33 protein-coding genes (2 of these 33 cut by a window edge) are annotated in these 57671 nt (G+C 59.7%); 7 read left to right on the forward strand and 26 right to left on the reverse strand.

Annotated features, from left to right (window positions below; all coding sequences use genetic code 11):
- Positions 1-1015, forward strand: partial view of a glycoside hydrolase family 43 protein gene (locus CKA38_RS14200; RefSeq protein ID WP_108826153.1) — the 3' portion only. The gene continues 50 nt to the left of window position 1, outside the view; the window shows 1015 of its 1065 coding nt (coding positions 51-1065); its start codon lies off the left edge, out of view; the stop codon is at positions 1013-1015.
- A gap of 155 nt (positions 1016-1170) precedes the next feature.
- Here the strand turns inward: CKA38_RS14200 and CKA38_RS14205 are convergent, their stop codons facing one another.
- From CKA38_RS14205 to CKA38_RS14255, 11 genes are all read right to left on the reverse strand, one after another.
- Entirely contained in the window at positions 1171-3366 is a 2196-nt protein-coding gene (locus CKA38_RS14205) for a glucosidase family protein (protein WP_108826154.1), read from the reverse strand.
- Between the two features lie 18 nt (positions 3367-3384).
- The gene (locus tag CKA38_RS14210) at positions 3385-4449 is read right to left on the reverse strand and encodes a uroporphyrinogen decarboxylase family protein (protein WP_161554931.1); all 1065 of its coding nucleotides are present in this window, start codon (positions 4447-4449) and stop codon (positions 3385-3387) included.
- 21 nt (positions 4450-4470) lie between these two features.
- Positions 4471-6633: an alpha-galactosidase gene (locus tag CKA38_RS14215; RefSeq protein WP_108826156.1), complete on the reverse strand. Its 2163-nt coding sequence runs from the start codon at positions 6631-6633 to the stop codon at positions 4471-4473.
- Positions 6634-6651: 18 nt separating this feature from the next.
- Positions 6652-8208 (reverse strand): glycosyl hydrolase family 28-related protein, encoded by a 1557-nt coding sequence (locus CKA38_RS14220; RefSeq protein ID WP_108826157.1) that lies wholly within the window; start codon positions 8206-8208, stop codon positions 6652-6654.
- Between the two features lie 99 nt (positions 8209-8307).
- Positions 8308-9540 carry a glycoside hydrolase family 88/105 protein gene (locus CKA38_RS14225; protein WP_108826158.1) on the reverse strand — a complete coding sequence of 411 codons (1233 nt, stop codon included), beginning with the start codon at positions 9538-9540 and terminating at the stop codon, positions 8308-8310.
- Positions 9537-11009 (reverse strand): DUF362 domain-containing protein, encoded by a 1473-nt coding sequence (locus tag CKA38_RS14230; RefSeq protein ID WP_108826159.1) that lies wholly within the window; start codon positions 11007-11009, stop codon positions 9537-9539. The genes CKA38_RS14225 and CKA38_RS14230 overlap by 4 nt, the downstream gene beginning before the upstream one ends.
- Before the next feature lie 33 nt (positions 11010-11042).
- Positions 11043-12329: an L-fucose:H+ symporter permease gene (gene fucP / locus CKA38_RS14235; RefSeq protein ID WP_108826160.1), complete on the reverse strand. Its 1287-nt coding sequence runs from the start codon at positions 12327-12329 to the stop codon at positions 11043-11045.
- Positions 12330-12508: 179 nt separating this feature from the next.
- A complete protein-coding gene (locus tag CKA38_RS14240; protein WP_108826161.1) occupies positions 12509-15358 on the reverse strand; it encodes an endopygalactorunase in 2850 nt (949 codons plus the stop codon).
- Between the two features lie 331 nt (positions 15359-15689).
- Positions 15690-17903, reverse strand: a complete 2214-nt coding sequence (locus CKA38_RS14245; protein WP_108826162.1) for a glycoside hydrolase family 31 protein — start codon at positions 17901-17903, stop codon at positions 15690-15692.
- Between the two features lie 91 nt (positions 17904-17994).
- Positions 17995-19134 (reverse strand): glycoside hydrolase family protein, encoded by a 1140-nt coding sequence (locus tag CKA38_RS14250; RefSeq protein WP_236919056.1) that lies wholly within the window; start codon positions 19132-19134, stop codon positions 17995-17997.
- A gap of 18 nt (positions 19135-19152) precedes the next feature.
- Positions 19153-19863, reverse strand: a complete 711-nt coding sequence (locus CKA38_RS14255; RefSeq protein ID WP_108826163.1) for a hypothetical protein — start codon at positions 19861-19863, stop codon at positions 19153-19155.
- Between the two features lie 202 nt (positions 19864-20065).
- On the opposite strand from CKA38_RS14255, the gene CKA38_RS14260 reads away from it, so the two are divergent.
- The 4 genes from CKA38_RS14260 to fucU are packed head-to-tail and all read left to right on the forward strand — an operon-like array spanning position 20066 to position 24489.
- Positions 20066-20881, forward strand: a complete 816-nt coding sequence (locus tag CKA38_RS14260) for a heparin lyase I family protein (RefSeq protein ID WP_152032884.1) — start codon at positions 20066-20068, stop codon at positions 20879-20881.
- 33 nt (positions 20882-20914) lie between these two features.
- Entirely contained in the window at positions 20915-22786 is a 1872-nt protein-coding gene (locus tag CKA38_RS14265; protein ID WP_108826165.1) for an HYR domain-containing protein, read from the forward strand.
- Positions 22783-24030: an NHL repeat-containing protein gene (locus CKA38_RS14270; protein ID WP_108826166.1), complete on the forward strand. Its 1248-nt coding sequence runs from the start codon at positions 22783-22785 to the stop codon at positions 24028-24030. The genes CKA38_RS14265 and CKA38_RS14270 overlap by 4 nt, the downstream gene beginning before the upstream one ends.
- 24 nt (positions 24031-24054) lie before the next feature.
- Positions 24055-24489, forward strand: coding sequence for an L-fucose mutarotase (gene fucU / locus CKA38_RS14275; RefSeq protein ID WP_108826167.1), 435 nt, complete (start codon positions 24055-24057; stop codon positions 24487-24489).
- A gap of 132 nt (positions 24490-24621) precedes the next feature.
- Here fucU and CKA38_RS14280 read toward each other — a convergent pair whose 3' ends face one another.
- From CKA38_RS14280 to CKA38_RS14305, 6 genes are all read right to left on the reverse strand, one after another.
- Positions 24622-26280, reverse strand: a complete 1659-nt coding sequence (locus CKA38_RS14280; protein ID WP_108826168.1) for a DUF362 domain-containing protein — start codon at positions 26278-26280, stop codon at positions 24622-24624.
- Positions 26281-26437: 157 nt separating this feature from the next.
- The gene (locus CKA38_RS14285) at positions 26438-26755 is read right to left on the reverse strand and encodes a hypothetical protein (protein ID WP_202863921.1); all 318 of its coding nucleotides are present in this window, start codon (positions 26753-26755) and stop codon (positions 26438-26440) included.
- A gap of 7 nt (positions 26756-26762) precedes the next feature.
- Positions 26763-27065: a hypothetical protein gene (locus CKA38_RS14290; RefSeq protein ID WP_108826169.1), complete on the reverse strand. Its 303-nt coding sequence runs from the start codon at positions 27063-27065 to the stop codon at positions 26763-26765.
- A gap of 314 nt (positions 27066-27379) precedes the next feature.
- A complete protein-coding gene (locus tag CKA38_RS14295; RefSeq protein ID WP_108826170.1) occupies positions 27380-29551 on the reverse strand; it encodes a discoidin domain-containing protein in 2172 nt (723 codons plus the stop codon).
- A gap of 111 nt (positions 29552-29662) precedes the next feature.
- Positions 29663-31138, reverse strand: coding sequence for a polysaccharide lyase 6 family protein (locus tag CKA38_RS14300; RefSeq protein ID WP_161554932.1), 1476 nt, complete (start codon positions 31136-31138; stop codon positions 29663-29665).
- A gap of 50 nt (positions 31139-31188) precedes the next feature.
- Positions 31189-32445, reverse strand: coding sequence for a polysaccharide lyase 6 family protein (locus CKA38_RS14305; RefSeq protein ID WP_108826172.1), 1257 nt, complete (start codon positions 32443-32445; stop codon positions 31189-31191).
- 212 nt (positions 32446-32657) lie between these two features.
- On the opposite strand from CKA38_RS14305, the gene CKA38_RS14310 reads away from it, so the two are divergent.
- Positions 32658-33989 (forward strand): ATP-binding protein, encoded by a 1332-nt coding sequence (locus CKA38_RS14310; protein ID WP_108826173.1) that lies wholly within the window; start codon positions 32658-32660, stop codon positions 33987-33989.
- A 21-nt stretch (positions 33990-34010) separates the two neighbouring features.
- Here CKA38_RS14310 and CKA38_RS14315 read toward each other — a convergent pair whose 3' ends face one another.
- From CKA38_RS14315 to CKA38_RS14355, 9 genes are all read right to left on the reverse strand, one after another.
- Positions 34011-35741, reverse strand: a complete 1731-nt coding sequence (locus CKA38_RS14315) for a glycoside hydrolase family 28 protein (RefSeq protein WP_108826174.1) — start codon at positions 35739-35741, stop codon at positions 34011-34013.
- Positions 35742-35898: 157 nt separating this feature from the next.
- Complete coding sequence (locus CKA38_RS14320) at positions 35899-37065, reverse strand: ATP-binding protein (RefSeq protein WP_192881141.1); 1167 nt, start codon at positions 37063-37065, stop codon at positions 35899-35901.
- 292 nt (positions 37066-37357) lie between these two features.
- Positions 37358-40798: a glycoside hydrolase family 88/105 protein gene (locus CKA38_RS14325; protein WP_161554933.1), complete on the reverse strand. Its 3441-nt coding sequence runs from the start codon at positions 40796-40798 to the stop codon at positions 37358-37360.
- 134 nt (positions 40799-40932) lie between these two features.
- Positions 40933-42315 (reverse strand): BNR-4 repeat-containing protein, encoded by a 1383-nt coding sequence (locus CKA38_RS14330; protein WP_202863922.1) that lies wholly within the window; start codon positions 42313-42315, stop codon positions 40933-40935.
- A 96-nt stretch (positions 42316-42411) separates the two neighbouring features.
- Positions 42412-43935, reverse strand: a complete 1524-nt coding sequence (locus CKA38_RS14335; protein WP_108826176.1) for a glycoside hydrolase family 28 protein — start codon at positions 43933-43935, stop codon at positions 42412-42414.
- Between the two features lie 28 nt (positions 43936-43963).
- The gene (locus CKA38_RS14340; protein WP_108826177.1) at positions 43964-45430 is read right to left on the reverse strand and encodes a glycoside hydrolase family 28 protein; all 1467 of its coding nucleotides are present in this window, start codon (positions 45428-45430) and stop codon (positions 43964-43966) included.
- A gap of 25 nt (positions 45431-45455) precedes the next feature.
- On the reverse strand, positions 45456-47831 hold the full coding sequence (locus tag CKA38_RS14345) for an alpha/beta hydrolase family protein (protein WP_161554934.1): 2376 nt from the start codon (positions 47829-47831) through the stop codon (positions 45456-45458).
- A gap of 113 nt (positions 47832-47944) precedes the next feature.
- The gene (locus CKA38_RS14350) at positions 47945-53173 is read right to left on the reverse strand and encodes an autotransporter outer membrane beta-barrel domain-containing protein (RefSeq protein WP_236919057.1); all 5229 of its coding nucleotides are present in this window, start codon (positions 53171-53173) and stop codon (positions 47945-47947) included.
- A 22-nt stretch (positions 53174-53195) separates the two neighbouring features.
- A complete protein-coding gene (locus CKA38_RS14355; protein WP_108826180.1) occupies positions 53196-56492 on the reverse strand; it encodes a TonB-dependent receptor in 3297 nt (1098 codons plus the stop codon).
- Between the two features lie 454 nt (positions 56493-56946).
- On the opposite strand from CKA38_RS14355, the gene CKA38_RS14360 reads away from it, so the two are divergent.
- On the forward strand, positions 56947-57671 hold the 5' portion of the coding sequence (locus CKA38_RS14360) for a hybrid sensor histidine kinase/response regulator (RefSeq protein WP_161554937.1). The gene runs 3286 nt beyond the window's last position; only the first 725 of its 4011 coding nucleotides appear in the window; its start codon is at positions 56947-56949; its stop codon lies off the right edge, out of view.

The raw sequence follows: 57671 nt of genomic DNA on the forward strand, positions 1-57671 counted from the left end.
GCTGTCCGCAACCGGCTGCCCTCGGCAAAACGCGCCGCGCGCCTCGCGCACCGCCACTTTTACAAACCCAATCGGCGTCGGCGCCGACCCGTGGGTGATCAGGCATGGAGACCATTATTACTGGACGCTCACCGACACGGATCGCGGCGTCGCCATCTGGCGATCCGACAACCTCACCTCGCTCGGCAAACGCCACATCGTCTGGCGCGCCCCGGCGACCGGCCCGCACTCGAAGGAAATCTGGTCGCCCGAGCTGCACTTTCTCGACGGACGCTGGTATATTTATGTCGCCGCATCCGAAGGCAACAACGCCAGCCACCGCATGATCGTTCTTGAGGGCCCCGCCGACGATCCGATAGGCGAATACACATTCAAGGCCGAACTCTACACCGGCGACCACATCGAGACCGGCGAGCTGAACCGCTGGGCCGTTGACGGCACGATTCTCGAGCACGAAGGCAAGCGCTACTTCGTGTGGTCGGGCTGGGAGGACGAACGCGACATTTCGTGGCTCTACGCCGCGCCGATGAGCAACCCGTGGACAATCTCCGCCAACCGCGCGCGCCTCTGCGCCAACGACGATTTCCAATGGGAGCGCGTGGGCGAGTCCATGCAAGCCCGCGCCCTCAACGAGGCGCCGCAAATCCTCCAGCGCGACGGCCGCGTGTTCATTGTGTATTCGGCGAGCGGCTCCTGGCAGCCCACGTATAAAATGGGAATACTCGAGCTCACCGGCGACGACCCGCTGGAGCGCGACGCCTGGCGCAAGCACCCCTACCCTGTCTTTTCGCCGACAGCCTCGACCTTTGGGATCGGCCACGCCTCCTTCGTGAAATCGCCCGACGGCAAACAGGACTGGCTCGTTTACCACGTCAAGGAGGAGCGCAAGGACGGCTGGAGTCGCCTCATTTTTGCGCAACGCTTTTATTGGACGCCGGGCGGCTTCCCCGACTTCGGCAAACCCGTCGCGCGCGCCGTCCCCATCTCCGCCCCAGGCACACCCGATGCGAGGTAGCGATAAAACAATGGGTGCGTTTTTGCAGTGAGAGCAAATGAACTGCTATAGCAGTCATGCCAGCCAATGTATTGAAGCGTTTGGATGAGTCAAAGCCACCTCATTCACGCCATTGCGCGCCACTGTGACGATAGGAGCGGCGCGATGCTCATGGGTCAGGGTAATGTGATGTCCGCCGTTTGGCCGGGGGCGATAGTTTGGGTGATCGCGGGGCGGCCGTCGCGGGTGACGGTGAGTTTTAGGTTTTTGCCGTCGCGCGTGATCGAGAGGTCGAAGGTTTGGCCGAAGGCTTTGATTTTGCGGAGCGCCATTTGCCGCCATCCGGCCGGGAGGCGCGGGGTGCAGGCGAAGCTGCGCAGTCCCGTGGGACGAATGCCAAAGATGCCTTCAGTGTAGATGCGGCAATAGAGGCCGCTTTCGGTGGAGAGGTGGCGCTGGTCGCCTTCGGGCCAGGCTTCGATCGCGTAGGGGACGTGCTCGCCGAGGAGCCGTCGGTTGCTGTAAAGGGTCAGGTAGTCGAGCGCGCGCTTGGTGTCGCCGGCGGCAAAAACACCTCGGAGCGCGTAGAGCGTGGAGCGGTCCCAGAATGTTATCTGGCCGGCTTCGGTGGCGAGGCCGTCGTCAGTCCAGAGGCGCGGGGAGAAGAGCGCGTCGATGGTGCCGGGGGCGCGGTCGGGGATGCCGACGGTCAGGGGCATGCAGATCCAGGCGCGGAGGATGTCGGGTTTGTTGAAGTAGGCGGCGTGGCGCGCGAGGCGGCGGTTTTCAGGTTTTCCGGCGGCGGCGTTGGCGTAGTCGGTTTTGTCAAAATAGCGGTAGGTGTCGTAACCTTCGACCTTGGCGCCGAAGTGGGTTTCGATGGCGGTGCGAAGGGCGGCGGCCTGGCGGCGGTAGGTGTCGAGTTGTGCGGCGGGTTTGCCGAGGTCCTTGCCAAGATACGCGGCGGAGAGGAGCGCGTCGTAGTAGAGGGTCGAGGTGCAGAGGTTGGCCTTGCCGGCAGGGAATCGGTTTTCGAGTTCGTCGGAATCGGAGGCGACCACACCGCGGGCGTCGATTTTGCGATGGCAGTATTCGAGACACCATTCGATGAGGGGCCAGAGTTCGGCGGCGATTTGTTTGTCACCGTAGGCGAGCGCGAAGCGGGCCGCGCCGTAGGCGATCATGGCCATGTCGCCGCGGTCGCCGGCGCCCTGCCAGGTGGTTTTGCCCTCGGCGGTGATGGAGCTGGGGATGGCGCGGTAGCCGGGGTTCATGTATTTGGCGAAGACGCGGTAGGCGTTGAGCGAGGAGGCGTCGCCGAGGCGGTCGCCGAGGAAGGGCGTGAAGGGGCCTGCGTATTCGGCCTGGTCGTTGGCCCAGATGGCGGCGTAGTAGGCCGCGCCGCCGGGGCCTTGCATGAGTCCGCCGGCGGTGTCGAAGATGCTTTCGGTGACGCGGATTTTGGCGAAGGCGAAGGTGGTGTTCAAAACGGGGTCGGGCGTTTCGAGCTGGAGGTTGTCGAGCCAGTAGGCGACGCGGGCGCGGCGCGCGGCGAGCTCGGCGTCGGAGTCGAGTGTTTGGGCGACGGGGCGCGCGGCGTGCTCGGAATTCTTTTGCGCGATGATGGCGTAGGTGAATGTGGCGGCTTCGCCGGGGGCGAGTTTTCGGGGCGCGGGATTGAGGACGCGCGAGGTGGCGGTGTAGCCGGTGTCGTAGATGTGCCGGCGCGAGGCGGCGGGGCGGATGGTTTTGACCATGTCCTCGAGTTCGACGGTGACTTCGGTTTTGGTGTTGTTGGCGAAGGTGTAGCGTTCGAGGTAGGCGGGCTTGTCGGGCGATGGGAAAAGGGTGCGCGTGAGCTTGATTTCGCCGGGGGTGTTGCGGATGACGAAACGGCTTTCGATTGTGATGAGGCCGCGGTGGTGAACGCGGGTGACGGTTTCGCGGAGGTTGGCCGCGCCGTTGATGAGGATGCGCGGGGAGTCGGGGAAGGTGAGGTCGAGATGGTCGCGCGTTTTGTTGGGCTCGAAGCGGAGCATGGGCCAGATGAGCTGGCGGGAGAGGACGGGGGCGGCGCGGTTGTCGATGCCGTAGGTGACCAGCGCCGAGATGTGCAGGCCGGACATTTCGATGCGGTCGGTGTGCGGCGCGTATTCGGCTGGCGGCGGGGCGTTGGGCGCGAGGGTTTCGGGCGCGGGCTTGGGCGCTTTTTTTATTGTCCAGGTGATGCCGCCGTCGGTCGGATCAATCGCCCATCGGGACGCGGACGCGGGCGCGGGCGCGGCTGCATCCGCAGCCGCGAAGGGTGAAAGGTGAAGGGTGAAGAGTGAAAGGAGGAGCGCGGCGGCGGGCAGGATGCGGTGGTTTTTCATGGAGCGCTGTGTGTGTTTTTATGAGCGAAAGGTGTGCGCGGTTTCGATGGCGGCGCGGAGATTTTCGATTGGCGTTGTCGGGGCCACGGTGCAGTCGGCGGCGAGGATGACGCGGTCGGGCGCGTCGCGAAGGAGGTCGCGGACGGTGGCGCGGATTTGGGCGGGCGTGCCGGTGGCGAGGACGCCTTTGCGGTCGAGGCCGCCCATGACGGGGCGTTGGAACAGCGCGGCGGCTTGGGAGAGGGAGAGGTGTTTGCCGTCGGCTTCGTTGGGGATGTTGACGATGTGGCCGGGATAGTCGGCGAAGCGGGCGGCGAAGTCGCCGGTGTCGTAGGGGCCGTCGTGGTCGCAGATGTGGAGGATGTTGAAGGGCGTGGCGGCGGCGACTTGTTTCATCATGAGCAGGTCGTAGGTTTTGACGACGTTCTCAAAAACGGGGCGCGCGGCAAGGCGGTTGGATTCGCCGCCTTGCGTGCAGGTGTAGAAGCCGTCAACGCCGAGGCGGACGGCGGCGTTCACGAATTTCATGACGGAGAGGTAAACGTTTTCCATGCCGCGCTTGACGGCCTCGGGGTCTTCGTTGGCGTGCGCGACGAGGGTTTTCCAGTGCACGGCCTGCTTTGCCATTTGGTAGGGGCCGTAGATGGTGGGGAGGATGAGCGCCTCGGATTTGAGTTCGCTCATGAGGCCGCGGATGACGTGGAGCGTGGGCTCAAAAAAGGATTCGTCGAGGACGGGAATGTTGCGCCAGTCGGAGGGCTTTTTGATGTCGGGGCATTTGGGGTAGGATTGCTCGAACTGGATTTTAACGAAATCCATGCCGGTGGCGCGGAAGTAGTCGGCATGGGCGCGGATGGCGGCGTCGCCGGAGCGCTGGTTTCGCGGAAAGTGCATGAAGAATCCTGCCGGGATGTAGGAGTGCGAAACGTTCGCGTCGAGCATTCGCATCACGAGGTCGCGTTTGTTCGAGGCGGCCGGGCGGCGCGTTTTTTCGGGCGCGGCATTTGTCGTCGGGAGCATCCCGGAGAATGCGGTTGTGGCGGCGGCGAGCGCGGATGTTTTGAGAAAGGAGCGTCGGTTCATGTTTGTCATTTGGTTAAAAAATTATTCCGCGGTGATTTCTATTATCGCGCTTTCGAGGGAGCGGCGGAGGGGGGCGGCGAAGCCGTCGCGCATCAGGGTCGCGCCGTCGGCGGCGTAGGGTTTCAGGCGGGAGGTGGCGCCGGGCGCGAGGTTGATTTCGCGGACGCGGTAGGTTTTGGCGGGATCGAGTCCGAGCGGCTTGATCGCGGGATAGGCGACCTCGCCGAGATTGTAGATGAAGACGAGCGCGGCGGCGCGGTCTTGCGAAACGTATTCGAGCACGGCGCGGGGCTGGTCGTAGGGCGAGGCGAGACGGTAAAGATCGCCGTCGGCGGTGATGGGGCGGATGTGCTCGCGGTAGAGTTTCGAGGCGGCGGCGACCTGGGCGCGTTCGGCGGGAGTCCAGCGCGAGATGTCGCGGTCGATTCCGAAGGCGCCGGAGAGGGCGACGTCGATGGCAAACTTGAGCGGTTTTTTGCCCATATTGGTGACGTGCGCTGAGAGGGTGTTTGACGGGAAAAACTGACTGAAGCCCCACTGGATGAAGACGCGCTGGTGCGGGTCGGTGTTGTCCGACGGCCAGAAGGAGTGGAAGTGGCGCATGGCGCCGTAATCGACGCGTCCGGAGCCGCCGGAGCAGAGCATGGCCATGACGCCGGGATATTTTTCCGCCATGTGGCGCATGAGGTCGTAGAGATGATGCTGGTAGTCGATGAGCAGGTGCGATTGCCGGCCGGCGGGGAGATGGGAGGAGCCGGGCTGGGTGACGTAGCGATTGCAGTCCCATTTCACGTAAGTGATGCCGGGGTTGGGCGCGAGGGTGTTGTCGATGATGGAGCGTTCGAATGCCCGCACTTCGGGGCGGGTGAGATCGAGGATGAGCTGGTTGCGTCCGTAGGTGAGCTCGCGCTTGGGTTGGGTGATGACCCAGTCGGGGTGTTTTTCAAAAAGTTCGCTGGCGGGATTGACCATTTCGGGCTCGAGCCAGATGCCGAAGGCGACGCCCCTGGCGATGGCGGCGTCGGCGAGGTGCGTGAGTCCGTTGGGGAGTTTTTTGCGGCAGACTTCCCAGTCGCCGAGTCCGGCGCGGTCGTTGTCGCGGGGGTATTTGTTGCCGAACCAGCCGTCGTCGAGGAGGAACAAATCGGCGCCGACTTCGCGCGCGCCCTCGAAGAGGGAGATGAGCTTGTTTTCGTCGAAATCGCAATGGGTGGCCTCCCAGTTGTTGAGGAGCACGGGGCGCGGCTTGGCGCCGTCGCGGATGCCGTGAGCGCGCGCCCAGCGGTGAAAGTTGCGCGACATGCCGCCCCTGCCCTCGGTGGAAAAGGTGTGGAGCAAGGCGGGCGTGGCGAAGGTGTCGCCGGGGGCGAGGATGTATTCGGAGGCGAAGGGGTTGATGCCGCAGAGGGCGCGGAGGCGGTTGGCGTTGTCGATTTCAAACGCGAACTGGAAGTTACCCGACCATGCGAGCGCGCCGCCGATGACGCGGCCGGTTTCCTCGCGCGCGGGGCCGTCGAGCGAGAGGATGAAGTTGGGCGCGCGAAACTGGTGCGCGCGCACGCCGAGTTTTGTATCCAAAATTTTGATACCGGGGGCGAGCCGCTCCTCGGCCAGGCTTGCCTCGCGCATGTAGGCGCCGTGGATTTGCGTGAGGTGGTAGGCGGTTGATTTTGCGACGAGCGCGGCGGAGGCGTAACGCGACAGGGTGATCGCGCCGGGTTCGTTGTTGGTGATCTCGGCCCATTGCTCGATGATGTTTTCGGCGGCGTAGGCGCGATAGTTGAGCGCGACGCGAAAACCGGGATAGGCGGGATCGGCGAGTTCGATGCGAGTGTGCGTGACGCCGGCGCGCGCGGGGTCGTCGGCGGCAGTGTGCGAAACGTAGCGCAGGTCGGTGGAGGTGTTGCCGTCGGCGTGGGTGACCCGGAGTGCGGGTTCGTGCAGGAAGCCGTTGCCGTATTGGGGGTATGCCTCGTCATCGCGGGAGGCGGATTGCCGGGGTTTGCCCGCGGGGGAAGCGGCGCCGTAGTGGAGTTGATAAAGACGCCCGTCTTTTCCGGCGAGGAGAACAAGCTCGGTGTTGCCAGTGCCGATCGAGATTTGCCGGGCGGGCGCGCTGAAGAGCGAAATATGAAAAGCCAAAAACAACAGCAGGAGAGCGGCGGAAACGGAGCGTTTGTTCATGTGATTAAAGTTTGGGTGTTACTCCGAGTAGCCGATGGCGCGGAGGGCTTCGGGGCCGAGGCGCTCGCGGAGTTGCGTCAGATAGAGGCTGCGCGGGGTGACGGGTTTGTCGTTGGAATCGAAGGTGCCGGGATTCTTGATTTCGCGCCGTGCGGCGTCCTTGTCCAGCCAGGTGCAGCCGATGGCCCAGTTGAAGGCGCTCGCGGGTTGCTGGATGGTGTGGGTTTTCGCGACGCAATTCCATGCGACCGACCAGCCGAGGCCCCAGCCGTGCCCGGAGCCGGCGGTGCCGCGGTTTTTGAAATCAATGCCTCCGTCGGGGAGCTTGCAGTTGTCAACAAGCATGCCGGTCGTCCAGCCCATGTGGCCCTCGAGGCGGCTTTTGCCATTGAATGTGCATTCGAGAATCACGATGGGGCCGACGTGACGGCTGCCCGTGGCGACGAACCACACGTTGTCGCCCTCGACCGAGCAGCGCGAGAGGAGGATCTGTCCGCCGTTGGGCGCGAACTCGGCGGGCTTGGAGGAGCCTTCGTGGCGCGCCTTGCGAATGACATCGACTCGCTCAAGCGTGATGCGGCGGCCGTTCACGCTGACACTGTCCATCGTTTCCTCAATGCGCACGTCACGCATCCAGCTGTCCTCGGCTTTCATGCGGATGGCGGAGTAGAGTTTTTTCGAGTGATTCACGGGTTGCTCGGGCGACTGGATGCGGAGATTTTCAATGCCGCAGAGCGAGACGGCGACGGGTTGGCCGATCTTGGCAATGGTGGCGCCGTTGGCGGGGAGGTTTTTCACGTCGATGTAATCGGGCAGCGGGATGTCGAGCGTGATGGTGTTTTTGTCGATGGCGGCTATGGAGCGCAGGGCAGAAAATTTGCTGCCGGGCTTCATCCAAATTTGCGGTTTTCCGTTGCGGAAGAGGGTGTGCATTTCGAGCAATTCTATCCATTCGGCGGTCACGGTTCTGCGGATGACAATGGTGTCGCCGACGGAATAATTTTTCGCGTTTGCAACGGTGAACGTTTTTGAGCCCGCCGGGACGTAGCGGTCGGTGATGGCGGTTTCGTCGGTGCTGTTGCCGGGGATTGTGTAGCGATCGCCGCCGACGTAGAGCGCGTTGTGCTTGGGGCCGGCCATCTTGATTGTGCTGGCGTTCGGACCGGTGGCGCCGCTGCCGCGAAGCACGACGCCGCTGGCGTTGACGCGAAGCGGCTCGGTGCAGGTGTAATCGCCGGGGGCGAGAAGCACGGCCCCGCGGAAGCCGTTGGCGTCGGGCGGGCGCGCGGAGACTTTGTCAATGGCGGCCTGGATGTGCGCGGTGGCGTCGGCGTTTTTATCGGCGAGAGGCTGGACGGTGAGCTTGACGGGCACGACGGGGAGCGCGACTCCGCCGCCCTTGTAGCCGGCGTGCGAGAAGTCCATGATGCGGTCGCCCGCGGGCGTGGTTTCATAAACGAGGCGTCCGTCGGGACCGGGAAACACCCACGAGGACGTGGCGCCGGTGGCGCCACTAATGAAGAATGAAGAATGTATAATGAAGAATGCGCAGAGGTTGCGGAATGTGGATTTCATAAATGGATGTGTGTTTTGAAAATGAATCGCGCGAGTTACCACAATTCAGGTCTTTGATATTTGTGTATATTCGCGCAACTTGTGCTTATTAATAATATATTATTTATTATAATCCTCCATGACGACGGCGGCCCAGAGGAAACCGGCGTAGGTTTCCTTGGCGTTGACCATGCGCTTGCGGGAGGCGTAGGCGTCGTAGTTTTTCTGGATGCTCACGCCGTCGCAACCGCCCCAAACGTCGACGAGTCCGTGCTCGTTGATGCGCGTCATGGAGAGGAGCGCGGCGTAACCGCGCTCGACGACGGGTGTGTATACGGCCGAATCGAGGAGGTTCATTTCAATGCCGCGCTTGAGCATGTATATAAACATGGCGGTGCCGGATGGGTCGATGAAGTTGCCGGGGCGGCCGCCTTTATCGACGATGTTCCACCAACCGCCGGTCTTTTCGTCCTGGAAGTTTTTCAGGCCCTCGGCGACTTTGGCGTGAAGGGCGATGAGTTCCGGGCGCTTGGCGTGGTCGGCGGGCATGAGTTTTAAGGTTTCGCTTATGATGAGCGCATACCAGCCGTGTCCCTCGGCCCATACGTCGGTGGAGAGGCCGGTTTTTTTGTCGGCCCATTCGCGGAGCTCCGGATTCGCCGTCCAGCCGTGATAATAGAGGCCGGTGTTTCCTTTTTCGTGTTTTGTATAAATGAGGATTTGTTTCGCTGCCTCGTCGAAGCAGTATTGCGTGTCGCCGATCACGGCGCCGTAGCGGGTGAGGAACATCTGGCCCATGAAGATGCCGTCGATCCACATCTGGCCGGTGGTGCCGCGTCCGTGCCAGAAGCCGCCGTCGGGGTTGCGGGGATAGTCGTCGAAGGCGCGGCGGAAAACCTCGGCGGCTTTTTTATAGCGCTCGTCCTTTGTGTGTTCATACATGGCGACGAGCATCGAGCCGGTCATTATATTATCGAGGTTGTCGCGGGGACGGTCGGGCGCGTTTTTGCGGGACGGGTTGACGGCGGTGAAATTGCCACCGGCATCCACAAAGTTGTCCATGTATTTTTTAATATAATCGTAGTATTTTTTATCGCCGGTCTTTTTATACAACATTTCGAAACCGTTGAGCATGTATCCGGTGACGTAGTTCCAAGGTTTCCAGTAGGCTTCGCGGTAATCGGGGTAGCGGGCCATGACGGACTCGGCGGCGGCGACGGCCCAGTTGGGCGGGGCTTGCTCGACGGTGTATTGAGGGAGGAGGGCGTTGGCGACTCCTTGCGAGGTGCGACGACGGGGGAGCTTGAGCGCGGCGTTTTCCGCGGGAGTGAGGTCGGTGCGAATGTATATCAATTCGATGCCCTTGCCGTTTTGCGGGTCGAGGTTGCGGCTGTATTGGCGGTGATAGTCGTCGTTCCAGTGTTCGTGAACGCCGAGGCTGGGGACGGTTTGCCTAGACTGGCGGTATTTGGTGCGCGAGGGGGATTGTTGGCGAGGGCCATTTCATGGAGGTAGTCGTCGGCGTTTTCGCGGACAATGAGCCAGGGGCGGTTGAGGTTGTCGCGGTCGGCGTTGTCCTTTGTTTGCGAGTAAAGGATGTCGAGGCCGACGGAATCGAGCGCCACGCCGTCGAGCGAGGCGAGGATGCAGGAGGGCCAGGAGGGGTTTTTGTAGGGATAGTTGCTATTGTTGAAAGGGGCGTTGGGGAAGTGGATCGGGTATGAGGTGTGCTTGCGGGCGGAATACATGCCGTCGAGCATGTAGAGGATGGTTTTCGCGCCGAGGTTGGGCGACGCGGCGAGATCGACCATGGGGGAATACACTTTTTTGCCGCCCTCTTGGTTTGTGTTGATCGCCTTGTGGAGCGCGGAGGGGCCTTGGATGGAGCCGTAGTGGTTTTTGCCGGTGAGCGTGACGCCGGTCTGGCCCTCGTCGCGGCCCTCCATGTTGCTGTAGGGATAGGAGTGATTTTTGAGGATGGCGAGGTTGATGATATAGGTGGCGTCGAGGACTTGGCGGGGAATGTCCTGCGGGTTGTTGCGGCCGTTTTCGGTGCCGTTGGAATAAGTGAGCGCGGTTGTCCAGTCTGGGCGCTCGATGCGCGGGCGGCCGCGATGGGAGGAATGGCGCTGGTCGTCGGTGACGGTGCGCTCCTGGAGGAAGCGGACGTCGGGAAATTCATCCCAGACTTTTTGCAGGAGCTGGGTGAAAACGACGCGCTTGGCGTCGTAAATGAGGATGTCTTTTTCCGCGACGCCGGCGTGGTGCACGAGCTGGCGGACGGTGGCGAGGATGATTTGCGGGGTGACGTCGGAGGTGTTGTTGTTGCGCATGGAATCGCGGCGGTCGTTCTTGCCGCTGGTGGAGTTCAGGTTGACCTTGACGGCAACGATTTCGCCGGGCTGGTAGCCGCGGGCGGGGCGCTTGACGCCCATGAGCGGGGCAATGGTTTTGTTATAATACTCAAAAATGGCCGTCCACGCGGCGGTGTCGGTTTGCGCGCCGGTGAGCGAGCGGAGCGTGCTGGAGACCATGGCGTCGGTGCGGGGCTGGCTGGTGGCTTCGTCGGACCACCAGGGGTCTTTTGCGTTTTTCCAATCGCCGCTCCACTTCGCCGCGCCGGGATCGTGCGCCCAGACGACGCGCCCGGGAAAGATGCCTCGCGCGGCACCAACAGGCTGGTTGGACGCTTCGGGAACCCAGTTGTATTTTGTCTTGGTGGGGCCGGGGGTGGCGCGCTGCGCGCTAATGAATAATGGAAAATGAAAAATGAATAATGGAAGGATGACGAGGCGGAGGAGGTGAAGGGTGTGTGCTTTCATGTGAAATGTGTGGCGGGGGGTTGATTGGGATTTTTATTGCGTCCTGTGTTTTTTGACGAAGAGCGCGTAGGCGGCGATCACCGCGAAGCAGAGCAGCGGAAGGACAAACGACACGCGCGTCGAGGAGAGCGCCTCGCCGAACCAGTGGCCCTTGTCGATGATCAGGCCTTGCAACGGCGGCATCACGCAGCCGCCGCCGATCGCGACAATCAAGCCGGCCGACGCGAGCTTCGCGTCGTCGCCGAGTCCCTTGAGCGCGATGCCGTAGATCGTCGGGAACATGAGCGACATGCACGCCGAGACCGCCACGAGGCAATACAGCCCCGTCATGCCCTTGATGAAAATCGTGCCGCACGTGAAGGCGCCGCCGCAGCTCGCGAGCAGCAGCAGCAGTTGCGCGGGACGGATGTATTTTAGCAGATACGTGCAGACGAAGCGACTCGTCACAAAAATCCCCATCGCGACCATGTTGTAGCCCTGCGCGACGTCCTTGCGCATGCCGAGTTCGTTCTCGGCGTATTGGATGATGAAGGTCCACACCATGATCTGCACGCCGACGTAGAACGCCTGCGCCACCACGCCGAGCAGGTAGCACGGGTTGGTGAAAAGCCGTTTCACGGTCGCGCCCAGCGCCGTCGATCTCGCCTCGCCGTTTTTGCCGGAGGGTTCGTGCGAAACGCCCTCGGGCAGCCTTGCGACCAGGAAGACAACAAACATAAAAAGCACGACGACGCCCAGCATCAGGTAGGGGCCGACGATCACGCCGAGGTCGTTTTTCTGCATCGCAGCGAACGCCGCCGGATCGGTTTCCGCGAGCACGCGGCGCGCGGCCTCCGGAGTCTGGTCGAGTTTTGCGAGGATGAGATTGCGCGCCACCAGCATGCCCGTGAGCGAGCCGATGGGGTTGAACGCCTGCGAGAAATTCAAGCGCCGCGTCGCGGTCTCCTCGGAGCCGAGCGAGAGGATGTAGGGGTTGGCCGTCGTCTCAAGAAACGCCAACCCGCACGTCATGGTAAAATAAGCCGCGAGAAACGCACCGAACGCCATCGCGTTTCCCGCCGGCACGAACATGAAGCATCCCATCGAATACAAAGCCAGTCCGGTGATGATGCCTTTTTTGTAACCGAACCAACGAATGAACAGCGCCGCCGGAATAGCCATGACGCAATAGCCGCCGTAAAACGCGGCCTGCACCCAAGCACTTTGAAAATTCGAAATGAGCAGGATGTTTTTGAACGCCGCCACCATCGGGTTGGTGATGTCGTTCGCAAAACCCCACAGCGCGAACAGCGAGGTGACGAGGACGAACGTGAGCAGCATGCCTGGGGGATCACGGGCTGGCGGGCGGTGGACGAAGGATCGGAGGGGGCGGGTTGGGTCATGTTATATTGAGGGTGAGGAGAGCGGGTGACTGTTTGCGCGAGGATAGGTAATTTGACTCTTCGGCGCGCCCGGCGCGCCCGCCCACCCTCGCGAATACAGTTTTACTGGGGGGCGCCTTATTTTATGATCACGTCCTGAGACTTGATTTTTTTGACGAGGAGGGCGCCGTTTTCGGGCGTCGGGGCTTTAAGGTTTTCGATGCGCGCGCCGATCACGTCGTCGAGCACAACGGCGTGGCGGGCGTCGGGGGTTTCGTAATTCACCGCGCAATCCTTGAGGAGAAAATCCTTCACGTGGCGCGCCCAGAAACCATACGCGGGCTGCGTCTTCAAATCGCCGACGTTGTAGCGGCCGACGCCGATTTCCGGAGGGTTCGCGTCCCTGTCGCTTTCGGGGTTGCCGCCTTTCACGAGCACGGTGACGTCGGTGAACTGCACGTTGGTGATGTAGCCGGTGTGAAGGCCGTTGGGCAGCTTGAACTTCAGGCCGCCGTGCACGTCTTTGTTGTCGGGAATTTTGAAGCCGGCGATGATCGGCGTGGCGCGGTTCAGCTTGCCGTCGTAGGCGCGCCAGCGGGGTTTGTTGCCGTAGGAGCTGCCGCCGTAAACTTCCTCGCAGTCGATCGCGTTGATGATGATGTTCTCGACCCGGCCGATGTCGGAGTTGGTGACGAGGAGTTCGTCGCGCACGGAGCCATTTTCATCGAATTTGTAACGCTCCACATCGGCGCCGAGCACGCGGCCGCGGTTCGAGATGGAGATGAAGAACGGGGCACGCGTGCGGAGCATTTTGCTGCGCGAGTGTAGCGTGCCGGTGTGCCCGCAGTTGAGGTGGACGTTTTTGATGTGCGCGCCGTCGTTGGTCGAGATGGAGAAGCCGGCCTTGTTCGCGGCAAGCACGTAGATGTTGTCCACGCAGAGGTCCTGGATGTCGTCGGCGGTTTCGGAGCCGATTTGAAAGAGGTTGCAGTTGGTGTCGCCGACGATGTTGCGAACCTTGTAATTGCGGACGGGGCGCGTGAAGCCGAGCGAGCAATCGGAGCCGGGTTTCACGATGTCGTCGGAACTGACTTTTGAGTAGATGTTGGTGACGGTGACATTGCCGCAAGCCATGAAGTCGTAGATGTCGCGCGCGTTGCCGGAGTGGTGTTTTGCAAAATAGGTGTCGTGCATGTGCAGGTCGTCGGAGCCGGTGGCGAGGACGACGAAGTGGCCGCCGCGGTCGATGTGGAGCATGTTGGACACGTCGAAGTTGTGATGGCGCGCGCCGGCGTCGTCGTATTCGATGTAATAGGGCACGTCCTTTTCCCTGTCATACCAGAGGTCTTTTCCATTGGAGTGGCCGCCGATTTCGATGTTGGTGCAGAGTTTGAGCGTGAACATTTTGTCGGCGCGCTTGCCGGCGGGACTGTTCATGACCCTGTCGGATGTGGCGATCTTGCCGTTGCCCGTGATGCGTCCGGTGCCGACGATTTTTATGTTGTCCTGCCGCTCGGCAAAAAACATGGCGTTACGGAAAAAGGTGTGGCCGACGTCCTGTTTCGTGAGCCAATTTTCGGGTTCGCGGTAGGGCTTGGGGTCGGTGGGATTGAGGCCGCTGCGGTAGTCGCGGTCGCTGAACCAGGTGGGTTCGGGTTCGTCGCAATCGCCGATGCACTGGATGGTCGCGCCGGCGTCGAGGTAGAGCCAGACGTTGCTGAGGAGGTGCAGCGTGCGGACGTTGTAGTCGCCTTTGGTGAAGCGGAGCGTGCCGCCGCCGAGGCGGTGGGTTTCCGCGATGGCGGCGTTGATGGCGTTGGTTTCGTCGGTTTCGCCGTTGCCATTGACGCCGAAAGATTTGATGTCCCGCTTGCCCGAGTAATACCATTCCACGTTTGAATTTCCGGCCGCTGAGCCGCCGGAAACCGCGAGCCTGAACGCGCAAAGTTTGCCCGGCTCGATTCCCTTAACGGATACGGAGCCGTCGGCGAGATTGACGGAGCGCAGTGTTTTCCACGTGCGGGCGTTGTCGGTCGAAATTTGAATGGCGGCTTCGCTGCCGGAGGAACGCACGGGCGCCCACGTGAAGGTCGCGCTCGTGTGGGTGTCGGCGTTTTCGGTGTAGGTGAACTGGCGGAGCGGTTCGCGGGCGAAATCGGAAATGGAATTGGTCGCGGTGAGTTTTGCGACCGACGAAGGCGCGTCCATCGGGCTGGAGAGGGATTTCGGCGCGGTGGTTTTGTAAACGGCCTTGAAAATATAATCGCCCGTTTTCGCGAGCTGGACGCCGGTGATGCGCAGGCGGATGTCGGGCGTGTTGAGCGGGCGCAGGTCGATACCGGTGAAGAGAACCGCCTGGCCGGTGGACGGGTCGCCCTTGATGGAAACGCGCCCGACTTGCTTGTAGGAATAATTCGTGCCGGTGCGCCCAATGGATTGCGTGGCGAGTCCGCTGAGCGGAACTTCGCCGCGTCCGATGACGTTCACGAAGGTGTTGTCCATGGTGACATTGATGCCGGCGGGAATTTCAAAGGCGACGGTGGCGTTTGGCGTGCGCTGGCCGGCGGTGAAGTCGAGCGTGATTTCGGAGGGCGCGGCCCCGGCGGTGATTGATTCGCGGTGGAGCGTGAGCGAGCCGGCAAGCGCGGCCTCGGTGGTCTTGATGGCGAGGGTGCGTTTTGGTTTTCCGGCGATGACAAGCGTGTCGCCGGCGGCGGGCGTGTCGGCATCGTCGAGTTTTTTGCCGGCGCGCGTGATGGTGATTTTGCCGGATGGTGCGAGTTGTTTGGCGAGTTGCGCCACGGTGGCGGCGGTGGAGACGAGGCCCTCATCCCGCTGTGAATCAACCGTGAATGAATACGTGGTGCCGGTGATCAGCGTGATCGTGTCGCCGGTGACGGACGCGATGTTCGGTGTTGCCGCGGCGTGCGCGCGGCCAGGGCCGGCCATGAGAAAAATGCAAAGGGCGAGTGCGGGGAGTGGACGCATTGTGTGTGATGAAACAGGGTTAACGAACAGGGTTTGATGCTGCAATGATTTGGATGCGGGGAATTTTGTGAACGACGCTGATTGGGCCTTTTGGACTATTGGGGCGTTTTTGGGCGAACTTGTTTGATGGCACCAAAGGCGCCCCACTCGTCAGATGACATGAAGCCGACAGGCGGGGCACAATTCCCCAACTTGTCGGCTTCATGTCATCTAAATTGTGAAACCTCGTTGGGGGTTTGAAACGCAAAGTGAATACCGAAGACGGTTGCGCAATGTGGAGTTGTCGGCGGCGGGACGCCGCCGCTCCGCGCAAGCGTGTTTTGCTAGATTTCTACTTCGTCATGAAAACCCATGTCACCGTCGAGTAGCGCCATTTGTTTCCAGACTTGTCGGGGATGACGCGGCCGGTGAGCTTGCCTTTCGCATCGCGCTTCACTTCGAGCGTGGTCCAGCTGAAATCGCCGCGCTCGTGGTCGAAGGTCACGCCGTCGTCATCATAGACCGCGTAGCTGCCGGGCGCGGCGCCGTAGTGGCGGACTTCGAGCGGGAGCATTTCGTCCGGGCCGGGTGCCCAGTGGCGCTCGGGCACCATGGGGACGATGCCGCCGTCGCGCACAAAGAGCGGGATTTGCGAGGGCGGCGGCGTGACCGTGATCGTCTCGTTCGCGCCAACATATTTGCCCGTGTAGAAGTCATACCATTTGCCGGGAGGGAGAATCACCTTGCGCTCTTTCACCGACGCGGAAATGGGGGCGACGAGGATGTTGTCGCCGACCATGTATTGGTCGCGCACTTCACTGACCTTGCCGAGTTCGTAGGGGTTTTCGGTGTCGTCGAGTTTGCCGGTCTCGGTGGTCACGGCGAGTTTCATGCCGCCGAGCAGTTGCATGGGGCGGATGACCGGCGTGCCCTCGTAGCGGTATTGCGCGAAACTGGCATACCAATACGGGAGCAGGCGCATGCGCAGCACGATGGCGTCGCGCACGTCGGCGGCGTATTGCTCCGAGTCCCAGAGTTTCGCGGTGGAGTTCCAGCCGTTGAGCAGCGCGAGCGGCGACCAGCAGACGGCCTGGATGCGGCGGAGCTGGTCGAGGCCCTTGCTGCCGCGAACTTCGGGCGACCAGAGCACGCCGGCGAAGGAGGCGTTGCCGACGGCGGTGATGTAGTCGTTGTAATTGTAGTTGTCGTTGTAGATGCCGAAGCCGAGGGGCGACGCGCCGCCGTTGGAGCCGCGCACCTGGCCGAAGGTGCGGCGGTTGAGGCCGCGGTAAATGTCGTAAACCATTTTCTGCATGAGCAGGCCGTAGGTCTGGCGGAGTTGCTCGGCGTCCCTGCCGGAGGGGAAAATGGTGACGTCGGCCCAGAGGTAGCGGTCGTAGCCGTCAACCTCGTCGATCTTGAATCCGCCGAGCCCGGCGGGGTGCGAGCGGATGACGTTTTTGGTTATGTGGTCGGAAAATATCTTGCGCGCCTCGGGCATCGTGTAGTCGGGCACGATGCCGTTCCACACGAGGTGGTCGGCGGCGTAGGGGAGCAGCTTGCCGTGGAGTTCGGTGGAGCGCGGCGAGACGTAGGGGTTGAACCAGAGGTTGGCGCTGGCGTTGAGTTTTTCGAGTTCGGCGAGGAATTTTTCGGGTTCGGGGAATCGGTCCTTGTTCCACTCGAAGGTGCAGGGATACGAGGCGCTGTGCCAGCCGGGTTCGAGGCCGAGCATGTCGAGCGGGAAGCCTTTTTCGCGGAACCTCCGCACCTCGGCGAGCGCCTCATCGGCGGTTGTCTTGGCGGGCATGCGGCTCATGAAGCCGAGGCCCCATTTTGGCGGGAGCGCGCCGCCGCCGCAAAAGAGATTGTAACGGCGCACGGCGTCCATCGGCGTCGGGCCGGCGAAAACATACACCTCGGCGCCGGCGGCGGGCACGAGAAACTCGATCGAGTCGGAGCGCGGCATGGACGACCATTTCGTTTTTTCCGGCACGACGGGATTGCGGTCAACGGGCTCGGGTTTGTTTTTCGAATCGAGGCGCACGCTCACGCCGACGTTCACGTTCAGGTAACGCGCGGCGTTGATGAAGACGCCGTAACCCTTGTCGGAAATATAAAACGGCACGGGCGCGTGGGTGCGGCCGGAGATGTTTTGCTTTTGCGAATAATGGTCGACGTGGAGCTGGAAGATTTGCCCGTTGCGGTGCACGGAGGAGAACTCGACGCCGAGGCCGTAGATGTCCTCGCGGTTGCCGAGCGGAAAACGCAGCGTGGTTTTGCCGTTCACAAGGCGGCCGATGATTTCATCCCGGTGAAGCGGGAACTTCGCGGCGGGCATGGCAGCGAGCGCGTCCTTGAGCGGCGCGAAATTTCCGGCCGCGCCGAGCAGCGTGTAATCGTCGGGGGTGCCGATGACCGCCTTCCAGACGCCGGGAGCAACCTCGGTCCACGTCGGAGTGATCTTGGGTGGAGGAGCGGAGGAAAAGGCTGAAGGGCTGAAAGGCTGAAGAGCCGAAAGAAAAAGCGCGCAGGCGGCGGTTTTAAGGAGTCGAAGTGTGGTCATAAAAAAGTGAAGTGGTTTGAAAAAGGTGGCACAGACATTCTTGTCTGTGTCCGGGAGGTTTCGGGGTTCGGCACAGACAGGAATGTCTGTGCTACTTTGTTACGGTTTCCAGCGGCATGGCGACAACCCAGGTTTTGCTTGCGTTGTTGAAACCGCCGGGGCCGTCGGCGGTGGCGCAGAAAAGATAGCGCGGGTATCCGTTTTCCAAATACACAAACGGGCGCTCGAGGTGGCCCATGCGCTGTGTCGAGCCGTCGTCCCAGCGGAGCACCTTGGTGTAGGATTTCGCAGGGGTGGAAAGAGTCCAGTTTTCGCCGTCCGGCGAGGTGGCGTGGATGGCGGCGTGTTTTTCCCCGCAGAGTTTGCCGCTCATGTCCTTCGCGATGAGCTCGTAGCCGCCGCGCGGCGACTGCCACACAAACGGGTCCTCCACCTCGCCGAAATGCTCGCGTCCGAAAAGTGGCTTGTCGCCGACGACCTCGTAGGGGCCGGCGTAGTGCTTGGCGCGCGCGAGGCCGAGCATCATGTGGCTTTGTTTCGGATCGGCGAGCGTGCCCTCGAAACGGCGCGATTTGAAAATCATGAGCACCGAGCCGTCCTCATGCACGACCGGCGCGGGGTTCGAAGTGAGCAGGCTGTAAAACGTGCCGGGCTTGCAATCGAGGATGGGATGATCGAGGCGCGTCCACGGACCGTAGGGAGATTTCGCCGTGGCGAGGCCGATGCGTTTGTTGGCGCGCGCGACGATGCAGCGCGGCTCCTGCAACGTGAGCCGGACACCGGGCGCGGGATCCTCGAGCGGATGCGTGCTGCCCATGTAGAAAAGCAGGTAGGTGTCGCCGTGTTTGCGGATGGTGGGATTGTGCGTGGCGCGTCCGTCCCAGTATTCGGCGCCGCGCGCGGGCAGCACGACATCGCGAAACGTGTAGGGACCCTCGATTGTCTCCGACGTGGCGTGCACGACCTCGGACTTGAGCATCCAGCCCGGATGAAACGTGATGTTCCTCGGCCAGCGCGAGGCGAACATGTGATAGAGGCCGTCCTCGCCCTTGATCACGGAGCCGTCCCAGACCCAGTAGCCGTCCATCTGAAACCCGCCCGCGCGCTTGACGATTCCCTGCGAGGGAAACGGCTGCGCGGGTTGCGCGGACACGGATGCGGCGGAAACAAAGACTACGGCGAGCGCGAACAGCGCGGATAGGAGAGACGTGGATTGCTGCATGAGTTTCATCGGAATTATATTTCGGGATTACTTCTTCTTTTTCTTGTCCGTTTCGTTCACCCAAAAGGTGATGTTTTTGAAATGCACTTTTGACGTTGCCGAGGCCCAGTAGGCGCCGTTTTTGAAATACCATTTCGCGCCCGTGCCCGGCGCATACATGTGCTCGAATCGGAGCTCGTCGTTTATCCACACGCGCGCCTGGCCGGTGACGGGATTGTAGGCGGCCTTTATGTTCATCCATGTGCCGAACGTGGGCGAGGCGGCCGTGTTTTCCACGATCACGCGCTTGCTAACGCCGTGGTAGAGGTTGCCGTTGTTTTTAACATTGAGATAAATCGACTCGTGCCCGCCGCCGCCCGTGCCGGTGTTGGTTTTTATCTGCATGATGCAGGTGCCCTGCGTGCCCGCCTCCCACATCACGTCGGCGCAAATCATGTTTTCGCGCGTCTGGTCGGGCCAGTCGGGCCAGCGCATTTCCACGCGCCCTTTTCGTCCCGGCTCCCAGTCACCCTTAGTAAGGACGCAGGTGTAAGCGCCCTTGCCGGAGTCGGTGAAAACCTCGTCGCGCGCCTTCGTCGTCCAGTTCTGCAACTTGAAACCCTTGGCGTAGGTGTATTGCGTCCAGCCGGCGTTGGGGCTTTTGGGCTTCGCGTGCAAGGGCGCGATGGCGAAGGCGCCGAGCGCAAGCAGGCCGAGAACGCGAGGCATGGTGAACGAAAACAAGCGCGAGGATTTCATGGGTAACAGGAATGCCCGGATTTCTGCGCAAACAAAGCCCCTTTGGAAACAAAACGAAATAGGTCAATTGGCCTAGTGACGGACATTGCCGCCGCGGCGGAACGGAATGCACCTTTTGCGCATGACGGCGGAAAATTGCCCCGCCTCAAAACACAAGGTTCCCGCCTTCGAAAAGCAAACCCGACGCCTCCCCTCAAAACCCATGAAGCACCGCTCCGCCCAAAACACCGCGCGCATTTTTGCCGCCGCCCTCGCCGCCTGCATCGGCCTCGCAGTCGCGCCGCAAACCCTCGCAAAAAAACCATCCGAACAGGTCACCATCGCGAAAAAGCTGAGGGATTTCGAAGGCACCGAAAAACCCTCGCAGCGTTATATCGTCGCCAAGAACAAATTTGAAACAGACAGGCCCGACGCCATCACCGAAGTCGGCCCCGGCGTGTTCCGTTTCGCCCTGCGTTTTCGCAAGGACGAATGGTGGGACGGCGATCGCGGCACCGGCAGCAAGGACCGCCAGCGCGCCGAAATCAAGGGACTCGGCCCCCGGCAAATAAGCGGCGAGACCTACGAATACACCATGACCTGGCGCACCAACGACACCTTCCGTTGCGGCGGCAGATTCTGCCACGTTTACCAGCTCAAGGCCACCGACGGCGACAAGGGCGCGCCGCTCATCGTCCTCACCGTGATGCCCAACAACCGCACCGCCGCCGTGCGTTACGTCTCCGGCAAAAAAGGCGGCTTCACCATCGCGCGCGAGTTTCCGTGGAAACCCGGCGCATGGCAGACCGTGAGCATCCGCATAAAAACCTCCACCGGCAACAACGACAAAAAAGCCGACGGCGAACTCCTCATTTCCGTGAACGGCGACAAATACGAGGGCAAGACCAACATCCCGCTCTACCGTCCCGACGCGACCACATACCGCCCCAAGTGGGGCCTCTACCGCGGCGTCCGCGCGAACATGAACATCGGCGACGACTGGGTTGAGCACAAGGACATCACCGTGCGCAAACTCTGACGCGACAACGCCACTCAACCCATTCCCTCAATAATGAAAACGCCCCAAATCATCCCCGCCGCCTTGGCTCTCTGCGCCATCGCACTCATCACCCCGCAAACCGCCCGCGCCGCCACCGCCAACGGCATCGCCAGCTTCGAGGGACGCGAGGAACCCACCGCCATCTGGCACCCAAACACCCAGACCTTCACCAACGGCGACACCTACGTCAACATGACCGACCAGCCCGGCGGCGTCGTGCGCATGGAATTGCGCTATCGGGGAAACGACGCCGCGAATCCTTGGTGGGACGGCGACCGCTCCACCACAAACAAGGACCGCCAGCGCGCCGAGGTGAAGGGACTCGGGGCGCATCAAAAAACCGGCGAGACCTTCGAGTATTCCACCACCTGGCGCAGCAACGCCGGGCTCACCGTCACCGGAAAATTCTTTCATTTCTTCCAAATCAAATCCACCGACGGCGACAGCGGCGCGCCGCTCGTCGTGATGAGCATCACCAACTCCACCACCGCCGCCGTGCGCGTTTGCTCCGGCACCAACAGCGGCTTCACCGCCATCCGCAGCTTCCCGTGGACGGCGAACACCTGGCAAACCATCACCATTCGCGTCACCACCTCGACCAACGACGGCGCCGCCACCGGCTCGCTGCTCGTGTCGGTCAATGGCGACGAATTCCAAGGTGCGAAAAACATACACCTCTACCGTCCCGACGCCACCGACTACCGTCCGAAGTGGGGCCTGTATCGCGCCGTCTCCGCCAACGAATCCCGCCTCGCCGACGCCTACATTGAGCACAAAAACGTGACCGTTAACAAAATCAACGCCGACGGCACGCCCATCCACCAGGGCATCCTCTACGAAGCCAAGGCGCTCGACCGCGTGCTCATCGGCGCCGGCGAGATCAACGTCAAAAGCGAATCCGCCGCCAGCGATGGCAGGCACGTGACGCTCGACAACGCCGCCCTCAACTCCGGCATGCAGTTCACCCTCCCCGACGTCCCCGCCGGCACCTATAATTTCATCATGCGCGCCAAAAGCCATGCTGACCGCGGTGTGCTTCGGCTCGACATCGACGGTGTCGCGCAAGGCGAACGCTGGGACCTGTGCGCGACCGCCACCGGCACCACCGGCTACATTGAAAACGACTTCGGCATCGTCCGCCTCGCCGCCGGCAACCACACCGTGCGCGTCACCTCCGTCGACTCAACATCCACCTCGAACGCCTCCAAAAAATACCAGCTTTCCGCCGACCTCTTCCGCCTCGTCGCCGATCTTGTCCCGCCCGTCATCACCGTCCCCGACGACATGACCGTCGATGCCACCGACGCCGGCGGCGCCCGCGTCACCTTCACCTGCACCGCCGTTGACGCCATCGACGGCCCCGTCTCCGTCACCTGCGCGCCCGCCTCCGGCAGCCTCTTCCCCGTCGGGGAAACCACCGTGCAAGTCCACGCAACAGACAGCGCCGGCAACAAGGCCACGGACCAGTTCACCATCACCGTGCTCGAAGCCGCCGCGACTGAACCCAGCATCACCGGCATCTCCCCCGACGCCGCGCAAACCGGCGACACCATCACCATCACCGGCGCAAACCTCGCCGGGGCGACAGTCACCATCGGCGGCGTCCCCGCGACGATCCTTTCAAACAACGGCTCCATCATCACCGTCACCGTGCCCGAAACCGCGACCACCGGCGCCGTCATCCTCACGATCGACGGCAACCCGATCACCGCCCCGCAAACGCTCACCATCGGCACGCTCCCCGGCATCACGCGCAACCCCGTGGCAACACAAGTCGCCATCGAAACCCGTCCCGTTGCCATCGTCGCAAGCGCGACCGGCAGTCCCGCCCCAACTTCCAATGGTTCCACCGCGCCACCGCCGCCGCGGCATGGCAGCCGGTGACCGGCCCCGGTTACGAAGGCACGAACACGGCCGCGCTCACCATCCTCGATCCCTACGGCAAAAACGGCTGGCAATTCCACTGCGCCGCCACCAACGCGCTCGGCTCCGCCGACAGCGCCACCGTCACGCTCGATGTGCGCCCAAACCTCCTCCCTTCCCCAGCCGGCATCGCCGTCGCCCCCGGCGCGGCAAATCTCAAACTCCACATCTCCGACACCACGCTCCACACAGTCAGCGTCGTGACAAACGGCACCCTCGCCACCATCGCCGGACAACCCCGCGTCTCCGGCGCCGCAAACGCCACCGGCGCCGACGCCCGTTTCAACAAACCCCGCGGCCTCGCGCTCACCGCCGGCGGCGATCTCCTCGTCGCCGACACGGGCAACCACCAACTCCGCGCTATCACCACGGTCGGCGGCACGGTCACCACCATCGGCGCCGGCCCCGACGCGACACTCGCCTCCCCCGCGGGCATTGCCGCCACCGACACCGCAAGCGGCCCCGCCTACATAGCCGACACCGGCAACCACCTCGTCAAAAAAATCTCCCCCTCCGGCGAAGTCAGCATCGTCGCCGGTTCCGCCACCTCCGGCACCGACAACGGCCCGCTCCTCCAGGCCAAGTTCAACGCCCCCGCCGGAGTCGCCGTGGACGTGAGCGGCGACTACGTTTACGTGGCCGACACCAACAACCACGTCATCCGCCTCATCGACCTCGCCGCCGGCAGCGTCACCACCTTTGCCGGGCAAATGCGCGCCTCCGGCACGACCGACGGCGACGCGACGCTCGCCGCCAAACTCAACGCGCCCTCCGCGCTCGCCGTTGACACCGAGGGCAATGTTTACATCGCCGACACAGGCAACGCGCGCATCCGCGTCGTCACCACAAACACCACGACCCTCGAACGCACCATGCTCACGCTTGCCGGGAACCATCCCGGCTTCACAGACGGCTCCGGCACCAACGCATGGTTCGACTCGCCCTCCTCCATCGCGCTCGCCGACGACGGCGCCCTCTACATCGCCGACACCGGCAACGCGGCAATTCGCCGCATCGCGCCCGACGACGCCGCCACGGTGACGACACTCGCCCTCGTTTCCACCACGACAACGGGAACAACAACCGGCACCAATCCGCCATCCGGCAACGAAACCGGCGGTGGTGGTGGTGGTGGAGCGCCCTCACTCTGGCATCTCACCGCCCTCGCCCTGTTCGCCCTTGCGCGTTGCAATCGAAAAAAATAAATCTCCCAAAAAACAAACACCGCCATGCTCAAAGGCATCTCACCGCTCATCAGCCCCGAACTTCTCGCCACGCTCGCCCGCATGGGCCACGGCGACGAAATCGTCCTCGCCGACGCGCACTTTCCCGGCGAGTCGTTCAACAGCCGCGTGCTCCGCGCCGACGGCCTGCGCATCCCCGCGCTCCTCGACGCCATCCTGCCGCTCTTCGAAATCGACGCCTACGTGCCCGACCCGCTCGTGATGATGGCCGCCACGACCGGCGACACACTCGACCCCGCGGTCGAGGCAGCATACCTCGTGCCGATCAAAAAACACGCGCCCACCGCGCCCGCGATCACGCGCATCGATCGCTTCGCATTCTACGAGCGCACCCGCTCCGCCTACGCCGTGCTCATGACCGGCGAGACCGCCAAATACGGCAACATCATCCTCAAAAAAGGCGTCACACCCGTCGCCTGAATGTAGCGCAGACTGCGTGATATAATTTGAGGTAGGGCGAACCGTCCCGGTGAGCCGCAACTTTCCGGCTCACCGGGACGGTTCGCCCTACCAAAAGACATTTCCTCGCGACAGAATAAATCGCCACATGCTTTATTTCAGCCGCACCGCATGAAGCTCGATGCCCTTGCCGTTTTGCGGATCGAGATTGCGGGTGTATCGCCTGTCCTTCGCGTTGTCCCAGTGTTCGTGCACGCCGAGGCTTTTCAGCGGAACGCCATCGGGGGCGTAATTGGTTTTTGAGGGCGGATTGCCGGCCTGGGCCGACTCGTGCATGTAGTTGTCGGCATTGGCCATGGATTCGTTTTTGCCGGCCTTTTTGCCGCGCCCGAGCGGGAACTCGTTGCGCAGAAAATCGAGACCGACCGAGTCGATCGCCACCGGGTCCTGCGACATGAAGATGCTCGCGAACCATTCGCCGTTGAAGAGATTGTGCCAGCGGGCGTTTTCACCGACGGCGTCGTTCACGTCGCGCAGTCCGTAGAGGCCGTCGAGCATGAAGATGAGTGTCTTTTCGCCGAGCTGCTTTGAGCCGATCATATCGACGAAGGGATGATACGTCGCCATCGGGTGCGCGTGCGAATTGACGAAGACGGAGTGGTCGCGCACGCGCACGGTGCCGTAGTGGTTTTTCGCCGTGAGCGTGACGCCGGTCGTCGGGTGCCCCTTGACGAGGCCGATGTTGATGATGTAGGTCGCGGCGACGATAAAGTCGGGCAATTCCCGTCCCACCTTTGAGTCGGCGATGGAGTAGCCCATGGCGTTCTTTGTGTATTGAACGCGGACGCGCCCGTTTTCGGGCGAGCCTTTTGAGTCGGCAAAAACAACGCCGGGAAACGACGCGTGGCATTTTTGAAAAATGCGATCGGGTATGACGCGCGTGGCCTCGTAAACGGTGATGTCGCTTTCGGCGATACCGGCGTTTTTGACGAGCTGGTGCAGCACCGCGTGGATGGTTTGCACGGAGGCGTCGATCTGGTTGTCGGCGTCCTTGTGGCCGGCGTAGGAGTTGTTGATGTTCACCTTGACTGCAATTTTTTCGCCGCGCGTGTAGGCACGGTCGCCGCGGTCGTGAGTGCGGTTGTAGTATTTGAAAAGCGCGACCCACGCGCCGGCATCGGTGGATTCGCCGGTGAGGGAGCGGAGGGAGCGCGCGACCATGTTGTCAACGGCGGTCTGATTGATTCCGGATCCCTCTGCCCACCACGTGCCGGTGACGCCGTCCCAAGGCGTGGCGGCGATGTCGCGCGCCCAAGTGACGCGCCCTGGAAAAATGCCGCGCGCGACGCCGACGGGCGAGTTGGGTTTGTCGTCGGGCGTCCAAAGTTTTTCGTCCCTGGGCGCCTCGGGAGTCGGCCCGGGCACGGAGGGGATTTGCACATGGACGACATCCTCGCCCGACACGCCGCGAAGCGCGGGTGGAAGAGTGATCGTGATGGTGCGCGTGGCGTTGTCGTAGGCGAAATCAAGCGACTCGCCCGTGGCGAGAAGCCTGACAATCGAGGGATAAGGGACGCCGCCGAGAGTGATCGTTTCACCTTTCCCCGGAGATGCGGACGCGGCGGGGACATAGATGTAGCGATGGCCGTTTTTCGGAGTTGCGACGGCGCGGTGCGACGAGGTTTCACGTTGAGGCAGATCGCGCACGTCGGACGGAACTTTTTGCGAAAGTCCCTCGACGTTGAAAGGTTGAAAAGCGGACAGGAAAAACAGAGCGGCCAGAGACGGGATGAGGCGAAGGTTGGTTTTCATAAAAATGCGGTGCAAAAAGCCCGGCAGACAATCTGTTCATATTTGCCCGCGGCACAAGGCATTCAAGTAGGCCTTTTTCCCCTACACGCGCTTATTCGATCACCTTAGCATCCATGGAAAACAAAACAGGGCATTCGATTTTCCATGGATCTCAATATCAGGGATGTGAAGTAATCGCGATGATCGTAATAACAGGAACGCGTTTTTTATCCACTGTTTCATCGGGTCCATAGTGCCAAAACACACGATAGGCGCCGGGCGTTTTGTTCTGCGCGTAGGCCTCAAACACATCCTCGCCGTTCAATCCCCGCAAAGAACCGAATTTGTGCGTGTTGAGGCCCGGATGATTGAGATTCGTTTCCAGCATCGTAATCGTCTTGATCACCTGCTTGAACAAGCCCGCATGATGAGGATTGTTCTCCAGCGCGGTCAGCTCCGCATCGGCGCGCTCGGTGAGGAGGATTTTGCGATGCATGGAACGCTTATTTCACGCCGCCGTATTTTTTGGCGAACGAACCGCGCGAGACGGTTTTTCCCCCGGCGGATTGCCTTAGCCCCACCCGGACGGCCTCAAGGGCTTTCTTGTTTTGAAACAACCATAGTTCGGAAGCGGGAATAACGGCAACCGGATCCAAAACGATTTGTCCGGCATCGTTCCGATACACCGCGTAACCCGCCGAATCCGGCTGCTCGATCACGGAGCCCAAGGTGAGCCGCTTCTTGCTGTCGGGTTTGATGTAATCGACGACACGCTCGAAATGAGAATCTTTAAGGACGGCTGTCATGATGCCGCATGGTCTGCCCGCCCCGCCAAAGTGTCAAGTGGGACTTTCCCACCGATTCGAAATCGAGGCGGACTGGCTCAAGACGATGTCTAGGTGGGCAATATTTCTTTGGAGTGCGGTGGCAGAGGTAGCGTCAGCGTCAGGCGACACCGCTTTGAGCAATATAAGATTTTCACTGGACGCAAATCGCACAAAGCGGTGTCGTCGCTTCGCTTTGCCACTGCACTCCAAAAGAGTGCTCCTTTGCGTTTTGTCATCAGTTGCAATAACACCTTGCTTGGGGACTGTGCCCGTCGAAAGCGCATTTGCGCATATCACAGGGAAGAGGTTTTTGTGTGATGCAGGCTCAATGTGCTGATGGCGGGAAACGAGTCGTTCGCTGTTTTCAAAATCGTCAGGCGCACTTTCCAGGCGGTGACGGGCGGGAAACGGTGAACGTGGCGCTCGCCGATTGTCGTGCCTTCGGCGATGAGCTGCCAGGCGCTGTCCACTTGCGCCTCGATTTTGTAGGCGCGCACATTTTGCAGCGCGGCGGGTTCGGAGAGTGTGAGGGCATTTATGAGGAGCGGGCCCTCGGTGTCCACTTCGAGCGCGAGCGCGCGAGATGGGTTGTCGCCAGTCGCCCAATAGGTTTGCGAGTTTCCATCGAGGGCTTTTTCGCCGCCGTGGGCGCGCGTCGTCCCGCGCACGGCGCTGGTGTTAACGGGGCGCAGATGCGCGAGGTCGAGGCCAAGCTCAGGGTCGATTGTCGCGGGGGGCTCGGCAGGCATCGCGGCGAGTTGCGCGGCCATGCGCGTGTCGGTAAGCGCTGCCGTGTTTTCGGTGTCGTTCGCGGAGTAGCCGATGTTGGCGAGTGCTTGCGGACCAAGGCGCGCGGCGAGTTGCGCGAGGTAGAGGCTGCGCGGCGCGACGTGCGCGCCATGCGAATCGAAATGCCCCTCGGGCAATATCGGGGCGGTGTCAAAGTAACGCGCCGTGCGCGTGCGCGCGCCGATGCAACCTATCGCCCAGTTGGCCGCACCGGGCGGATTTTGGATGACGTAGGTGGCGGCGAGGCAGTTCCACGCAACCGACCAGCCAGCGCTCCAGCCGTGGCCGGAGCCGGCGACGCCGCGATCGGGAAAATCAATGCCTCCGTCGGGCACGCGGCAGTTGTCGAGAAGCAGGCCCGTCGTCCAGCGCATGTGCGGCTGGATGCGCGAGCCGCGTCCGGTGAAGGTGCTGTTGAGAACGACATTGGGGCCGGGATTGAGGCTCGTCGTCCAGACGTGGTAATTGTTGGCTCCGCTGGCGCGACAGCGATCGATGAGGATTTGCGTGCCCTCGATGCTGAAGTCGGCGGGCTTGGAGGCGCCGAGGTTCGGGTAAGTGTGCGTGACGACAACGTCGCGGAGCGTGACGCGTCGGCCGCGGACAACAACGGTGTTCATCGTTTCCTCGCAACGAATGTCGCGCGCCCAGCAGTCCTCGCCTTCGATGCGGAGGGCGGCGTAGGGCGCCTGCCCGTAGGCAATTTCGAGGGGCGGGCATTGGATGTGCAAACGCTCGACGCCGATTTGCGCGGCGGCCGGAGCGGGCGTGACACGCGCGACTTCGACGGAGCGGCGGCCGAGGTGGCGCGCGTCGTAGGAATCGGAAAGCGGGATGTCGATTGTGACACGCTTGCCGTCGATGGCGGTGATGACGCGGCGGTGGATGCCGGCGCGTTTGGTGCCGATCCATGTTTGGGGGCGTCCGTTGCGCCGGAGCGTGTCCATCTTCATGAGCGCGAGCCATGCGGCGGTTGTCGGGCGCTTGATCTCAATGGTGTCGCCAACAGAAAGGCCTTTCGTTGAAACGAGCGTGAAGGCGGTCGCGCCGGAAGGCACGCGGGCGTCGGCAATGGCGGTGACGGGGCCGCGCGCGGCGGTTGCGGGCGGCGGGGCGAAGGACTGCGCGGGTTCGGGCGCGGTGTTGCGCCCGAGACGCGTGCGGACGCCCGGTCCGACAACAATGGCGATGTGTTTGCCGCCCGTCATGCGAATGATTGTGGCGTGGGAATTGCCGTCGCCGGAGGGCGCGTCACCGCCGCGCAAGACGACGCCGGAGGTATGGAGGTTGATGGTGTGCGCGCAGGTGAAAACGCCGGGGGCGAGCAACACCGCGCCGCGAAAGCCGCGCGAATCGGGCGGGAGCGTGGAGACAGCGTCGATGGCGGCCTGGATGGCGCCGGTGTCGTCTGCGCCGTTTCCAAGCGGGGCGACGGTTTGGCGAACAGGAATATCGGCGTCGCCGGGCAACGCGACGCCTCCGCCCATGTAACCCGCAAACGAAAAATCCATAATGCGGTCGCCGTCGGGCGTGGTTTTATAGATGAGCGCGCCGGTGGCGGACTCGGGATCTGGGCGCACCCATTCGGAGACGGCGCCGGGCGCGACGCTAATGAAGAATGAAAAATGGATAATGAAGAATGCGCCGAGAACGCGGCGCGGACGGAAGATTTTCATGAAAAAGGAGGGATTGTGCCCGGGAGCGCGGACATCCTGTCCGCATTTTGTATTCGCAAACTGAATACGCACTAGATGTTGCGGGCGGGACGCCCGCGCTCCCGGGGGAAATTATTTCCACGACGGGCCGACGTCGGCGGGCGTGAGGACGCGGAACGCGCCCTCCGTGCCGATGAAGAGCGAGCGGGCTCCGGGCGCGTTGGCGGCGAGTTCGGGAAGCACGGGACGGAGCACGTCGTCGGCGCCGCGCCGCCATTCAATGCGCGCGCCGGGTTCGACGCCCGCTTGTATTTGGTTTGTGGATACAGCCTCGCCGCCGTCGACCAGGTTACCCTCGTAGTGGCAGGGGGCGAAGGCAAGCGTGTCGAGCGGCGGGGCGCGGTCTGGCGCGGTGATGACGATGGCGGGGGACTTCGCGCCCGCGCCGGTTTTGCGGATGAGGTTGCCGACGATCTGGCACGACTCGGGCAGGAGCACGCGCTGGGCTTTCGGCCAGCCGGATTTGTAGTCGCGACCGACGGCGATGTCGAAGCCGGCGTTGTCAACGAGGGTGTTGTAGGCGACGACGGTGTAGCGGGGCTGGTTGTAGCGCGGCACGCGGCCGTGCACGGTTTTGTCGCGGAGGATCGGCTCGAACTTTTCAGTGAGCGCCTCAAGAAAGAGCTCGCCGCTCATGAGGCCGATGCCGGTGGCGCAGCCCTCGATGTAGTTTTGCACAATGCGGTGGTGCCGTCCGGTGATGCGCATGCCGTAGGCGTCCCTCACGCCGTCGCCGAAGATGAAATTGCCCTCGATCACATTGTAGTTGCCGGAGCGGTTGGTGATGCCGCCGCTGGTGCCGCGAATGGTGTTGTTGCGAACGGTGTTGCGGTTCGACTTGAGCGAGATGATTTCCATCGCCTCGCCGTGCGCCTGCTCGAAGAGGTTGCTCTCGATGGTGAAAAACGCGCCATCGGGACCGAGCTCCTCGTTGCCGCCGTAACCCCATATGCGGAAGATTTCGCGGCCGTTTTTCGGCACGCGCGCGATGTCCTTGAAATGGCAATGATCAACGGTGTTGTGGCGCGAGCCGCCGAGGTTGTTTCCGACGACGGGCTGGTGGTGGTTTTTGCCGCTGACAAGGAGGTGGTCGGCGCGGTTGCGGTCGCCCTTGAAATAAATCCAATAGTAGCCGGCGCCGGGAATTTCGGGATTGCAATCGACAATGGCGCTGTCGGTGAGGCGGCAGTCGTGCGAGGCAAAATCGACAATGTTTCTTTTGGGCGGAGGCGTGGCGCGCAGGAAACGCAGGCCGGAAACCTCGATGTGGGGCGCGGAAAAGGCGAGGTGCGATTTGCCGGTGAGCGTGACGCCGCCGGGGGTTTGCGCGCGGACGCGGAGCGGCGCGTCACTCGTGCCGCCGCGCGCGAGGTCGAGCGAGGTGTCGCGCCATTCGCCATCGGCAAGGATGATGGTGTCGCCGGGCGCGGCGGCGGAGAGCGCGGAGGCGAGCTCGGCGGGATTGGCGACGCGATGCGTGGCGGCGCCGGCGGTGACAAGAAGACAGAGGCCGACGGACAGAAGGCCGGGGAGACGGGGAAGTTTCATGGGTGTGATAAAATGGTTTTCGCAAACGAGGGCGCGCGCAAGGCGTGCCCCTACGGGGCCGTGGGACCGACATCGGCGGGTGTGAGCACGCGGATGCCGGCGTCGCCGGGCGTGAGCGCGCCGGGGTCGGATTGTTTGACGGCGTCTTTGGGAAGGTCGCCGATGGACTTGGTTTTCCAGACGGTGTTTTGGCCCCATGTCGGATTGGTGTAGGGGCCGTCGAGCTTGGCGGCGACATCGCCGCCGATGATTACGTTTTCCGCAAAGGTGATGTGCGTCGCGCCGAGGCCGTTTGAGCGGCGGTGCATCACGTATTGGGATTTGTTTTCGACGAGGATGTTTTGGCGAATTTCGTTGTAGTCGGGACGGTCGTGCGAGGTGAGTTTCGCGCCGTCGGCAACCTCGCCGCCACCGTTGCCAAGGTTGATGCCGTTGCTGTTGCGCTCGAGATAGTTTCCGATGACTTTGTTGCGGTCGCCAAAGATGCGCAGCCCGGCGGTGTTGCGGAAATAGTTTTTCTCGGCGACGCAGTCGTTGCCGTGGCGGAGCGTGAGTTGCGCGCCGGGACTGTCGAGAAATGTGTTGTGCCGGTAGATGTTGCCGCAGGACTTGTTGGAGATGAGTTCGTTTTCCCCGACGCAGCGGACGAAGAGGTTGTGCTCAATGACACCGCCGCCGGTGGACATGCTCAGGTGGCTGAGGCCGTAGCGGATTGTCTCGAGTCCGTTGGTTTCGCCGGAGACGGGGGATTTTTGAAAGTCGTGAAAGTAGTTGTGGTGAATCCATGCGCGGCGCGCGACTTGCCCGTTTTCGCCGGCGACTGAGATCATGTTTCCCTTGCGGCTTTTGTTGCGAAATTCGTTGTGGTCGATTTCGCAATCGTCGCCATTGACGCCGAGGTAAGGGCCGCCGCCGGGGCACTCGAACACGCAGCGCGTTATGCGTATGTGGTGCGCGCCGACGCCGATTTTGGTTTTGCCCGCGGCGTTGAAAAACTTGAACCCGGAGATGACGATGTGCGACGCGTCTTCTTTTATCGAGATGCCCTGTCTGCCGCGCAGCTCGACGCCGCCGACGGTTTCGGCGGCGATGGTGACGGGACGGTCTTTCGCACCGGAGCGTGTGATGTCGATGGATTCGTCCACATCGTAGGAACCGTTTTTCAGCGTGATCGTATCGCCGGGTTTGGCGCGGTCGATGGCGGCTCGGAGCGAGGCAATGGAATCGACGATTTCGCCGCGAGCGGAAAGAAGTGAGGCGTGAATGGCGAGGAGCGAAAGAAAGGGTATGAGGAGGAGTTTGCGCATGGGTGAAAATAAGACAGCTCGATTTTTCCGTCTTTTTGAAGGCGAAGTGAACGGAAAGGTTTAGTCCTTTTGGACCACAAGAGGGGCGGAGACGCCAGCCACTGTTCGCTAGCGAGGCGGGGAATCTCCGGTGTCGACTCACGGGATTTTCGGCGCCGTTTGCATTAAAATTGGTCTTGCAGAAAGACCAATTTTTAAAATATTCAGTCTTCATGGAGGACCAATTATCAGCAGTGGTGCGCGAGAAACTTGCGGACGCGGTCGAGATGGAGTTTCCCCCGGGAATGCGGCGCGAGCAGGTTTTGCCCGGCGTGCCAGGAAAGGCGCACGCAATCACCGGAATGCGGCGCGCGGGCAAGACGTTTTATTTGTTCCAATGCCTCCAGGACGCGCTGGCCCGGGGAGCGGACCGCGAACGGCTCGTGTATTTCAACTTTGAGGACGAACGACTTGAGGGCATGACGGCGGCGCGGCTTTCGCAAATCGTGGAGGCGTATTACCAGAGATTTCCGGAATTTCGCCGCAAGGCGGAGGTGCTGTTTTGTTTTGACGAGATCCAGATCGTCCCGGGGTGGGAGCGCTTTGTCCGGCGTCTGATGGACTCGGAGAAAGTTCGTGTGTGCCTGAGCGGCTCGTCCGCCAAGATGTTGAGCCGCGAAGTCGCCACGAGCATGCGCGGGCGGGCGATGGAAACGGTGATCACGCCGTTCAGCTTCCGGGAGTTTGCCACGGCGCGGGGAGTAGCCGTTCCCGCGCAGGACGCGGTGCCGGCGGCGCGCGCGCGCTCGCTGCTTCAAAAAACACTGGACGATTATTTGCGCATCGGCGGGTTTCCGGAGGCGCTTCATGTTTCATCGGAGCAGGACAGGGTCAATTTGCTGCAAGGTTATGTGGACAGTGTGCTGTTTCGCGATGTCGCCGAGCGGCACGCTGTCGGCAATCTGGTGGCGTTGCGCGCATTCGTGCGGCAGCTTTTGCGCAACCCGGCGAAGGAATTCAGCGTGAGCAAAATTGCCGCCGACTTCGCCTCCCGCGGCATCGCGGTGTCGAAGGAAACGCTGCTGGCGTTTCTCGATTATTTCGAGGATGCGTTTTTGGTAGCGCCAATCTCCATTTTTTCGCGCTCCGAGCGCCGCCGTCAGGTGAATCCGCGAAAATTGTATCTTGCCGACCACAGCCTGGCGGCCGCATTCAGCCCGTCGGCCGGCATTGACCGAGGACGGCTGTTGGAAAACGTGGTCGCGTGCGAACTGGCGCGAAAAACTCGCGACCTTGCTTATGTCAGGACATCCGGCGGGCTGGAGGTTGATTTTATCGCGACGGCCTTTGACGGCAGCCGGCATTTGATACAGGTGGCGTCCGATGTTTCCTCGCGGCAAACGTGGGCACGCGAGGTCAAGGCGTTGCTCGAGGCGAAGGAGGAAACACGCGACGCGACTACCTGGTTGCTTTGCGAAGTCATGCCGCCGGCGGATTTCGAGATGCCCGAAAAAGTAAACGTGATGCCGCTTTGCCAATGGCTTTGCGGGAGGGATCTGAAATAAGGGGATTTATTCCGGGTGTGCTCAGGCGGTGGCGGACGGCGTGGCCCCGCGATCGTGGGTGATTTTCTTCGCGGCTTTGCGGAGGTCGCCGCCCTCGAGCGTGATGGCGGCGCTGCGCTCGCCCTCGACGGCGAGGTAAACGGCGGCGGGCGTCAACAGCCTCGGGGCGGAGATGAGCGTATCCGTTGTCTGGATACAGCGCAATGTAGAGGGCGCGTTGACATTGCCTTGCGCGGCGATGTTGAGGAGCGCGGCGTCGGAAACGTTGTCGAGCACGACTGCGGGGCGCAGGTCGGGCTTCACGGTTTCAATGCGGATGTTGTCGAGCGTGAGTCCGCGGACGTTGCGCGCGTAAACGCCGTGCGCGGGGCGGTCGCCGATTTCGAAATACTCGCCGGCGATTTGCGGCACGTCGCGCAAACGCGACTCCGCCTCGGTGCCGCCGCCCTCGAAGGTGAAGTGCACGTCGTTTAGCGAAATGTTTTCGAGGAAGTCGTTGCCGACGCCGTTGAGCGTGATGCAAGTGCGGTCCTCGCCGGGACGGTAGCCCTGCTCCCAGTGCATGTCGGCGAACTGGCGGCCGTGCGCGACGACGGTGCCGCGGATGTGCGAGAAGGAAATGTTGCGCACCTTGCCGGGTATGAGCGGGCGTTGCGCGTCGCCGGGGCGCTGGCGGCGGCGCACGGAATCGAGCCCGATGGAGATGGGGCCGGTGACGTCGCGCATGATGATATTCGAGAACGAAATGTTTTCAAAGCGCGAGTTGGCGCGGCAGCTCATCTTGATGGCGCAGCCGTAGGTTTCGTAGATGACGCAGTTGCTGATGGTGATGTTCTCGGCCTCGCCGCCGCCGAAGCGGAAAATCGACCAGCGCGTGGAGAAGGTGGAGTTGGCGACGGTCACGTATTTGTTGCTGCCGAAGAGCGCGCAGGCGTCGTCCTGGCAGGTGACGTCGCAGCCGTTGATGTGCACGTAGCGCGAGCTGACGATGTGGAAGCCGTCGTTGTTTTTGTTGACGCGGTTGTGGACGCGGACGTTGTCGAGATAAACGCGCTCGCAGTTGAGAATGCGCACGCCGTGATAGGCGGCGGCGGTGAGGAATGCGTCGCGAATGCGGAGGTTTTTGCAGCGCGAAAAGATGAGCAGGTGCGGGCGCTGATAATAGCCGTCGGCGGAGTTCTGGCCGGGGCCGGTGTTGTCGCCGCGGCCGGTGTAGAAGGCGCGTCCGTTGCCGTCGATCGTGCCGTTGCCCTCGATGGTGATGTTTTCGGCGTCGGCGGCGGAGATGAAGACGATGTTGCCATTGCCGCGCGGGATGGCGCGTCCGGCGTGGTAATCCTCCGCGCGCGTGCTGCCGAGAATTTTGCCCTGCGTGGCGAGGTGCAGCGTGACGTTGCTTTTTAGCTCGAGCGTGCCGGAGAGAAAGGTGCCCGACGGGACAAGGACAACGCCGCCGTTGGCTTCGTGCGCGGCGTCGATGGCGGCTTGGATCGCGGCGGTGTTGAGTGTGACGCCGTCGCCGATGGCGCCATAGGCGCGAATGTCGAAGAAATGCGGAGCGCGGATGTCGGATGCCGGCGGGGCGCCGACGGTCCCTGTTGCTGTCGTGCCGGCGCCGGCGACAAGCGGGTATGCGAGGCCAGCGGCGAGCGCGGGAGCAGCGGCGCGGGTGAGCCAGTCGCGGCGGGTGATGGGGGATTGAAGGGGGCGCGCCGAAGTCGCGTCATTGAGGGCAACGGATTTTGTGGGCATGTTTTCAACCTTAGGAGAAGGTGATGCCCGAATGGAAAAGCTTTTAATAGACCTATTGGACTACGGCGGAAGCGGGAGCGCGGTTGACTGCAGGGCGTTTTTCAGAATGCCCGGCGGGCGCGTGCATTTTTTTGCACGCGGGAGCGCGTCGCTGCCTTCACAATTCCCGCACGCGTGCCAGGCATTCCGCCAGAGGCAGAACCTCGACGCCTTGCGGCAAGGCTAGGGTTTCGTTGCCGGGGGAAACAAGCCAGCGGCGGTTTATTTTCAAATCATCGCAACCTTGGTGAAAGCCGCGCGCGGGCTTGGGATGTGTTGCGTTCGCCTTGGCTTCTATCGCCACCTCCGGCTGGCCATTTTTCAACAGGAGAAAATCTATCTCCGCGCCGGCGGCCGTGCGCCAAAACGCGACATCCCAGCCGGCGGGCAGGCTGGCGTCGAGATGCTGCAACACAAAGCCCTCCCACGACGCGCCCAGGGACGGATGCCCAAGCAGGGCCGTCTTGTCCGGAATGCCGAGCAGCGCATGCGCAAGGCCGGAGTCGGCCAGATAAATTTTGGGCGACTTGGTCAGTCGTTTGCCGAGGTTTCGATAATAGGGCTCCAACCGGCGCACCAGCAGCGTCTGACTCATCGCATCAAGATAACGCGAGGCGGTGTTCGTGCCGATGCCCAGCGTGCGCGCTAGACTCGACGCGTTCCAGAGTTGCCCGTGCAGGTGCGCGAGAAGCAGCATGAAACGTCGCATGCGTTCCGGAGGCAGGTCGAATCCGAGCAGGCTCAAATCGCGCTCCACCAAATCGCGCAGGTAGGCGTTGCGCCATTCCATGCTCGTGTCGTCATCGGCGGACAGAAAAGCCTCGGGAAATCCCCCGCGCGCCCAGAGTGTGTCGAGTCGCGCCTGTCCGCCGACTTCGTCGAGCGTGAGCGGGCGCAACACAAGCGTTTGGACGCGTCCGGCAAGGCTTTCCGCCGACTGCCGTCTCAAATCGGGTGATGCGGAGCCGAGCAGAAGAAAACGCCCGGGCCGCCGGTTCGCGTCCACGAGCACGCGCAACACGGGAAACAACGAGGGCATTCGCTGGGCTTCGTCGATGATGACGAGCTTGTCCTCGAACGCCCCCAGCGCACTCAACGGATCCTCCATCGCAAGCGCATGGCGCGGATCTTCCAAATCGTAAAAGTGCACTCTCAACGCGAGGTCGCCGGCTATTTTGTCCGCCAGAGTTGTCTTTCCCGACTGTCGTGCGCCAACCAGTGTGACCACGGGAAAACGACTCAACGCCGAGCGGATATTTTTTTCGAGTTTGCGAGCGAGCATCATGGTATAACCTGCGATTTATCGCATTTATCATGGATAATTCGCCATGACATGGAGAATATGCAAGGATAATTTGCCGTCTTGTGAGGTAGTCTGAACCGTCTTTGTGAGCTGGGAACGATGCGGCTCACCGGGACGGTTCGCCCTACCAAAGGGCATTGTCTCGCGATAATTTAAGTCGAAAAGGCTCTTCTGTCCCAGATCTGTTTATGTTTCGCTTTTTCAAACCGGCAGACTTGGTAGTCCGCGCCACGATGCCGAATGACCACCGTTGTTTGCCGCGTTTTCGGGCGGGTTATTTTTTGCCGAGCAGTTTGTGGATTTCGCTTCCGGCGAGGAGGAACGCGCCTGAGCCGTAGGCTTCGGTGGAATCGTCGGGGAAGTTTTTCGGGTCGTAGCCGACCGGCTGCACGTGCGTGAGCTTGCCCGCGGGCGTGACACAATCGACCATGGCCCGCCAGCATTTGAGCGTCGGTTTCTCATAGGTGGCGCGGTCAAGCAGGCCGTTGTTCATGCCCCAGGCAAAGGCGTGGCAGAAAAAGCCGGAGCCGCTGGTTTCCTTGAGCGGATAGCTGGCGGGATCAAGCATGCTGGCGCGCCACAGGCCGTCGGGTTGCTGGCATGCGAGCACGGCGGCGGCCATCTCCTTGAACTGTTGCTCAAAACGGGGGCGCGCGGAATCGTCGGCGGGCAGGGTTTGCAGCACGCGGACAAGGCCGCCCATCACCCAGCCGTTGCCTCGGCTCCAGAAGATTTTTTTGCCGTTTGCCTCGCGCGGGGCGTCGGGGCCGATGAAGCGGTCGTCGCGGAAATAGAGGTGCTCGTCGTTGTCGTAGAGGTGCCCGGAGGTGAGCCACCAGTTGGTCACGGCGAAGTCGCGATAGGCTTTGTTGCCGGTCGCCATGTAGAGCTTGATCCACGCGGGCGGCGCCATGTAGAGCGAGTCGCACCACGACCAGCGATCGCGGTGGCGGGGATTGGAGACGGAGTCGAACCGCATGCTGATGTCGAGGGGATTCGCGAGGATGTAGTCGAAGCGCTCGATGGTCGGCGCGAGCATTTTCGGGTCGCGGTATTTTTGCCAAAGGTCGATGTAGGTTTGCGAGACGCAGTGGTCGTCGGCGTCGTAGATGCGCGTGAAGGGTTTCCATTCGTTGCGCTCCGCGATGCCACGCAGGACTTCGTAATAGTGCTCGTCGTTTGTGAGCTGCGCGAGCGCGACGATGCCGGTGTAGCCGGCGGCCTGCACCCAGCCCGCGGGGCTGAGCGTGGAGCGGTGCGGTTTGGTCGAGGGCGGGCGGTGAGGGTTCGCCAGCTGCCAGTCGGCGACTTTGCGCATGATGGTGACAATTTCGGCGCGCGCTTGCGCGGGATCGCATTTTGCGGAGGCGCCGCAGGATGGGGCGTTGCCGGACTGCGAGGGGCGTGTCAGGGACTCGATGAATCCGTCGGGGAGTTTTTCGAGGTTGCAGAATTCGCCCGCGCCGGAGTCATCGAGGATTTGCACGCAGGACGCGGGGCCGAGGTCGGGATCGGTCCATTCGTTGATCGCCCAGACAACTTTTTTGTCGGGGGTGACTTCGATGAGCTGGACGATTTTGTTCCACTCGGATTTTTTCACGCGGGCCGTCCAGTTTGTGATGACGGTGTTTCCGTTGGCGAGGCGGCGGGCCTGGTGCACGCTGTTTATGCGAATGCCGGGCAGGTCGCCGTCGCGCAGCTCCCACACGGTTTTGCCCGAGGGGGCGACTTCGCGCACGGTGCCGTGCTGGTTGCCGCTGACGAGCGTGTTGCCGTTGCGCAGGCGCACGGCGTGCCAGACGGAGGGCGCGTCGCACTCCCAGACGGGGTTCCAGTTTTTGTCATACTCGATGACCTTGCCGAGGTTCATGTGCGCGATGAGGTAGGTGCCTGCGGCGGTCACGCGGCAGTTGCGAAACTGGCCGTGGACGGAGCGTTGGTCGACGGGTTTGCGAGTGGGCACCGCGTGCTCCATTTCGATCGCGCCGGTCTTGAGGTTGAAGATGCGCGCCTTCGCTTCGGGCGATCCGTTTTCCATGAAGAAAACATGGTCGTCACCGAGGGGCTGCGCGGTGTGGCACTCGTTCCAGCCGTCGGGGCCCTTGCCGCATTGGTAGTCGTGGAGGGTGTTGCCGTGCCTGTCGATTTTGCGCCAGCCGGTCTTGTAGGCGAAAACGATGTCGCCGTTGGGGAGCATGTGCATGTCGGAAAACTCGCTCAGGTTGTTGTTGGCGTCGCGAATCGGTATCCGGTAAGTGAATACAACCTTGCCGCCGCGGACGAGGAACAGGGTCTGGTCGGGTTTGCGCGTGTCGTATTCGCCGGTGTAGAGGAAGTCGTGTTGCGCGAGTCCGCCGCCGGGAAGCGTCGCGGGGGGATTCGGACAGTCGTAGGACGCGAGCACCTCGGCGCCGGCAAGGAGAACCACGCCGCGACCGTGAAGCTCGTCGTCGGGGCGCGGGCGGTTTGCGTAGTAGGCGGCGTCCTGCCCGATGTTGGTGCCGCGGCAGGTGCCGTTGACCCGGCCGTCGGGCGTGATGTAGCCGGCGCAGATGGCGGCAAAGGCCTTGCGGGCATGGTCGATGTTTTGCCACGGAATCCAGCCGCGATTCGCCGCGCGCGCGATGCAGTAGGCAAACATGGCGGTGCAGGAGGTTTCCTCCCAGAGCGAGGGATCGTCGAGCACCTGACGCCACATGCCGGTGGGTGCCTGAAGCGCCTTGATGCCCTCGATGTGGCGGCGGAGAATGTCGAGCATCTGCGGGCGCAACGGATGGTCGTCCGGCATAGCCGAGAGCACCTCGACCGCGGAAACCATCGCCCAGCCGTTGGCGCGCCCCCATTTCACGGGCGAGCGATGTTTCAACGGCTCGCTGTAAGCGTGGAACCAGACACCGTCGGCATCCTGCGTGCGCGCGGCCATGCTGATGACTTGGCGGGCGGCGTCGGAGAGGTGCTTGTAGTCGCCGGTGTATTGCGCCCAGCGGACGAGAAACGCGCCTCCCATGTAAAGATCGTCAATCCAGACGGTGCCCTCGGGCCACTGCGGCGCGACGTTGAAACGCCTGTCGCCATCGGTGGAACGGGGACGCCAGAAAGCGCCGTCAGGGAGCCGGGCCTGTTTGTTCACAACCCAATCGGCGACACGTTCGACGACCGCCTTTTGCTCCGGCGTGACGCTCCCGGGATGCCGCAGCATCGCCTCAAGCATCTGCACGCCCATCGCCCCGCAGGAATCGAGATGCCCGAGACGCATGAGCCCGCCGATTTTCACGAGATTGCGGTTTTGGAGAAATTTTTTCCAGCCGTCGGAATCCGCGCCGATCCTGTCGCCCGCGGCGGCGAGAAACGCATAATCGCGAGCGACGATCTGGTTGTGCTTGATGACAAAATCGAGCGAGGCCTTGTCTTCGAGAAAATCGCTCGCGCGGATGACGCCGTAGAGCGTGACGCCCCACGGGTAACTCCACGCGATGCCCTCGGGCGAATTGGCGGCGTTGAGCGCGTCGAGCGTGGACACCCGGGTGTAATCGCCGTCCGCAAGCGGGCGCATCTGGCGCTCCGAGACGAGTTTCAGAACCGCGCGAATCGACGCCTCGTTTTTACCGGAAAGACCGGGTGTTTGGGAAAAGGCTGAAGGGCTGAAAGGCTGAAGAGCTGAAAGCGTAAACATCAGCGCGGTTAAAAGAGGAAGGCGGCAATGGCTGGTTTTCATAAAAAAACGAGGAAAGCGCGCCGGGGGCGCGTCATTAAGGGTAACGGGTGTCATGAAGATGCCTCCCACGTTAGAAGAACATGGGGCGCGAATGGAAAAACTTTAACTAGGCTTATTGGACTATGTCGCGGGAGTCACCGCGACTGCCGGACAATATACACATTGCGCTTCGCCTCGCGGATCGTTCCGTCGCCGGATTGCGTGAGGAGGAACTTGGCGTCGGGGTGCGCGTTGTCGATCACGTGGATGCGGTCTATCGCGGACCTCACCTTGCGCGGTGTGGTCTTGCCGGACTGGCCGCCGCGCGCGTTGTCAACAAAATCGACTTCGCCAAGATTTTCGGGAATGGCAATCACGCCTGCCTCCCGCCACTGCGCGCCGCCATCCGTCGTTTCGTAAATCCGCACCGCCCTTCCCTCCGGACGATAAACGCGAAAGGAGTCGGGGCCGGTTTTCTCCGTCTCGCGCGGATCAATGTGACCGGCGATGCGGGTGAAGCGCCATTCGCGCTTCGCGGCGTCCCATGTCGCCGAGGAGAGGCCGTTGTGGTGATAACTGTCGAACACAATAAGCGGCGCGCCGTTGTCGCGATAATGCGCGGAAACCATCAGGCCGGCGCGGTGGCCCTTTTCGGGGATTCCGGTGTCGAGCACGAGGCAATGCTCGTCCATCTCCTTGTTGTCGATGTGCGTGCCGAGATCGCGGCCCTCGATATTATACAAATGGTCGTTGGCGGGGTTGAGCCATGCGTAATACACATTGCGCCCGTAAGTGGCGTGGGCGTGGCGCCCGAGCTTTTCGCCGGCGATTGTCCATGCGATATGAATGCGGGCGGGCTGTTTGCCGTCGGCGGAGGCGGGCTGGTAGGTGACCTTGCCGTTATACACTTCGCACATGTTGTCGGTCGCACGGCCAAACGGGTCGGCGATCATGTGGCGCGTCCACGTTTTCCCGCCATCGGCGGACTTCACCATTTGATAAGGACGGTCGTCGGAATAACCGTTGGTCCGGCGGGTGTCGCGGAAGAACACATAAAACACGCCCTCGCTTGTAATGACCGGCGCGGGATACGAAGCGCCGTGTGAAACCTCGATCACGCGGTCATCCCATTCGCCCTCGATGCTGAGCGGTTTCGGCGAGACGGTGTGGCGGAGGGGCGAATTGTGGCAGCCGTAGAAAATATGTATGCGTCCGTCGGGGCCGCGCAACATGCCGGGATAGTTGTGCTTGTCGACAAAGCTCGACGTGCCGGCGACCTTGTCCGCGCTCCACATGCCCGTGGCGTGATCGAGCTCCTTGACGACGGCGGTGCTGTTCGCGCCCATCCAAGTGACGAATGTTTTGTTCGCGCCGGCATCATAAAAACCAATGTTGATTGGCCGCTGATCGGAGCGGGTGTTGGCGCGCGGGCTGAGCAGGGAAACGACATGCGCGGCGGCGATGCCGCCGCTAATGAATAATGAAAAATGTATAATGAATAATGCGCAGGGGGCGCGGAGCATGGTGTGGATTTTCATAATTGCTGGTTGTAATTTTTTTGTAGCGCGGACTGCCAAGTCTGCCGGGGTCTTAGCATCGGCAAAGCAGACTTGGCGGTTCGCGCTACAAAGGGTCTACATTGTTTTGTTTTTAATTTCGGCGGTTTTACCGTCGGGGAGGCCGCGGGAGTTGCGGATTTCGAGGTTTTTAATCGCCTCTAGGCGCAGGAGATGGGGAGCCTCGGTTTTTTGCGTGTCGAATCCGTCGAGGGTCAGGTTGTGGACATCGAATGCGACCAGGGGCGGGCATTTGTCGGGATTTTCGTAGGCGAGTTTCACGTTGCGCAGGGTCAGGCCGCGGACATGGCGGATGAAAATCCCGGCGGCGGGTCGCTTGCCGAGACTGCGCGGCGAATAATCTTTCGGATATACGGGATTTTTGATCGCGTCATCCTCGGCGGTGCCGCTGCCGGGCATTGTGATTTTAATATTTTCAAGCGTGATGTTTTCCAACGGATAATCCGGGAGGCCGGATATCGTCGCGGGCACGATGATATTGCGGCGGTTCGCGCGGGCTTGTTCGGCCGTCACGTTTGATATAACCACGTTGCGAATGACGCCGGGTTTCACGCCTTTCTCGCCCGTGCGCAAGCGGTCCGAGATCAACATATATACGGGGGTTGTCGCGCCCTTGATTTTAATATTGTTCATGCGCACGCCGTCGATGATCGCGCTGTCGTTGCAGGTGATGCCGAGCGCGGCCTTTCCCGCCCTGCCGATTGTGATGCCCCACACGTTTATATTATAAAAATCGCCCGCGGTCTCGGAGCCGAACTGGATGCCGTTGCAGCCGGTTTCGAAATAACAATTCCAAACATATATGTTTTCCGTCTTTATGCGGCGCCCGAGGGCGTAGTCGCTTTTGATGCCCACGGTGTCGTCGCCGCAGCCGGTGAAATGATTGTCGTATATTTGAACATTGCGGCACCCCATGAGGTCGATGGCGTCGCGGGAACGCTTGATGACGGTGTTCGCGATTGTGATATTTTCGCAGTCGTTGAGAAGATACACAAAATGGCCGCCCTTGGTGAAGGTGGTGCCTTCGAAGTGGAGGTTTTTGCCGACGCGGATGGCGAAGATTTTGTCGCCGATGCCGGGTTCCTTGGGGTCGCCGTTTATGATTGTGCCTCCGTCGATCGTTCCGCCGAGAACGGCAAAGTTCTCGACGTTTTCTCCCCACATGAGCGCGTTTTGAAAATGACTGTGTCCGAAGTCCTGGTATTTGCGGTGGGGGTTCGGCTCGGGCGGGAGGAACGCGCCCGCCGGGCCGCCGGTGATGGTGGCGTCCTTGTCGAGCTGGAGCCGGACGTTGTTTTGGATGCGAACGGAGGCGGCGAGGTAGTTTCCCGGCGGCACATACACGGTTCCGCCCCCGGCCTTGCTGCATGCGATAAAGGCCTTATTGAAGGCGGCGGTGTCGTTTGCCTTGCCGTCGCCCTTGGCCCCGAAATCGCGAAGATTGAAGGTGCGATCGGGAAACGTCGGCACCGGGTAATTTGGCGGTGTGAAGTGCGCGGCGGCGATGCCGCCGCTAATGAATAATGAAAAATGTATAATGAATAATGCGCAGAGGCGGCGAAAAGTGCGTCGAGCGGACATGATAACTTAATAATAAACGCAAACAAGTTTAGTCCCGGATTGACAGTTTCCTTTCATCAGCCGGAGTGAGCGGCGGCGATGCAGGCATGAGTTCGCCGTTGATGCGCACGTCCTCGAAGCGCACGTTGTCGATGTGGTGTATCCAGAGCGGTTTTTTGGCCTCGCCGACGGTGATGCGGCGCAGGACGACATCACGCACGGGCGTGCCCGGCTGTCCGTCGAAATAGACACCGTAGTTGTTGGATTTCGTGCAGGTCACATCCTCGACGACAAAATTGCGGAATTGAGGAGGATGGTTCTCGCCTCGCCAGCCGTGGTAGTTGGTTTCAAAACGCACGGCGGCCTCGTTAACGTGGCCGACTTCGATGCGGCGCACATACACGTTTTCCACGGTGCCGCCGCGGTCGGGATTGGACTTTGTGTAAATTGCGGCGCGTTTGCCGTCGAGCACCTTGCAGTCCTCGATGAAGACGTTGCGCACGCCGCCGGACATTTCGCTGCCAATGGCGAAACCGTAGAGTTTACCCGCGGCGATGCAGCGGCGGATGACGATGTTTTCGCACGGGCGGGCAACGCGCCAGCCGTCCTGGTCGCGCCCGGACTTGATGGCGATGGAGTCGTCGCCCGTCTTGAAATAGCAGTCCTCGATGAGCACGTCGCGACACGAATCGGGATCGACGCCGTCGTTGTTGCCGGTGGTCGATTCGATGCGAATACCGCGAACAGTGAGGTTGGTGCAATAAACGGGATGCACGCACCAGAATGGCATGTTGGTGACGGTCACTCCCTCGATGAGCACGCCTTCGCACTCCACAGGCTCAATGCCGCCGGGCCGCAAATAATGTCCGTCGCCGAAGACGCGCTCGGTGACAGGAGTTTGCGCCGCGCCCATGCGCCAGAGCGCCTGGCGGTCGCGCTCGTGCATGGAACCCTTGCCGTCGGGACGGCGGAGCTTCACAAAATTATACATGCCCTCCTTGCCATTCCCGTTGATCGTGCCCTTCCCGGTAATTGCAATATTGGTTTGCTTATAAGCGTAAATGAGCGGCGAATAATTATATAACATAGTGCCCTCCCATCGCGTAAGCACGACCGGCATGTAATCCTTCGGATTGGTTCCGAATAGCAGCGTGGCGCCCCCGGAGACGTGCAGATTTACGCCGCTCCTCAGATGGATCGGACCGTTGCAAAGAAACACGCCGGAGGGAATGACGACACGCCCGCCTCCAGCCTTCACACAAGCCTCAAACGCGGCGACAATCGCAGGGCGAGCGTCGGTTTCACCACCCGCAAGCGCGCCGTGGTCAGTGATAACAAAATCACGTTTTGGAAACTCGGGGGCTTTTATGCGAGCGAGTATTTCGTCCCGTCCCAACCAGGGATCCCTCTGAGCCCCGGGGGCCAGGGCATTTGGCGCGGCCGAGAGTCCACTTGCGGTGATGCAGGCTGCGGCAAGTGTGACCAGCAAACAACGAATTGTATTTATATAAGACATGAGTATATTTTATTATATAATAATGTTAGTGAGCGGACGCACGATCCGCATTGGAATTCGAATCAATCATTTTTATCGGCCCCATATTTACATTAAAGTTATACATGGTTGCGTTAAGAAAACCTTCGATTTCGCCGCACACACCGGCTTTAGCCAGTGGCAATCCGCGCATATAATCATTTTCCAGACTGTGGAAGGCGGCCCCCGAGACTCCATTGATTCGCACTGATTCAACAAATCGTTCACCCGCGGCATACATGCGCATGGCCAAGGAGTCCTCCGCCTCGACACGTCCCCTGTAATTAAAAACACACACCGGTTTTTTTATGTTAGAGGCGGCTTTCATCAATGGGGCCGCCCTTAGTTCAGCATCCGTATCCAAGCCTTTTCTGGTTAACAACGGCGCCGCATCGCCGGAATTCAGCATAATATCATTCAACCATTGATTGGGATCAAGCGGCGCATTCACAGCGATGGCGCAGCGAAAACGGTCCTGATGCAATTGGAGGACCCGCATCGCCGTATAACCACCATAGTTATGTCCCATCACCGCGACATGCTGTAGATCAAGGGGTAAGTATTGCGCCAGTTTGTCAAGAGCTGTGAGAATATCCAAGGCCTGCAACTCGCTGCGCTCACCCACGGAGGCCGACTCCCGGCGCTTAATGCCGTATCCCCAGGCACTGCGGCTGTTAACTTCGATCACGGCGAATCCCATCGTGGCGATCGCCTGTGTCTCAGGGCTAAAATCCAATTGCACGCGATCCCAAGGATAATCAGGACACACAACGACAACAGGGATTTTTTTTGATCGGATTTGGGATGGTATCGTTATAATTCCGGTGACATGAGATTTGTCAGCAGTCGGGAAGCCAAAATCTATGGCCTCATGTAAAAGTTCATTGTTTAGCCAGGGTGATTTTTGAACGAATTCATTCAATTCCTTGGTTATACGATTGTATATATAATAAGCCCCCGGGTCAGAGGGCGCGCTCGCCTTGACCAAATACTTGCTTCCTTCCGAGTTCCATTCAAGCACGGTTACAATGCGACCGGGCAGCGCAGCCTCCAATGAGGCCTGCACGGACTGCAGCACCGGGTTAACCCAACGTGTCGTGCGCTTTGCATCCGTGAAGTGTATTCCGGAAAACTCCAGAGTGTGGCGATCGAAAACCAGCACGGATGAGCCCTCGCGACCTCCGGGAAACCCGCCCACATCAGGGGTAATCATGTCAAACTTGGCATTTTCAACGGCAAATTTGACCGGTTCCCCAGACTCCACATTCAAGGCATAAATGCCATATGCATCCCGACCTATATTGGAGGCATAATATAGAATAGTAGAATTGTAATCAAATCCCAGCGGAATTGAACGAGTTCCGAAATAGTTATCAGGTGAAACAGAAAAACCGCCAACTGAGGCATCTGTTTTTGGCATATTATCAAGGTTCTGCCAGCGCATGAACCCCTTGGTCTTGGCATACAAATATCGATGGGGGAAAGTGGCATCCGTCGTGCGAGGCATGTAAATGCGGGCATTGCCGAGGCGATCGGACAAAACTCTGCACAGCGGCGCGGGTTCCTGCTCGGAAACCAAGGTGCGTTTCCCCGTCAGCGCGTTAATTTTGTAAACACCATAATAGTTGGATTTTCCCTGGGCATTCGCCCGCACCAAAATGGACTCGGCATCATCCGGGCAAAACCCAATCACGCTGGGGGAACGCCAAAAGCGGGCGTCCCCTGTGGGAACAACGGTCTCATCCTCGGCGGATAATGGCGCCGATGCATCATCGCTATTATACACCAAATCCGCGCCGCTCGCCGATTCGGCCCTGGCGCTTGCCTTGCCCGTCCGGGCACGCACACCCCTTTCTGCGACGCCTTCAAATCCTATTTTTTGCAAATCGCGGGGAGTAGCCAAACTGATGGCATTGTCTCCATTCGAATCCATAGCGATTATCATGCCTGTAAGGCTGCCCCATTGCCCGTCACCGTCGCCAAGCGCCAAAAATTTTCGATTTACTTCCATTACTAGTCGACTGGGAGTCACCCATCCCATCCAAAGCATCTCGGCAGGCGTGTATTCCCGAGCGTCATCCATTCCATCAGTGGCATCCTGATCAATAAGAATCTCCTTTTTCACGACTGCCTGCTCGGGCTTGTCTGCGTTGACGACATAAACATACAACCGCCCCTGTTCTCTTTTGGCGTATGCGATTAAATGCCCGTCAGGTGAAAGAGAGGCAGCGTTGGCCTCCGGCGGCTGAAAGAGTTTTGTGTAATGCTGCTTGTTTTGGTCCACACTCAAAACAGGAACAGGGGAGACATTCACCGAATCGCCTCCAGCAAGCGTTCGCCCCGCGGAGAGCAATGTCCCCAAAATCAAGATGCGCGCCATCATTTTGGATATGTGCTTTCCCCGTTCAGACATGATGAAATTTATTATTTACCCAGCGGCCTCCTCCGCGAAGCCGGATCCGTTAAGATGCCGGCTTCACGAAGAGGGTCCCCGCCCTAGAAGGAAATTCTCATGCCAATGGACATGCGTTGTTTATCAACGCCGGCGCCGCTTGCCCATGCTCCCGAAAGAAACAGGCTGGCATCGGCGGAGAATTCCAGAGTCAGGCCAGCGTCCAACAACACGGCGCCACCGCTCAAGTCATTGCTGAATTTATCGCCCGAAACCACAAAGTCATACTTTCCGAGCATCTCATATGTGCCGGCAGCCCTGACCCAGGGAATGAGTTTGCCGAATTTCCCCATGTCAAAAAGATTATGCCAGCGAACGCCAACGCGCGCTTGCGCCGAATCCGCGGCCTCAAAGCTGTAGCGCCTCGCGAAGGCATCCTTCATGTCGTCGATATTTTGCTTGTTATATATGAACTGAGCTTGCGGTTCAAAATTGCCAAAACGCTTGATTCGAATACTACGACCCAATTCAGCCGAAAAAGTGTAATTTGATGTCTCCGATTCAACGCGCGAGTCGAATGTGCGTATTGTATATTTACTCATTCCGTATTTCACGACAGCATCGGCATACCAGCCGCTGTTTTGATAGGTGGCGAAAACACCAAATGCCTTTTGATTTCCAGTTATGCTGCTTTTGTCATGGATCAAATCAGAATCCCCCTCCGTCACGTCAGCGAGCAAGCCAACGGACAGGCTCGCATCACTGCCGCCAAGGTTGGTGAAACTGCGCAAGGCGCCAAACTGTATTAGTTTTGAGGTTACCTTAAGGTCCTGCAGCGTGCCCGTATCAAATTTATCAGCATTCTGCGCCACGCTGACCCAAACGCTGTTCCTTTTCACTGGATCAATGCGAAATTCGCCCAGTCGCTCCTGCATGTTGGCAAGGCCGGCAAAAGCCATGCTTCTTCCCATGGCGGGAACAATGGATGCCGCGTCCACCTCGGGCGAGGGCTCGGGAGCGATCAAATACCAAGACCTGTTGTCATCGCTATGAGCCAATTGATACTCATAGGCTCCTTTGACAAGCCGTCCCTGCAACTTGAATTCGACCGTGCTGTGTCCATCTATTGAGATAAGCTCTATCGGGCGCTGCTCGCCCTCGTGCTTGCCTGTGTAGCCGCCCTGCCCTCCCTTGTTGGCAACGCGAACCAAGGCCTTGCCCGAGGCGTCGCCAGTGATTAGAATTTTGTCAGTCTCGATGGTTCCGGTGCCATCAGTAAGCTTGGTGTATAGATAGAAGGAACCCAGGGGGCTCGTGCCGAGTGAATCCGTTTCACCTGTGTAATTACCGATAATTTTTAATGTCCCAAAGGTATCCGAGCGCATATCAACCAACCCGGCGTGCGAGAATCTGTCAGTGGTTATCGTGGCGGGGCCGGAAAGCACGGTGCCGGCCGCTAGCGAAAACAAACTCGTCGCAGTGACCTGACCGGCTTGCGACAGGTCAATCGAGCCTTGTGTGACATAGAATTTTCCGACCGCCACATCACCCGTAAACCGAACCATCCCGGAGCCCTCTTTTGCCAGGGATCCCGCGCCAGTGAATGTGCTGGAAACCACAGCGGCCACAGTCCCGCTTTCGTTAAGGTGCAATGATCCGTTTGAACCAATATAAAAATTATTCATTCCGAGATTGGAAACGGTGCCGGCCACTTTTCCCTGGTTTATTATGACTCCGTTCTCAAAATAATTATAATCATTTTGAAAAGTCAGCGTGCCCTCCCCGTTTTTGGTCAGTGTGTTGCCGGGAGGCGGCAGCAGTTCCAGGCTATAGTTGCCTTGTGCCACAATACTGCCCCCCTCGAAGGTGTAGTCGCCCGGGTCATCAACAGTCATGTCGGCCACATTCACCGTGCCGCCCGTAATGAGTATGGAACGGGCTTCGGCCGGACTGTCAGCGAAGATCACCCGGTCATATCCGACAAATTTATCAGCCCTGTGAAGATTTCCCGAATCCGTGTTGTCCTCCCAGCTCAAGTCGTTGGAAACCTCCCCCCATGTGTTGCCCGCGGCGCCGGTCCAGTGGAGGGCCGTGTTTTTCACGTCGATTGTCATGACAAGATCGTTGCCAATAATAGTATAGTCCATTCCCACCCGGGGGCTGGAATAAGCTATGCCACCCACTGTAATTATCGGCTTGTAGGCATCAAAATCGGTCGCACCTGTAAAACCGCCCTGCGCTGTCATTATGGTATAAACACCCCGCTTTGTATTATTGAGATCCAGGGTGATGGTTCCCCCAAAATCAATGGCGCCACCGGAGATTATCGAGTCATTGGTGCTCAGCAGGGGGGTGTCCGCGCCTTCAATAAGATCAATTCTGTATATTGAGCCCGCTGCAAAAGAGAAGCCGTTTGTGAACGACAATATGGAGGCGGAGTCATCGTTGTAATCGCCCGGCTGAATAATGGAACCTGCAACCATGTTCACCATTCCGGTGACAAGCCCGCCCCCGGAAAGCGCGGCTCCATTTGATACATTGATTGAGCCGCCCAACTGACCGGTGTTTGCCAGTTTCAGATGACCGCCATTGATGTTTGTGACGCCCTGGTAAGTGGACGCATTTCCCGAAAGCACAACGGTTCCGTGCTCATCGCCGCCAGCCCGGTTAATGTTCAAAACGGATGTGGCCGTGCCATTGATATTACCGGCCAAAGTGAAGGTTTTATCCGTTGCCGCCGCGAAACCGGCGCTTTTTCCGGCTCCCACAACAAGTGTTTCGCCTGTTCCGATTTCCATACTATCCAAGGCTAGGATTCTGGCGTCGTTATTGTTTGTGTCGAACACGATTTTATCCAGCGTGGTCCCAACTTGGGATGCCTTGGAAAAGGCAATTATTCCATCCGAGAGAATAATACCGCCGGTGAATTCATTGGACTCATTATCAAACCGGATGGAGCCGGCACCGCTCTTATGCAAGGCGCCTGTGGCGCCAAGAACCGTTGATTTATCCTTATCCGCAACAATGGCCTCGCCGGTGAACCTAAGCTCCCCCGCCAACACATTGGCATTGAGCTGCCCCACCGTCACACCGGATGTAATTCCAATGACTCCTGAATCGGCAAAAGTTATCACATCGCCCCCGACAAAACGATCGTCGGAGCTCCCCACGCCCGAGACCACAGTGTCCCAGCTTGTCACTGCAGGGTTCCACGTATAACTCTCGTTAGTGGTTTGAATGTTCGCCACGATATCTTTGCCCCCGTTTGCGGAGGCATCATAGGTGACCTGAATACGGCCAGACAAACTTGCGCCATCTTGCAATGTTGTGGGCGCAGCCCAGCCGCTGATTCCACCGCCCGCGGAGATGATTGTATATTTGCCCTGCACAAGATTATGAAAATCGATGGTGGGCGCGCCCGAGAAGGTCAAAGTGGCGGCTCCATTCATAATCAGCTTGTCGTTTATGCTCTGCGAGGGATCGACAAGATCACCTTTTATAAGATCCATCTTAATCGTGGCGCTATTCAACGTAAGACTATCAGTCAGCGCCAGGGTCTGCCCCGATATCGAGTTGAAATCGCCCGCAATAATCTCGTTTGCCGCCAATGCGCCACCGGCGTTGATTGTGCCCCACCCCGCCAATCTGATATTATTGCTGAAATCGCGGGTGGTTGCATTTATGGCAAGCAAACCGTTGTCTCCAACAAGCAGCGTCGAACCAGCGCCAAGAGTGATATCCGCTGCGTTGATGGTGCCGTTGCCGGTAGCCGCGCTTGCCGACGATTTGAACGCCGCCAGGGTGCCGCTGGCCCCCAGACTAAACGAGCCCGCGACAGTGCTTCCATACACGGCACCATTGCTCAATTGAAAAATGCCGTTATATACAGTGGTGTTAATTTCCAAGTCGCTTGCATACTGGTCAAAAAGCACGATGCCCGCGCCTCCATTTTTATTGACCTCCATTTTGCTCACTTTCCCGGAAACCCCGCTTATTGGATCATAAAACGCGATTCGATTTCCCGAGTTGGCCTCAAAAGAAAGTGTCGTCTTTGATCCATCAGCCATGTGGATGGCATTATTCACACCACCCGCCTTGTTCCCCTCGAAGATAATATCCCCGCTGCTTGCTTTAAGCGTTATGTTGCCGGTGTTGGCAGAGACAAAAATAGCTCCGCCGGAAGTTTCAGCGATATTATCCTTAAAGACGGCCTCTCCGTTCACTGACACCGTCCTCGCGTAAATAGCACCGCCCTCTCCTTTTCCGCCCGAGCTGACGCCTTCCATGCTGTCGCTTATCGCGGCATTACCCTCAAATCTAACCTTGCCGGTAAAATTGGCCGCTGTGCTGGCCAGTATGCCGCCACCCTGCGCCGTCTTCCCTGATGCGCTATAAGCCACATTGCCAATAAAGGTGGCGCCATCCTCAAATGTCATGCTCCCCTTTGGCGTGGTCATGCCGGCCCCCTTGGCATGGGCCGTGTTATTTGCGACATAGGCATACCCCTTGAACCATGCGCTACCATCGGTAACCCGCAGTCCGCCGCCATCATTACTATCCGAGTTTGCGTCACCCGAATTATTGTTAATAAACATGGAGCTTCCGCCTACGACGAGGCCGTAATCCTTGTATTCAGTTATTGTCGATATCTTTTTGTTTGTGCGCAGGGCGCCGCCATTGCCCGTCGCCGAGTTTCCGTCAACAACAAGAAATATGTCGGACTCTGTCACAAGGCCGCCAGTCAAGTAAGCCGCCGATCCTTTGCCGCCGCTATTTACATTGCTCTGCAATAATAGCGTGCCTGTGCCTGTAATATTCAAATCGGAGCCATCCGGAGTATAGATTGCCCCCGCCTCAGCAGCGCTGATTCTATGGCCGCTTAGAGTCAGATTGCCATGCAACACCCAAGTGGACAGTCCCTTTCCACTATAATGAATTGCCGATCCCTGCTTCGTGGTGGACAGCGCTGCCCCAACAATTTTTATGTCCCCAAACGCAAGTGTGCCGCCACTTACCGCCGTTATCATGGGGCCGCTCGCACCTTGAATTGTGCGATCAGTTCCATATACGTCACTTCTTAACAGCAAAAACCGGTCCCCAAAGGCCATGCTTCCGCCTAGTGGCGATGGATCGCCGGCCAGTATGAATTCGGTTTCATTTGGATTATCCTCCAAGATAATTTTTTTAAGATCGTCGGCGCCAGCCGGAACCACAACAGACGCATGCAGAACCGGAACAGCCATCATAAGCGCCATCAAGCACGCGGAGCCAAGGGCCTTCATTTTATCGGAAACAAAGCTGGTTTTGGTCAAAAATATTAACGATGTGTTCATTGTATTAATAGGCATGGGGTTATCAGAAGGTTGCCTGGATTCCGGCTGTGCCCAGGAAATCCAGCGCGTTTGTTTCCACACGCATGAGACGCCCTGATGAAACAGGCTTGTATTTTGCTCCGTGATTTGACGAGAGATTCGACAGATCCACAAAGAATGTCACATTCCTTGTAAGCTTTATCTTGCCGGTGAAATCAAGAACCCATCGCCCGTAACGGAATTTGGTGTCCTCGAATTTATCGGGAGTATTTTCCTGATAGGTATCGTTCCAGCTCCAAGCCAGTCTCATTTGGAAACGGTGATAGTTCCAATTAACACCGGCCGCCGCCGAGCGCGGAATAAACCCTTGTATTTTTTGTGTTTTATATTCGCCCGGCTTGAAAGTAAAGGTGCCCTCGGCGGTAAGACAGGTAAAGCTCGCGTCAACGCTAAGGCCGGACAAAGCGCCAGGGAGAAATGGGAAGGCCTGCGTGTAGCTTGCCTCGAACCCGCGAACACGCCCCGAACCACCATTCAGTTTTGTTTCCAGCGTCCAGGGTATCCAATTATAATCCGGATAATCATCGCTTCCCTCAAAATCGCCCGCCTCCGGATTTGCTCCAAGCGCCAGCGCTTCGTAAGGCGATATCATGATGTCAGCGTCCACCTCATAATTTTTAAGGTCCTTTTGAAACACCGCCAGTGTTATGGCGCTGGTTTTCTGGCGTCCAAAATAATATTCAAAGGACAAATCCCAATTTTCGGAGGTGCGCGGTTTGAGATCCATGTTTGGCACTTTGACCTTGCGCGAACTATTGCTGTATTCGACGCTTCCCATCAGGTTTCCCCAATTGGGACGACCGAGGGTTCGTCCGTATTCCAAGGCCAGCTTGGTGTTTTTATTGAACCTGTAAACAAGGTGAATGCTCGGATTAACCCTGTTATACGTCCCCCTTCCCCCACCGGTGCCGTTATATTGCGCCAGTGTGCCGGCGATCAGATCGCGATCAAAATCAAAACCGTAATCATTTGGATCCACGCTGCTGAGACTGTTATTTACCACGGGCTGAGTGCGCGTGTTTTCCGTGCGCTCAAAACGAGCGCCGCCGAGAACCGTCAATTTGCCGATTTCAACTTTCCCGGACATATATGCGGCATAGATGCGCTCCACCACATATCTTCCGCTGTTTTTCAGCGTATTTTCACGTGTTGATTTCTTATCAACAAAAAACGTATCCGAATTATAATTCCATCTATCAATAGGATCCTCGGCCCACCCCTTAAAGGAAACGCCCAGTGCCTGATCAATTTTTCCAAAGTCAAAAACACTTCCCGCGGGATAATTGCCCAGGCCGCCGCCAAAATCCCAACTCGTGTCCAGCAGACTGCTCAGGTCACTATTAAAGGGCTCCAGCAATATTTTCCCGCGCAGGTCATGCCGCCATGTTTCATTGGTTTCATAACTGAAAGCCGCCCCAGTTTTGAACTCGATCGGCCATTTCCATGAGATTTTTTTCGTCAGATCGACTTTCGCATCAACCCGATCATTTTGCGTATACTTGCGCTGCCATTCCAGATTATTTGAAGAAGCCTCATAGCTGGCGATCACTCTGGACTTTATGGATTTTTCCCCGGTCACGGGATCTTCATACAAATAATATTCCGACACCTCGGCATTACTTGCGTAAACTTCGCTGAAATCATCAGCAAACGGATTTGCGTCTATGAAATCGTATTCAGCTCCGGCAACCACGCCCTCCGTATTGCCCGAGTAAAAGTCCTTGAGCACGCGTATGGCCGGCCATCGGTCATTGCCTCCTTCCGCACGCCTATCCATGGCATAGTTGATTTTTTTATTCGACCGGATCGTCACCTTTCTCTCTCGCGACTCGCGCTCGGATCGCTGGACAGACAGCCTGGTGTCGATTTTTATTCCGGAGCTATCATCCCGATAAGTGCCGTAAAGTTGGGCGGAATAGCGCTCCGTGGTTTGATCCCGGAACGATTGTTCAACCGAATAATTCGCGCCCTCCACGACCGCATAGTCACCGTAGACAATTTTTTCGCCATTATCGGGATTGATCAACCAAGTGTTCATATCCGCGTGTGAAAGCGTATGGTCCACGCTTCCCCCGCTGCTCAAAATATTTCGCACGCGATACATGTCATTACTGGCGTTGCTGTAAGAAATTGATCCGCCTAGGGAAACCTTCGGATTGAGTTTGTAATCAACCTTTATGGACGCGCCGCTGCGATCATTTCCATGCAAGGCAGTGCTGGCGTTTTGAAATCTTTGCTGGCGCACCTTGTAAGTGCTTCCGTCAGCCTCATCAGTTCTTGTTCCCGAGGTGCTGCTGGTATCCCATGAGGTTGTTCCGCGAACGGCAAGCACCCGCTCCCAGCTCGCGCGAGCATAAATGCCAAGGTTATTTCTGCCTTTGCCCACGGAAAACACATCTGAGTAGCTAAGCGAAAATGCGGGGGATAACGAGCTGTGCCGTTTCGCACCGACATCCCGCCCGTAGGTGAAGTTATAGGAATTTGCCGCGCGAATATTGATCTGCCTTCCCTGCCGATCATAAGCACTCTTCGTGGTCATCATAATGCGTCCCGCGAGCGAGTCGGACGGCATGTCAGGCGTGGGCGATTTTACCACTGTCACCGTCTCGATCATGTCGGCGGGAATGTCGGCCGTGCTTTGAGTCCGGCCCTCACCCCCCGATGTGCTGCGCACACCATCAATATCCAAACTGGTAAAATTGGCCGACATGCCGCGCAATTGTATGCTTTCAGTATCAACCTCATCGGTTGTCCCGGTGATACCCGGAATACGCCGGAGCATATTGCCGATGTTTCCCTTGGTGATATTTCCAAAGGCGTCCGCGGTCAAAACCAGCTGTAGATTGTCCGCGCTGCGTTGCGCTGCGATTGCAGCGGCATTGCCCTCGCGTTCACCGCCAACTGTAAATTTGTCCAGCACATATATCTCGCTGCTCATCATGATATCGAGAAGCACCTCCTTGTCGGACACGCTCACGGTTCGGGTTACATTATCCATGCCGGGATACTCAACCGTTATGGTATAGATGCCGGACTTTAAATTTGGCAGCACATACAGGCCTTGTGAATCGGTCAGCACGGACTGTCTTGTATCATTGATGGTGACTGTGGCTGCGTTGAGCACCTGTTTGGTCACATCATTTACAACATGCCCCTTTATTGATCCCGTGGGCTGCTGAGCAAAGAGCGCGGCAGGGAACAGGCAAATGGCAATGAGGGCGGATAATATGAGGCCTTTGGGGAAGAATCCAGACCGTGGGTTACGGGGAATGTTATTCATATTGCAGGTGAGGTTCAGTGTTTGGGCAGTCAAAATTTCACGAAAATATTTTCTGAAAAACAAAGGGCGAGGCAGAGGGTTTTGGATTTGATGACGAGGGTTACGTTCCCATCAAGCAAAGTTCACTGAATCGCTTCAATTCCACCAATTAGTCTTTTTAGCCTATTTGCATGAACATTACAGTCTCGCATCAATAATTTGTCTTTATTTACCTTGTTCCAACACTCGGACGTTCCGCATTCTACATCCCGCCATGCTGCCTCCGTTTTATCGCACCTTATATCTCTTTCGCAATGCACAGTCACGCATTGTGAGGGGCTTTCTCTGGGTGACGGGCGCACTCGCATTGTTGGCACTTGCAGCCGCCCCGGCATTCGCTGACGCATCCGAGGCCAGGACCGGCGACTCGCACCGGGACGGGACGTCCGCCCTGCCACAGTATGCCATAGCGTCCATGAACGCGGCCGCGTCCATGGAGGGCGCGAACGTGCTCCGCTCCATCCAAACGCGCGATGGTTATCTCTGGTTCGCGACAAGCATCGGCCTTGTTCGTTTCGACGGCATCAAATCCACCACTTTTCGCGCATCAAACACACCCGCCTTCATCACGCCATCCGTCCAGGGACTCTTTGAGGACAAGGACGGCTTTCTTTGGATTGGAACCGAGCACGGTGTCATACGGCATCGCGACGGAGTGTTTGAGCGCATCGGCTTGGATGATGTTTTTGCATGCGCCTTCGCACAAACCGCGGACGGCTCCATCTGGATAGGCACCTTCGGGCAGGGTCTTTATTCGTGGAAAAACGGAACCATCCAGAAACATTCCCAGCGCTTCACGCCCTACAACGACTATATCCGCACACTCTATGTCGACTCGGCCGACAATCTGTGGATTGGCTCGCGCGCGGCCGGCATAGTCTGCCGACGCGCCATGATTGCAAGCGACAGCCCGGTCAATGACGCGCTTCCCCGCAATACTTTCACATCCGCGTCCACATCGCCGCGCGCGCATGCCGTCCCGCCCAACGGAGCCCATGCCGTCCCCGCCGTGTCCGAACCTGTCTTTACCCACTTGTTCGCCCGCAACGAGGCCGGCGGCGATGTCGAGTCGATCATCGAATATCCGCGCGGCACGCTTTGGCTCGGCTCCCATACGCGCGGGCTCTTCCGTTTGTCCAA

This window comes from Ereboglobus luteus, assembly GCF_003096195.1.
GTDB lineage: Bacteria > Verrucomicrobiota > Verrucomicrobiia > Opitutales > Opitutaceae > Ereboglobus > Ereboglobus luteus.

Bases quoted from the DNA above. Each gene is read 5' to 3' on its own strand.
- CKA38_RS14285 (WP_202863921.1), bottom strand. From the start codon at position 26,755: ATGCATCGCAAAATCCTCCTCACCGAGCGCGCCGATGCGGAGCTGACC.
- CKA38_RS14310 (WP_108826173.1), top strand. From the start codon at position 32,658: ATGGAGGACCAATTATCAGCAGTGGTGCGCGAGAAACTTGCGGACGCG.
- CKA38_RS14240 (WP_108826161.1), bottom strand. From the start codon at position 15,358: ATGCGTCCACTCCCCGCACTCGCCCTTTGCATTTTTCTCATGGCCGGC.
- CKA38_RS14345 (WP_161554934.1), bottom strand. From the start codon at position 47,831: ATGATGGCGCGCATCTTGATTTTGGGGACATTGCTCTCCGCGGGGCGA.
- CKA38_RS14215 (WP_108826156.1), bottom strand. From the start codon at position 6,633: ATGAACAAACGCTCCGTTTCCGCCGCTCTCCTGCTGTTGTTTTTGGCT.
- fucU (WP_108826167.1), top strand. From the start codon at position 24,055: ATGCTCAAAGGCATCTCACCGCTCATCAGCCCCGAACTTCTCGCCACG.
- CKA38_RS14355 (WP_108826180.1), bottom strand. From the start codon at position 56,492: ATGAATAACATTCCCCGTAACCCACGGTCTGGATTCTTCCCCAAAGGC.
- CKA38_RS14340 (WP_108826177.1), bottom strand. From the start codon at position 45,430: ATGTCTTATATAAATACAATTCGTTGTTTGCTGGTCACACTTGCCGCA.
- CKA38_RS14295 (WP_108826170.1), bottom strand. From the start codon at position 29,551: ATGAAAATCTTCCGTCCGCGCCGCGTTCTCGGCGCATTCTTCATTATC.
- CKA38_RS14280 (WP_108826168.1), bottom strand. From the start codon at position 26,280: ATGAAAACCAACCTTCGCCTCATCCCGTCTCTGGCCGCTCTGTTTTTC.
- CKA38_RS14350 (WP_236919057.1), bottom strand. From the start codon at position 53,173: ATGAACACATCGTTAATATTTTTGACCAAAACCAGCTTTGTTTCCGAT.
- CKA38_RS14255 (WP_108826163.1), bottom strand. From the start codon at position 19,863: ATGAAATCCTCGCGCTTGTTTTCGTTCACCATGCCTCGCGTTCTCGGC.
- CKA38_RS14330 (WP_202863922.1), bottom strand. From the start codon at position 42,315: ATGAAAATCCACACCATGCTCCGCGCCCCCTGCGCATTATTCATTATA.
- CKA38_RS14265 (WP_108826165.1), top strand. From the start codon at position 20,915: ATGAAAACGCCCCAAATCATCCCCGCCGCCTTGGCTCTCTGCGCCATC.
- CKA38_RS14325 (WP_161554933.1), bottom strand. From the start codon at position 40,798: ATGAAAACCAGCCATTGCCGCCTTCCTCTTTTAACCGCGCTGATGTTT.
- CKA38_RS14335 (WP_108826176.1), bottom strand. From the start codon at position 43,935: ATGTCCGCTCGACGCACTTTTCGCCGCCTCTGCGCATTATTCATTATA.
- CKA38_RS14220 (WP_108826157.1), bottom strand. From the start codon at position 8,208: ATGAAATCCACATTCCGCAACCTCTGCGCATTCTTCATTATACATTCT.
- CKA38_RS14210 (WP_161554931.1), bottom strand. From the start codon at position 4,449: ATGAACCGACGCTCCTTTCTCAAAACATCCGCGCTCGCCGCCGCCACA.
- fucP (WP_108826160.1), bottom strand. From the start codon at position 12,329: ATGCTGCTCACGTTCGTCCTCGTCACCTCGCTGTTCGCGCTGTGGGGT.
- CKA38_RS14260 (WP_152032884.1), top strand. From the start codon at position 20,066: ATGAAGCACCGCTCCGCCCAAAACACCGCGCGCATTTTTGCCGCCGCC.
- CKA38_RS14290 (WP_108826169.1), bottom strand. From the start codon at position 27,065: ATGACAGCCGTCCTTAAAGATTCTCATTTCGAGCGTGTCGTCGATTAC.
- CKA38_RS14250 (WP_236919056.1), bottom strand. From the start codon at position 19,134: ATGAAACTCATGCAGCAATCCACGTCTCTCCTATCCGCGCTGTTCGCG.
- CKA38_RS14320 (WP_192881141.1), bottom strand. From the start codon at position 37,065: ATGATGCTCGCTCGCAAACTCGAAAAAAATATCCGCTCGGCGTTGAGT.
- CKA38_RS14315 (WP_108826174.1), bottom strand. From the start codon at position 35,741: ATGCCCACAAAATCCGTTGCCCTCAATGACGCGACTTCGGCGCGCCCC.
- CKA38_RS14245 (WP_108826162.1), bottom strand. From the start codon at position 17,903: ATGACCACACTTCGACTCCTTAAAACCGCCGCCTGCGCGCTTTTTCTT.
- CKA38_RS14205 (WP_108826154.1), bottom strand. From the start codon at position 3,366: ATGAAAAACCACCGCATCCTGCCCGCCGCCGCGCTCCTCCTTTCACTC.
- CKA38_RS14300 (WP_161554932.1), bottom strand. From the start codon at position 31,138: ATGAAACTTCCCCGTCTCCCCGGCCTTCTGTCCGTCGGCCTCTGTCTT.
- CKA38_RS14305 (WP_108826172.1), bottom strand. From the start codon at position 32,445: ATGCGCAAACTCCTCCTCATACCCTTTCTTTCGCTCCTCGCCATTCAC.
- CKA38_RS14230 (WP_108826159.1), bottom strand. From the start codon at position 11,009: ATGAAAGCACACACCCTTCACCTCCTCCGCCTCGTCATCCTTCCATTA.